Raw genomic sequence first — 57,671 nt, forward strand, 5'->3', positions numbered from 1 at the left:
CTTGCCGTGGTCCACGTGCCCAATCGTTCCGATGTTCACGTGGGGCAGGCTGCGATCGAACTTTTCCTTGGACATGACACTCCTCGAAAAATGGAGCCCTGAACCAGGATTGAACTGGTGACCTCATCCTTACCAAGGATGCGCTCTGCCAACTGAGCTATCAGGGCTTGGCGATTCACTACAACGGTTGGAGCGGGAAATGGGATTCGAACCCACGACATTCAGCTTGGAAGGCTGACGCTCTACCAACTGAGCTATTCCCGCATTGCCGAGTGGAGAGAGGTGGATTCGAACCACCGTAGGCGTAGAGCCGGCAGATTTACAGTCTGCTCCCTTTGGCCGCTCGGGCATCTCTCCAGATATTCGCTTGTCGTGCTGCTCACTACACCATCTCGCTGCGTCCCGGGCCCTTTTCCGCGGCCCGTCCTACCTGGCCGGCGGCGGGATTTGAACCCGCGACCTACTGATTACAAATCAGTTGCTCTACCGACTGAGCTACACCGGCATCCATCCAGCAACTGCCCCGCCCTACCTCATCCCGAGCGGACCGTCAACCCCTCGGCAGCGACTTGAGAGGCGCGACCTTTTAGAAGCCCCCACTCTCCAAGTCAAGGAGATTGATCCGGGGTCGTTAGCGGGAAGGACGGCCCCGCTGACGGGCGACCTCGTATAGCAGAATCGCGGCGGAAACCGACGCATTCAATGAACCGACCTGACCGCCCATGGGAATCCGGAGGCGGAAGTCGCAGTGCTTGAGGACGCCTTCCCTCACGCCCGCCCCCTCGGCCCCCACGACCAACGCCAGGGGCCCGTCCAGGCGGGCGCTCCACAGGGGCTCCGCGCCCTCCACGTCCGCGGCCGCGACCCAGAGGCCCGCTTCCTTCAACTGCTCCAGGGCGCGGGAGATGTTGGTGACGCGCGCGATGGGGCAGTACTCGACGGCGCCGGCGGAGGCCTTGGCCACCGTGCCCGTCACCTGCACGGCGCGGTCCTTGGCCAGGACGACGCCGTGGGCCCCGAGCGCGTGGGCCGAGCGGATGATGGCGCCGAGGTTGTGCGGATCCTGGATGCCGTCGAGCACGACGACGAGCGCGGGCTGCTTCCTGGCCTTCGCCGCTTCCAGCACGTCCTCGAGTTCGACGTACTGGAAGCCGCGCAGTTCGGCGACGACGCCCTGGTGCACGCCACCCTCCGCCATCGAGGACAGCCGCTCCCGGCCAACCTTCTCCACCCGGACGCCCGCGTCACGCGCGCGGCTGAGCAGCTCGCCGGCGGCCTTGGCGCCGACCTGCCCGTCGACGATGAAGAGGCGCTCCACCGCGTCCGGGTGGGCTCGCAGGGCCTCCAGCACGGGGTTGACGCCATGGACGTAGCGCGGGGCTTCGTGGCCGCCGCGGTCACCACTGGAAGGCTTGGAGGAGCGCTCGCGCATGGGGGCTACTGGACCTCCACGGGCAGCGAGAAGGTCTTCTTCTGACGGGCGCAGATCTTCTCCGTGCAGATGAAGAAGGTCAGCGTCGCGTCCAGCGTGCCCTTGCCGGCGGACACCGCGGTGAAGGGGACCTCGAAGCGCGGATCCACGAACTGCTGGCCGTCCGCCTTCTTCGCCACCGACTGTTCACGCGTCAGCGTCTTCTGGGAGGGCGTGAGCTGCTTGCCCGTCAGCTCCAGCTTCAGCGGGGCCTCGTCGGAGACGTGGGCGCCGGGCTTCGACTTGATGGCGAGCACGAACGTGCCCTGCCCTCCGGCCTTCACCTGCGTCGACGTCCCCTCGGTGGTGACCTCGTAGAGGGTTGCGGGGTCCACGTCCTGGGCCAGCACCGGCGCGCCAACGAGCGTCAGCAGCAGGGGGGCCAGGGTCGGGAGGCGGCGGGTGCGGGGCATGGGTGTCTCCAGGAAGGCGGCGTTCGTATACCGGGGCTTCGGACGCGCGGGGAGCGCTTTCTCTTCTAACTCCGCGGCGCGCTCACCTTCACGGCGCCCTTGCGCCCCGGCGGTGGCGGGGGAAGGGCCTGGGGCGTCTCCAGGGCGGCGGTCCAGACGGGGACGGCGCCGGCGACGAGGGCCTCCGCCCGCTGGATGATGGGCGTGGCCAGGTCCAGGCCCGTCGCGGCCTCCATCTCCAGGAGCGCGGGCGAGCTGTTCACTTCGAAGACCTTGGGGTGTCCCTGGACGTCCAGGATGTCCACCGCGGCCACCTCCAGTCCCACGAGCCGGGCGACCTTCTCCGCCGTGGCGCGATGGCCGGGAGACAGCGGCAGGGCCTCCAGGCGGGCGCCCCGGTTGAGCGTGTGCGAGAGGCGCCCGGGGCGCGGCTTGCGCAGCACGCAGGCGATGGCCTCGCCGCCGACCACGAGCACGCGCACGTCCTGGCCGGTGCTCCGCACGTACTCCTGCATGACCAGGTTGTGCCCCAGACCGAGCACCGCCTCGAGCGCCGCCTCCAGGGACTGGAGGCTTTCGCAGACCATCACCCCGTGCTTCTCCTGGCCCTGGAGCAGCTTCACCAGCACGGGCACCCCGCCCACCAGGCCGACCATCTCCTTGAGATGGGCCGCGTCCCGGGCCATCACCGTGGCGGGGATGTCGATGCCGTTGGCGGACAGGAGCTGAAGGGCGCGCATCTTGTTGCGCGACTGCGCGATGGCCTGGGCATGGTTCACCAGGGGCACGCGCGCCAGACCGAACTGGTTCACCACCGCGAGCCCGTAGGTGCTGATGGACAGGGCGATGCGCGGGATGACGACGTCGGTGGGGGTGAGCTTCTTGCGGTCGTAGAAGAGGGTCGCCTGGCTGCCCCCGTCCAGATGCATCTGCACCCGGAGCGGGTTGAGCACGCGGACCCGGTGTCCCCTCGCGCGGCCTGCTTCGACGATCCGCCGCGTGGACGAGATGGAAGCGGAGCGCGAGAGGACAGTGATTTTCATGGCGGAGGCGACCGGCCCGGCGAGGACCCTATAATCCCCGCCTCCGCCCGCGTAAAGCCGCCTCCGCCTGCCTGCCGCTAGAGCTGGCGGATGGCGCGCACTTCGACGCTGACCGGGTCTTCCGGACGCGACGCCTCCAGCTTCGCGCAGGCGCTGCCCGTGAACCGCACGCCAGGATTCTCGGGGTCCGACTGGTCCAGCGACCAGGTGTCGGGGCCCGCGAGCGTGCGCTCGCCGTCGATGTAGACGACGATGAGCTTCTCATCGGAGGGCATCTGGCTCTTCTCGAGCTTGGTGAAGCAGGGCTCGCCCGGCAGGATCTGCTCGCTGATGGACTTCAGCGCGGCCGCGAGTTCCTCGCGATTGCCCGCCTGGTAGAAGGACCGTCCGCAGAGGCCGGTGTTGACGTCGCAGGTGTCCCCCGTGCCGCAGTCGACGCTGGCCTTGCAGGTGCGCGCGTAACCACCGGCGCGGGCCATCTCGTTGAGGACGCTGGGGCCGTCACCCGTCGACGTCTCCGCGCCGAAGCCGATGACGATGGTGGAGATCTTCTTCGTCTTCAGCGACTCCACCGCCAGCACGGAGGCGTCCTTGTCGAGGCAACCCCGCTTGTAATACGGGCTCAGCTCCGCCGAGCACTGCGTCGGCTCCTCGAGCGTGCAGCGGCACGCGGCGCTGCTGCCGTTGTTCGCGTTGTTGTCGTTGCAGTTGGGCAGACCGTCGGTCAGCAGGATGATGATCTGATCGCGTTCCTCGGATGGGGGGCCGAGGAGGGTGCTCGTGAACAGCAGGCTCTGCGCGGTCGGCGTACCACCCTGGGGGCGGTTGGCGCCACCGTTGGGGATGGACTGGATGCTGTCATTCACCGAGTTCGCGTGGAGCTGGAGTTCCGCGTCCGAGTCCTTGTCGAAGGGGATGGCGACGCGGACGCTCTCTCCGGTGGCGGCGGGCGCGCACAACTGGGCGGCGCTCGGCTTCTGCGGAGGCGGCAGCACGGGCGGAGGCGCCGGATAGGTCGTCAGGCCGAAGCGGACCAGCTTGCCGCTCTCCGCGAGGAAGGGGCCCATCGCGCCCTGGAGCTCGCTCCAACGCGTGGGGCACTTCGACGTGTCGCAGGGGTAGTCGTCGCGGCAGGTGAAGGTGAAGCCGTCCTGGGTCAGGTCACACACGCGCGTGCCGTTGACGACCAGGTCCTTGTTGACCGGCAGGGTCATCGAGCCGGAGATGTCCACGAGGAGCATCACGTCCGGCTTGCTCCTGCGGGCGGTGATCACCGTCTCCTTCGTCGTCTGGGCGATCGCGAGCGGTTCCACCGGCTCGAAGTCATACGTCTGACAGCCGGCCATCACGGCGACACCGAGGGTGCCGGCCAGCAGTGCGCTCAGGGGGGTCGACTTGGCGCGCATAGGCTTTGAGGGTTCCTTCCAGGGGGGGACAACGAACTGCGAATGCCCCAGCGTAACGCGTGGGCACCCACCGAGGCTACAGCGACTCGCGGCAGGCAGGTTCCATTCAGGTAGTGCTGCCAAGTTGCAACGTCAGGCGATCCCCGAGGGCAGATCCGCTTCCCCTGTCGGACATCCGCCCCCTTCCGGAGGGTGGGGAGCAGCGCATGTGCCCGCTCAGAGCGTGAGGACGCGCGCGCCTTCCGTCAGCCTCCAGATGGAGGCCAGGCCCATCACTTCGTCCAGCGTGCCGTGCAGTTCCTGAGGCGACAGGCCACAGATGCGGACCGTGGTGTCGCAGGCCACGAGCTTCGCGCCCAGGGCGCGCGCCTCCTCCAGCATGCGGGCCGGGGTGGGGACATTGAGCCCTTCGGCACGGGCCGCCTCGGTGCGCTCGCGCTCGCTGTGCGCCAGGCCGAAGCCGCCTCGGACCAGTTGGCGCAGGGCCTCGAAGGCGAAGACGAAGTAGACGTCGTCGCCCATCGCGGCGGCGGTGATGCCCATGGAGGCCGCCTGATAGGCGGGCTCGTACGTGGCGTGCTGGAGGAAGAAGAAGACGCGTCCGGCCATGGTGGACCGACCTTAGCGTTATCGAGTCCGGACCGGCAGCCGTCGTATAACGGGGCTCCCCTTCCCCTCCGGGAGCCCCGCATGCCGAGCCAGCCGTCCCGCCCCCGCGGTGTTCGTCCCTCGCCAGTGCCGTGCCGTTCCGCGTCCTCGCGCTGGGTGGCGCTGGCCGGTCTCGCCATGCTCGCGGGCCTGGGGCGCGTGTCCGAGGCGGCTCCGGCCGGAGCGAAGACCCCGGCCGCGGCATCCGTTCCCCCGGCCGTCGCCGTTCCCGGACCGCTGCGCACGGAGGCCCTCGGACTGCTCTCACAACCGACCCTGGCCCCCGAGGCGGCGTGGCGCAGGTTCGGGCCGGAGGTCGTGCCCGTCCTGGCCGCGCTGGCGGAGGACACGAGCGTCCCGGACGCGCAGCGGATGCGGGCCGTGACGGCGCTGGCTCGCGTGGAATCGCCGGAGGCGGGACAGACGCTCCAGGCGATGCTGGAGGATCCGCACCGGCCTTCGGAGGTCCGCTCGCAGGCCGCGGCCGCGCTGGGTCAACGGCTGGGGTTCGAGGCCGTGACGACGCTGCAGGCCCGCTTGGAGGACCGCGACCTGCGGCTGCGTGAGGCCGTCGCCCAGGCGCTCGGCCGGCTGGGCGGTCAGCGGGTGCGCGAGGTGTTGGAAGAGCGGCTCCCCCTGGAGGAGGTTCCCCGGGTGCGCGAAGCGCTCCAGCAGGGCCTCACGCTCGCGGAGCCCTGAGCCGGGCATGGCGGGGGCAGCCGCCCTGGTGGACTGCTCGGGGCTCGCGCCGGGCGGGGCGTTCCGTTAGATGGGAGGCCATGCGCCCCACCGTCCTTCTTTTCGATATCGATGGCACCCTCGTCACCACCGGCGGCGCCGGACGCCGCGCCATGGGCCTGGCCTTCGAGCAACTTCACCAGCGGCGCGACGCGTGCGATGGCTTCAGCATGTCCGGCATGACGGACCGGGCCATCGTCCGCAAGGGGCTGGGCATCATCGGCCAGCCCGACACCGAGGACACCATCAGCGCGGTCATCGACGCGTACGTCGCCCACCTGGGGCTGGAGGTTCCCAAGGTCGACGCGCGCGAGTACCGGCTGCACCCGGGCATGCGGGAGGCCGTGATGGAGGCTCGCTCGCGGCCGGGCTTCGCGGTGGGGCTGGGCACCGGCAACGTGCGCGCGGGCGCCAAGGTGAAGCTGGACCGCGTGAACATCCACGACCAGTTCGCCTTCGGCGGCTTTGGCTGCGACTTCGAGGACCGCGTGGCGCTCATCCGGCACGGCGCGCAGGCCGGAGCGGCGCAACTGGGTGAGCGGCTGGAGGCGTGCCGGGTGGTGATCATCGGCGACACGCCGAAGGACGTCGCGGCCGCCAAGGGCATTGGCGCGGAGACGATTGGCGTGGGCACGGGCAACTTCACGCCCCAGGCGCTGCGCGACGCAGGCGCCGAGTGGGCCTTCGCGGACTTCTCCGCCCCTGGAGCCATGGAGGCCCTGCTCGTCGGACGGTGAAGGTGTGGTATCTCCGCCGCCCCTCCGAGGAGTCGTTCACGCATGTCGTCCACGCTCGAATCCTATGAGCTGATCCGCTTCGCCGAGGCCTTCGAGGCCCGACTCGCCACGGCGGAGGAGATGGTCGTCGGCAGGCCGGGGCTGGAGGCCGAGAAGCAGTGGCTGGCCTCCGCGCTGGAGCGCCTGCGCGAGGCCCGTGAGCCCGCGCGCGGCCTGCTGGAGCAGGTGAAGGACCTGCCGGAGCTCGACGAGGCCCGCGAGGAGTTCTCGTTCGATCAGCAGGGCCGCTGGGTGGATGCGCTGGAGAAGCTGCACGCCGGCATCACCTTCACCGCCAGCAGCCGCGCCCCCGTCATCGAGGCGCTCTTCCCCCACCTCAAGTTCCCGCAGTTGCGCCGGGCGCCCGTGGAGCTGGTCAACGAGTACGCCGCGTCGTACGAGCGGCGGCTCAAGAGCGCCTACGTCACCCGCATCTTCTCCCGCGACGACTTCGCCATGGTCCGCCCCGTCGTGGATCAGGTCGCAGCGACGTTCGCCGCGTGGGCCGCGAGCCTCTCCCCCACTCCCCTGCCCCCGGAGCAGGAGGCGGCCCTGCGCGAGGCGCTGGTGTCGCTGGGGCGGCGCCTGGACGTGGCGCTGCGGCAGGGGCGGCTGCTCGCGGAGGCCGCGCTCGTTCCCGTGCCCGGGGTCTTCGAGGCCGCGGGCCTCACCCTCAAGCCCCGGAAGCGCGCGGGCAAGTCGCTCGCGCTCTCCGCGGAGGACGGCGCTTCGGACCTCTTCGGTGAGGAAGGAGACGCCGGCCAGGAGGAGGCGTTCGAGGGGTCCGAGGAGGATTCCGGAGACGACTCCCTGGAGGCGACTCCCGATGAGCCGGAGGCCCAGGCTCCCCTGGAGGAGACCGTGGCGGAGGCCGCCGAGGCCGAGGCCCCGGCTTCGGACGGTGGGGCCGAGGAGGTCACCGCCGCCGCCGAACCCGTCGCTCCGGAGGCTCCCGTCGCGGCGCGTCCCGCACGGCGGGGCCGGCCTCCAAAGAACGCCGCGCCAGCCGCGGAGACCGCTCAGGCCGACGCTCCTTCGGATGCTCCGGCTTCCGGTGCTCCGGAGGCCGTGCGCCCCAAGCGACGCAAGAAGACCGACCCGTCCGAGGCTGGCACGCCTTGAGACCCGACGCGCGGTGAGTCCCCCGCCGTGAAGAGGAACCCGGACATGGCGGACGTCGCCCTTCCCATCGATCCCCTCCTGCCTGACATCGTCTCCACGCTCCGGAGCGCGCGGTCGCTCGTGCTGGAGGCGCCGCCCGGCGCGGGCAAGACGACCCGTGTTCCCCGCGCGCTCTTGGAGGCAGGGCTGGGCGCTGGCAAGGAGATCGTCGTCCTCCAGCCCCGGCGGCTGCCCACCCGGCTCGCCGCGCAGCGCGTGTCCGAGGAGATTGGCGAGCGCGTGGGCGAGACCGTCGGCTACCAGGTCCGCTTCGAGGACGTCCGCGGGCCCAAGACGCGCATGTCCTTCGTCACCGAGGGCGTGCTCGGACGCCGTCTGCTCACCGACCCCACCCTGCGCGACGTGGGCATCGTCGTGCTCGACGAGTTCCACGAGCGGCACCTGTCCGCGGACATCTCGCTCGCGCTCCTGCGGCGGCTGCAGGAGACGGCCCGCCCGGACCTCAAGCTCGTGGTGATGTCCGCGACCCTGGAGGCCGAGCCCGTCCGCGCGTACCTGGGCGGAGCCCCTTCCCTGCGCTCCGAGGGCCGCCGCTTCGACGTCAGCGTCGAATACCTGTCCGCTCCGGACGAGCGGCACCTGGATCAACAGGTGCTCTCCGCGCTCAAGCGCCTGTTCACCCAGGGCGTCGACGGAGACGTGCTCGTGTTCCTCCCCGGTGCCGGGGAGATCCGCCGCGCGCGCGACACCTGCGCGGAGTTCGCCGAGCGCCATGACGCCGACGTGCTCCCGCTGCATGGCGACCTCTCTCCCGCGGAGCAGGACCGCGCCGTGCGCCGCAGCTCGCGCCGGAAGATCATCCTGTCCACCAACGTCGCGGAGACCTCCGTCACCATCGACGGCGTCGCGGTCGTCATCGACAGCGGGCTTGCTCGCGTGGCGTCCCACTCGCCCTGGTCCGGGCTGCCGCAGCTCAAGCTGGGCAAGGTGAGCCGGGCCTCCGCCGTGCAGCGCGCCGGCCGCGCGGGCCGCACCCGGGCCGGGCACTGCGTGCGCCTCTACACCCAGCACGACTTCGACGGCAGGCCGGACCAGGAGGCCCCGGAGATCCGCCGCACCGACCTGGCCGAGACGGTGCTCTCGCTGCGTGCGTCGGGCGTGAGGGACCTGACGGCGTTCCCGTTCTTCGAGCCGCCCCCCGCCCCCGCCCTGGAGGCCGCGGAGACGCTGCTGCGCCGGCTGGGCGCGGTGGACCCGAAGGGCGGCGTGACGGACGTGGGCCAGCGCCTCTTGCGCTTCCCGGTCCACCCCCGCCAGGCGCGCGTCATCGTCGAGGGCGAGCGCCGGGGCGTGGGCGGTGATGCCGCCGTGCTCGCGGCCCTCATGGGCGAGCGCGACATCCGCCGCGAGGCCCGCGCCAACCTGGGCGGCGGGGGCCGTGCGTCCGCGCTCATCAGCGGGCCTTCCGACCTGCTGGAGCTCCTGGAGCGCTTCCGCGAGGCCGGCCGTTCGGGCTTCGCCTCCGGCCGCATGCAGTCGCTGTCCCTGGACGCGGGCGCGGTGCAGTCCGTGGAGCGCGTGCAGAAGCAGTTGCGCCGCGCGGTCCGCGAACAGGGCTCGCGCCCCAGCCGCCCCGAGGACGTGGAGCAGGCGCTGATGCTCAGCGTGCTCGCGGGCTACCCGGACCGTGTGGCCCGCAGGCGTCGGCCCCGCTCCCCGGAGCTGCTCATGTTCGGCGGCGGCACCACCAGCCTGTCCGAGTTCAGCGTCGTCCAGGACGCGGAGCTGATGGTCGCCGTGGACGCGGAGGAGCGCCCCGGCCGCGGCGCCGTCGTGCGGCTCGCCAGCGCCGTGGAGGCCGAGTGGCTGCTGGACCTCTACCCGGACGCGCTGGAGGAGGTGGACACCCTCCAGTGGAACGCGGACTCGCGCCGCGTGGAGCGGCTCACCCGGCTGGCCTACGGCAACCTCATGCTGGAGGAGACGCGCACGCCCGCACCGCCGTCCGAGGAGGCCGCGCGCGTGCTGGCCGAGGCGGCGCTGGCCGCGGGCCCGGAGCGCTTCGCGGAGCCCGAGGCGCTGGAGCAGTGGCGCACCCGCGTGGAGCTGCTGGGCAAGGCGTTCCCCGAGGCGGGCTTCCCCACCGTGGACGCGGGCTTCATGCGCGACGCGCTGGCGTCCCTGTGCGTGGGCGCGCGCAGCTTCTCCGACCTGGAGGGCGTGTCGCTGCTGGACGCGCTCTACGCGCGGCTCACCTCCGAGCAGCAGCGCCTCTTGGCGAACCACGCCCCCGAGCGCGTCACCCTGCCCGGCGGGCGCGGCGTGAAGGTGCACTACGAGCCCAACAAGCCACCCTGGGTGGAGTCACGGCTGCAGGACTTCTTCGGGATGGCGCAGGGGCCCAGCGTGGGCGCGGGCCGCGTGCCGCTGGTGTTGCACCTGCTGGCCCCCAACATGCGCGCCGTGCAGGTGACGACCGACCTGGCGGGCTTCTGGGAGCGTCACTACCCGGCGATCCGCAAGGAGCTGTGCCGCAAGTACCCCCGGCACTCGTGGCCCGAGGATCCGCGCCACGCCGAGCCGCCCGCGCCCCGTCCTCCGAGGCGCTGACGGCGAAGCGGCGCGGGACTACAGCCGCTTGTGCATCTCCAGGTGGTCGATGCCGGCCTCGTCGAAGACGGCGCCGACGGGCTGGTAGCCGTGCTTCTTGTAGAAGTCGAGCGCGTAGAGCTGGGCGTGCAGCCTGATGCCGTTCACGTTGCGGCGGCGCGCCTCCTCCTCCAGCGACGTGAGGAGCAGCGAGCCCACGCGGGCCTTGCGGTGCGCCTGAAGCACCGCCATGCGGCCAATCTGGCCCCACGTCCCGGTCTGCCCCGCGGGCGGCTCCGGCAGCTTCACCAGCCGGCCGGTGCCGATGGCGTGGCCGCCCTGGTAGGCGATGACGTGGTAGGCGTGGGCGTCCTCGGCGTCGCGCTCGATGCCCTCGGGCACGTGCTGTTCCTCGATGAACACCACCTCGCGGATGGCGAGGGCCTGCATGAGCTCCGCCTCGTCCTTGATGTGGGCGATGGTGACGGGTGCCGGGGATGTCTCTGGAGGCGTCGGCATGGCTCCGGGCAAGGTACACAAAAGCCCGCGCCGCCAACAGGCGGAAAAAACCACCGCCGGCCGCCCCGGCACGCCCCGCGCGCGCTCGCCCCGTCCCCTGCCCCCTGGCCCCGAAAGGGACTGTCGCGAAAGCCCCGCCGCATCGGGTCATCCGGTTGCAATTGCCCTCTCACGTCGGGCCCGGAGCGGACCGCACTCCGCGCATGGGTGGGGCCTCCCGGAGGAGGATCACCTCCGGGAGGGCATGGTAGGGTTCAGGCCGATGCGTACCCGTGCCCTCTTCGCCCTGTCCGTGGGCCTGCTGTCGACGCCCGCGCTCGCCCAGAAGGAGTTCTTTTTTGGAACGGGAGAGCCGCCCGTGTTCCGCGAAGCGGACATGGACAAGCGGTTCCTCCGCTCCCGCGTCAATCAGGCCCTGGTCCAGGGGACGAGCGACGCGAACTGCGCGCAGTTGGTGGGCGCGCTGCTCACCATCGTGGGCGAGTCCGCGCCGTACCTGCACAAGCGCGACGAGAACTTCTACCTGGACCCCGTGCTGATCCAGGCGCTGGGCACGCAGCTCTCCACGCCGCGCTTCCCGGCCAACATGTTCCTGGTGTCGATGATGCGGCGGGTGCTCATCGACAAGCGGCTGCCGCCGGAGTGGATGCAGACGGCGGTGGCGCTCGCGCCGTACTACCCGCCGTTGGACCTGAGCAAGCTGCGCTTCATCGCGGATGGCGTGAAGCCGGTGGACAGCTTCTTCTTCACGCTGCCCGCGATGCTGGAGCGCTACGACGTGGAGGTCCTCAAGGCCAACACCACCGCGGCCAGCGTGGCGGACGCGAAGTTCCGCGACGACTACCTGGACAAGGAGGTCGCCTTCGCGGGGCTGGAGTTCGTCGACGCGAAGCTGGAGAAGCCCAAGAAGAAGAGCAAGAAGGGCCCTCCGCCGGAGCCTCCCGCGCTGGTGGCCCGGCTCGTCTTCTACCTGCCGGATCCGGGCAATGACGGCCTGCTGTCCGGGCTCACCTACGGCAAGCCGAAGGTGCGGCCCTCCATCAACATCACGGCGCGGCTGAAGGACGACCAGTACACGCCGCTGACGCAACTGCCGAAGGGCGCGCGCGTGCTCCTGCGCGGCCGCTTCTGGGAGTACCGCAAGCAGCTCAAGGAGCTGGAGGTGCGCGACGCGTACCTCTTCCAGGACCGCGACTGGGCCCAGAACCCCGCGCTCGCGGATCCCAACGCCGTGGCGGCCTGTCCGCTCGCGTTCAACGACCTGACGGGCACCGCGCCCATGCAGCCGGGCGGCTTCGGCAGCAAGCGCTGAAGCGCGCCGTCCCGCGTTCCGCACGCCCATCCCGGGGGCGGCACCCCTGCCGTGCCGCCTCCGCCGCGCCCCCTCCTCCCGGGAGCGCGCCCCGCCCGACTGGCACGGCCGCTGCTCATGCCCGCGCATCCCTTGCGCGCGAGGCACGCCATGAAGGTCGAAGGTCAGGACGCCCCTTCCGGAAACGAGAAGGTCCCCCCGGAGAAGGACGCGTTCCAACAGGTCCTCCAGCGGACCTCCGGACGGCCCGGCGCGCCACCGCGTCCCGGGCCCCGCCGCGAGCCGGTGACTCCAGGCCCCGTTCCGAAGCCCGGCCTGCTCCGCGCCGGTGGACAGGGAGCGGCGACGCGGGCGACTCCGGCGCTTCCCAGCGTCCGTGCGGCGGGGACCGTCCTCTCGACGACGCGCAGCGCGCTGGGGAGCCCGGAGACGCTCCGCCAGGCCCGGCAGGACATGCACGTGGAGGCGCGGCGGCTGGGGACGGTGCGGCAGGAGGCGCTCGCGGAAGGCGGGACACAGGCCACCCACCGTGCGTCGGAGCTGCTGGCCCGCGAGGTGGAGCGCTCCTTCCGCGCGGAGCCCCGTCCCGTGTTGTCTCCCCTCCCCGCGTCCTCGCGGGATGACCGTTCCCTGGAAGGCCTGTCTCGCGGCCCCGCGCCCGAAGGTGCTCGCGTGGCGGGCGGCTCCGCGGAGGGTGCCGCTCCGGCCGGCCCTCCTGTCGCCCAGGTCGAGTCCACCCTGGCCCTCATCGAGAAGATCGAGGTCTTCGTGAAGTCACAGCGGCCGGCGCTGGGCCTCAGCCTGCGGGGGCCGCTGGAGGCCACCGTGGAGGTGGAGCGGACGGGGCCCCGGGAGGTGGCGCTGCGCATCCAGGGGCGCCACGGGCCCGTTCCCGCCGAGGACGTGGCGCGGTTGCGCGACGCGTTGGAGGCGCGGGGACTGCGGCTCAGCGTCCTCCAGGCGGGGTGAACGTCCGGCGATGCCCCTCCCCCGCCAGCCTCCACGAACGATGAAAGCCCTCACGCCAGGGGGCGCAAGGGCCTTCATCACCACGGGCGCACTCGGGCGACTCGGCCCGCGCCTACTTCCCGGGCGCGGTGTTCAGCTCCGCGCGCTTGCCCTTCTTGTCCTTGTACTCCTCGGCCTCGGGCAGGGCGGCCTTCTTCTCCGCGATGTTGGGCCACTTGGACGCGAAGTCGGTGTTGAGCTTCTTGTACTCCGACCACTCCGAGGGCAGCTCGGTCTCGGGGAAGATCGCCTTGGTCGGGCAGACGGGCTCGCAAGCGCCGCAGTCGATGCACTCGTCCGGGTGGATCACGAGGAAGTTCGCGCCCTCGTAGAAGCAGTTGACCGGGCACACCTCGACACAGTCGGTGTACTTGCACTTGATGCAAGGCTCGGCGACGACGTAGGCCATGTTGATCTCTCCTCTGTGCGGATTTCCGCGCGTCCGTGGCCGCGCACAGTAGATGGTTGCGGCCGGGGTTGGCACCCTGAATTTAGGGGCCCACCCGGTCCGCTTCCCCGGTCAGCCCAGCAAGCCCTGCGCCCGAAGCAGCTCCGCCACCAGGATGGCGCCCTTCGCGGCCCCCATCTTGGTGTTGTGGGAGACGAGCACGTACTTGAAGCCGTTCTCCAGCACGCCGTCCTCGCGGATGCGGCCCACCGTGGTGGCCATGCCGCCGTGGGTGTCCCGGTCCATGCGGGGCTGGGGGCGGAACGGGTCGTCCAGCACTTCAATCCACCGGGGCGGAGCGGACGGCAGGTCCTTCGCCACCTGGGCGCCCTGCCACTCGCGCATCGCCTGGGCGACCTCCGCCACGGAGGCCTTCTTCCCGAGCGACACGAAGACGGACTCGGTGTGGCCCTCCAGGACGGCGACGCGGGTGCAGGTGCAGGAGACGCGCACGTCGTGCGGGGTGAGCGCCGCGCCCGCGGGGTCGAGCGCCCCGAGGATCTTCTTCGTCTCCACCTCGACCTTGTGCTCCTCCTTGGGGATGTAGGGCACGACGTTGTCGAGGATGTCCAGGCCGATGACGCCGGGCGACCGTCCGGCGCCGGACATGGCCTGGAGGCTGGTCATCAGCACGGCCTTCACGCCGAAGCGCTCGGCCAGGGGGGCCAGCGTCACGGCGAGGCCGGTGGTGGTGCAGTTGGGGATGGGGACGATGAAGCCCTTCCACCCGCGCTGCCGGCGCTGCTCGTGGATGAGCGGGGCGTGGGCGGCGTTCACGGGGGGGATGAGCAGGGGCACGTCCGCGTCGTAGCGGAAGGCGCTCGCGGCGGAGAACACCGGGATGTCCCGGGCCAGGCGCGGCTCGATTTCACGGGCGACGTCCGCCTCCACGGCGGAGAAGGCGATGTCGTAGTCCTTCGCCTGGACGGCGTCGCCGCTGACCACGGTCATGCGGGCGATGGCCTCCGGGAGCGGCTCCGGGACGAACCAGGCGAGCATGCCGTTGGAGGCGCGCAGGGCGTCCGCGTAGGTTTTTCCGGCGGAGCGGGGCGAAGCGGCGAGCCCGGTCAGCTCGATGAACGGGTGGTCCTTCAGGGCAGCGATGAACTGCTGGCCCGCGAGTCCGGTGGCGCCAATGAGTACGGCGCGAAGCTTGGCCATCGTGGAGGGTCTCCGGTGGAGGCGGCAGGGCGCTCCTTACACCGTTTCACGACGCGCTGCATCCGCCGCTCAACGGTGGGCGTGGGAGGGGGCGCGCGTGTGGCGTTCCGTGGGGTAGCCACCCGTCACCCAGGCGTGGAGGCCGCCGGCGAGGCAGACGGCGTTGCGCCCCCGCAGGCGCAGCACGCGGCAGACGCGGCGGATGTCCGCGCAGTCCTGGGTGGTGCCGCAGAGGACGATGAGCTCGTCGTCCGGCAGCATCGCCAGGTCCCGCGCGATCTCCGAGGCCGTCATGCGCAGCGCGCCGGGGATGTGGATCTCGAACCGCTCCCAGTCCATCGCGTCGCGGCAATCCAGGACGAGCACATCCTCGTCCCCCAGACGCATGAACAGCTCATCGCAAATGATGGTGGGCTCCACCGGGACCTCCCCGAGGCGACTGACTCCATCGAACATGAACCGGAGGGCTTCTTCCGCTCTTCCCGCCTGTCCGCCCGCCTGCTCCGGGGAGGCCCGCCGGGGGCGTCAGAGCCCCAGTTGCTTGGCGATGATTTCGTTCATCACCTCACTGGTGCCGCCGCCAATGGGGCCCAGCCGCGCGTCGCGCCAGTGACGCTGGATGTCGTACTCCATCATGTAGCCCGCGCCGCCGTGGAGCTGGAGGCACTCGTCGGCCACGCGGCAGCAGGTCTCCGTGGCGACCTTCTTGGCCATGGAGGTCTGCGCGACGGCGTACTCGCCGGCCACGTGCAGGCGCAGCGCGTGGTAGGTGAGCTGCCGCGCGCATTCACGGGCGGTGTACAGGTCCGCCAGCTTGTGGCGCACCACCTGGAAGCCCGCCAGCGTCTGCCCGAAGGCGCGGCGCTGCTTCACGTGCTCGAGCACCGTCTCCAGCATGTCGTCCATGGCGCCCAGCGCGCCCAGCGCGAGCGACAGGCGCTCCCACTGGAAGTTGCCCATGATCTGCGAGAAGCCCTGGTTCTCCACGCCCAGCAGGTTCTCCGCGGGCACGCGGCAGTCCTCGAAGAAGAGCTCCGCCGTGTCGGACGCGCGCCAGCCCACCTTCTGGAGCTTGCGCCCCACGCTGAAGCCCGGCGTGCCCCGCTCCACCACCAGCATGGACAGGCCCTTGTGGCCGCGCGACGGGTCGGTCTTCACCGCCAGCACCACGAAGTCCGCCCGCACCCCGTTGGTGATGTACGTCTTGGAGCCGTTGACGACGTAGTGGTCGCCGTCGCGGCGGGCGGTGGTGCGCAGCCCCGCCACGTCCGAGCCGGCGTCCGGCTCGGAGATGCCCAGGGCGCCAATCTTCTCCCCCCGGATGGCGGGGGCCAGCCAGCGCTGCTTCTGGGCGTCCGTGCCGAACAGGTGCACGGGGCCGGTCGCGATGGTGAACTGGCCCGCCAGCCCCGCGGCCACGCCGCCGGAGCCGCAGCGGCCCAGCTCCTCCAGGAGCACCGCCTCGTACAGCTCCCCGGCCGCCGTGCCCCCGTAGGCCTCCGGGTACTTCAGGCCCAGGAAGCCCAGCTCGCCGAAGCGGGTGAAGAGCTCCCGGGGGAACTCCTCCCGGGCCTCCCAGTCCGCCGCGAACGGGCGCAGCTCCTTGTCCACCACCGCCCGGACGGTGCGGCGGAAGGCGTCGTGCTCCTCCTGGAAGACCCCATGGCCCTGCAGCATCGTGTGCTCCCTCGCTCGCTGGGGGCTGACGCCCCGCGCCGCATGGTAGCGGGACGAGAAGCACGACTGGATGGTGTTGCTTCCTTGACCGGCTCCTGCCGGGCTGCGTATAACCCCGGCCCCAATCGCTGCGGCGCCATAGCCAAGTGGTAAGGCAAAGGTCTGCAAAACCTTCATTCCCCGGTTCGAATCCGGGTGGCGCCTCACAGACAGAAGGCCCGATGCGGAAGTCTCCGCATCGGGCCTTCTGCTTTTCCGGGGGGTGTCTTCCCGGGCAGGCCTAGCAGCCCAGCTCCACCGCGCCGATGTCCGGGGCCGCGCCGCAGAAGGGCTGGCCCTGGTCCAGGCCCTTGTCCTGGGCGGCGGGGGACGGGGCGAAGGTGTCCGACACCGTCACGTCACCGCCGTTGGAGGTGGTGTCCCCGGTGGCGGCCTTGAAGGCGTCCAGGGCCTGGAGCTGGCCGTTGTGCTTGAACTGCGTGCCGGCCGGATAGAGGTTGTTGCTCATGTGGAGGCCGGGGGCCTGGCCGCCCACGTCCACGCTGACGGGCGCGTCCACCAGGTTGTTCTCCACGCGCAGCGTCTCCGTGGGGCCGCCCGTGCCGTGGCCCAGGATGATGCCGGACTTGGCGCGGGTGATGGTGTTGTTCACCACCACGGTGCCCTTGGAGTTCTCCAGGCGGATGGCGGTGCCTTCGCCGCCGCCCGCGTCGGTGATGTCGTGCACGCGGTTGCGGCGCACGACGACGGACTGGGGCACGGGGCCCTCGTGGTTGCCGCCCACGGAGATGCCCTTGGCGCCGTCATACAGCTCGTTGTCCTCCACCAGCACGTTGTTGGCGGAGTAGTGGATGACGAGCACGTCGCCCTTCGCCGTCTCCGACGGCCGGAACTGGTGCATCCGGTTGTTGCGGATGATGACGTCGCGGCACGTCTTGATGTCCACGGCGTTCTCCCGGTTGTTGAAGAAGTGGTTGTTCTCCACCAGCAGGCCCGTGGCGGGCGGCAGGTCGCTGAAGCCCTCCGGCCCCAGGCACTGCACGGAGTCACCGGACACGTCGTGGATGTCGTTGTTGCGCACCGTCACGTCGTAGGACGCGGGCTGCATCACGACGCCGTGCGAGTCCTTGTTGCCGGTGGTCCGCACGAAGTCGTGGATGTTGTTGTTCTCGAGGGTGGCGCCCTTGGCGTTGTTGAACATGGTGACGCCCGCGCCGCCGGTGCCGTTGTGCAGCTCCGAGTTGGCGAGCACCGTGCCCTGCACGTCGCCCTCGAAGGTGACGCCGAAGATGGGCTGCCCCTCCACGTCGATGTCGAACCCGTCGATGACCCAGTTCGCGCGGCGCACCTGCACCGCCGCGCCGGAGCCGCTGCCCGGGGTGAGCTTGGGACGGCCCTCGCCCTGGAGGGTGATCTTCGCCTCGGGCGTGCCGGCCTGGGCGTTGTCGCCCAGCACCACGCGCTCGGCGTAGGTGCCCGCGAGCACGCGGATGCGGTCGCCGGGGCCGGCCTTGCTCACCGCCATGGCGATGGTGCGCAGCGGCGCGGCCTCCGTGCCCTCGGCGCCGTCGTCGCCGCTGGGCGACACCACCCAGTCATGGGCGGGCGTGGTAACGGGCGTCTCCGCCATGGCCTGGGCGCTGACGGCGGGCTGGGGACCGGGCTCCGCGATGGGCGCGTGGTCCGCGTGGTCCGGCAGTTGCGCGGCGGGCGTGTTCTCCACCGGCTGCACGCCGATGGGCGGCGCCTTGCCCGGAGCGGCGGGCGCCTTCTCGACTTGTCCTGAGGGGCCCGCGTTCGTCGCGGGGGCCTGGGTACCGGTACCGGCGTTCGAGGAACCGCCGGTGCCTCCGCCAGCGCCACCGCTGGCGCCACAAGCAGTCGTCCCAAGCGCCAGGGTGCAGGCAGCCAGGGAGGCCATCAGGGTGTGTCGCGTCTTCAATCCGTTGCCTCCAAGAATTCGCATGAGCAGGGGCAACGCACGGTGTCGGGCGTTCTATTCACTGCCGGTCATCCAGGGTCAGACGCGCCGCAGCGGGAGGGAGAACCGTGACGCTCGGCCCCATGGCGGCTACGGTGCCGCGGCCGTGTCCAAAGCCGTCCTTCTCCTGACCGCCCTGCTGCTCGCCTCCTGCGCCACGCCGGCGCCCTCACCTGCCCCGAGCACCCGGGGCCTGGGCGAGCCGGAGGTCTCCGTCCCCGCGAAGCCCGCCGACGCGGGCGTGACGCCCCCTGCCCCGAGTGGCCTGGAGGATCCGCTCACGTCGGGTCTGCCCGGGCCGCAGGATCTGAAGCGCCTGGACTTCCGCAACGGCGAGCCGCGCCTCCCCATCAAGCTGATGGAGGGGCGCGAGGTCGTGACGTTCTCACCGCGCGCGCGGATGCGGCTGCGCTTCGGCGGACCGGGGGACAAGGTGCTGGACGCGCCCGCGGGCTCGCGCTGGACGGTGCGGGTGACGCAGGGCGAGCCGGCCCAGTGGAGCGCGCGGCTGCAACTGGGCGAGTTCCGCTTCGCGGACAAGGCGGGGCTCGCGGAGGCGCAGGAGACGTGGCGCGCGCGGGGGCTCGCGGTGCGCACGCACACGCTGGGCTCCGTGTACGGCATCGCGGGGAAGGTCATCGACAACCGGCGCTACCTGCTGCTGGGGGAGGAGGCGCTGACGCCCGAGGCCGCGGCGAAACAGCAGACGGAGCTGCTGCGCCGCTACGGCCTGCGCACCACGCTCTTCGAGGAGGTCCGCAAGCCCTCCCGCGCCATCCTGGAGCTGAAGGACGAGAACGACGCCGTGGTGGGCCTGGCGCAGGACCGGCTGGACGCGGAGACGCCGGACGGCAGCGGCTTCGACGTGCGGCAGGTGGAGTACGGCGTGGGCTACGACTTCCACGCCTTCGAGGACCGCAGCTTCCGGGGCGCGCTCCAGTTCGCGGTGGACCGGAGCGGCAAGCTCGCGGTGGTGAACGTGGTGGGCCTGGAGGACCTGCTCAAGGGGCTGGTGCCGTCCGAAATCTTCGCGCGCGCACACCCGGAGGCGCTCAAGGCCCAGGCCGTCACCGCGCGCGGCGAGGTGCTGGCGAAGGTGGGCATCAAGCACCTGGCGGATCCGTACCTCCTCTGCTCGGAGCAGCACTGCGCGGTGTACCGGGGCCGCACCGGCGAGGCGGCCAGCACCACCGCCGCGGTGGAGGCCACCCGGGGCCAGGCGCTCTTCAGTCAGGACGGCCGGCTGGTGGACTCCGTCTACAGCGCCGTGTGCGGCGGCCACACCGAGGACAACGACGTGGTGTGGGGCGGCCCGCCGGACCCCAGCCTGCGCGGCCGGCCGGACCTGCTGGAGCCCGCGCCGGACGTGCCGGGCCCGTCCAACCTCAAGGCGTGGCTGGCGACGGCGGACGTGCCCGCCGCGTGCAGGCTGTCCAGCTTCGCGCAGCCCACGAAGTTCCGGTGGGAGAAGCGCTTCACGCAGGCCCAGGTGGACGCGCTCACGGAGAAGCTGGGGGTGGGGTCCATCCAGGGGCTCGCCCTGTCCGAGCGCGGGGTGTCCGGGCGCGCCCGGCTGCTCACCCTGTCAGGCACGCGGGGCGCCACCCAGGTGCGCGGGGAGCTGAACATCCGGCGGCTCTTCGGGATGCTCAACAGCAGCATGGCCACCGTGGAGCCCGAGCGGGACGCCGAGGGCCGGCTCACCGGATGGCTGTTCCGGGGCGGCGGCTGGGGCCACGGCGTGGGCATGTGTCAGACAGGCGCCATCGGCCGGGCGGAGGCGGGCCAGACCTATCCGGAGATCCTGCGCTTCTACTTCAATGGGGCGCAGGTGGCCCCCATCTACTGAGGTCCAGGGAACAAATCGCGCGACCGGCGAGCCGTCTCGTGAATCTCTTTGATGTCCCGGGTGTTACGGGGCGCGCGTTCGGGACTGAAGAAGCGGTCCGGAGGTTTATCATCAGGCCGTGGGCACGGGTTCCTCGACAGACTGGCGTCAGCGGCGCGCGCGCAGGCAGCGGGCGCCCTTGCGCTACCTGGTGGCGGGCATCCTGGCGCTCCTGGCCCAGGCCGCCTTCGTGGGCTTCGTCCTCCTGGTGTCGGCCGTGCAGGCGAACCTCCCGCATGAGAAGCGCCCCGCGCGGCCCACGTCCGTGGCGGTGAGGCCGCTCACGTCGGACCAGTGGGCGAAGAACCGGGGGAACGTCACCCCGCAGCAGACGAAGCCCCGCCCCACGGAGAAGCGCGAGCCGAAGGAAGAGAAGAAGCCGGACGAGACGAAGCCCCAGGGCCAGGTGGTGGACGTGGCGCCGGGGAATGATCAGCAGTCCCCGGACGCGAAGTACCTGGCCGAGCACAACAACACGGTGGAGAAGGAGACGCGGGCGCGGGAGCAGACGGCCCACTACCGCAACGCCATGCCCCAGCGGACCGCGCCCCAGAAGCAGGAGGGCGCGGCGCAGGACCAGGTGCAGCCCCCGCGCGTGTCGGGCAACAACGGCCAGGGCGCGGACGACCGGACCCCGTCCCAGGGCGGCAAGAAGCCCGTCTTCGAGATGCCGGAGACGCGCCGCAAGCAGGAGATCGCCATGAAGACGGATCCGCGCGAGCGCGGCCCGGGCATGGCGGTGAAGAACCAGTCGGAGAGCGACGCCACGCAGGGCAACGCGAAGCGCCTGCGCATCCAGCCCGGCCAGGGCGAGGACAGCGAGCAGGAGGGCTCCGCGGGCCGCGTGGGCTCCCCGGGCCTGGCCACGCTGATGCCGTCGCAGGCGGCCATGGACAAGGTGGTGGGCGCGGCGCCCAACGACATGCTCCGGGACCAGGAGGAGGGCGACGGCACCTTCCTCAACACGCGCGAGTGGAAGTACGCCAGCTTCTTCAACCGCGTGAAGCAGAGCGTGGGCATGCACTGGAACCCCAACGAGCAACTGCGCATGCGCGACCCGACGGGGAACATCTACTCCGGGCGAGACCGCCAGACGCTGCTCACCATCACCCTGGACGAGCGCGGCGCGGTGAAGGACATCCAGGTGGAGAAGAGCAGCGGCCTGGACTTCCTGGACATGGAGGCCGTGGCGTCCTTCAAGCGCGCGCAGCCCTTCCCCAACCCGCCGTCCGGCCTGCTGGGCCAGGACGCGACGGTGCGCTTCCAGTTCGGCTTCTTCCTGGAGATGGGCGGCGGCCCCCGGATGCGGCTGTTCCGACAGTAGGCCTCACGGAATCCTCGCGGTGGACGGCGCGGAGGCACTACCCTGCCCCGCCGTGGAAGCCTCCATCGTCGACCGCAGTGCCGCGCTCCAGGAGCGCAACCGGAAGGTCCGCTTCGTCCTCTTGGCCATCCTCGGGGCCAACTGGGTGGTGGCCGCCGCCAAGCTCGTCTTCGGCCTCATGGCCCAGTCCGCGTCGGTGACGGCGGACGGGCTGCACTCGTTCATCGACGGCGGCTCCAACGTGCTGGGCCTGGTCGCCATGGGCGTGGCGTCGCGGCCGGCGGACGCGGACCACCCCTACGGCCACGGCAAGTTCGAGGCGCTCGCGTCGCTGGGCATCGGCGCGATGATTGGCGTGGGCATGCTGGAGCTGGGGCGCATGGCGCTCGACTCGCTCCTGCACGACAAGCACCCCACGGTGACGGTGACGATGGCGGCGGTGATGGTCTTCACGCTCGTCATCAACCTCGCCGTCACCCGCGTGGAGCGGCACTACGGGGAGAAGTACAAGAGCTCGCTGCTGCTCGCGGACGCGCAGCACACGCTGTCCGACGTGTTCGTGACCATCGCCGTGCTCGGATCCATCGCCCTGGTGGCGCTGGGCTTCCCGCGCGCGGACGGGCTGGTGGCGCTGGCGGTGATGGTCTTCGTCGCCCGGGTGGCCTACGGCATCGTCCGGCAGGCGGTGGGCATCCTCTCCGACACCGCGCGCCTGGACCCGGCGCAGGTGTCCCAGCACACGCTGTCCGTGGCCGGGGTGCGCTCCTGCCGCGACGTGCGCAGCCGGGGCATGGAGGAGAGCGTCTACGTGGACCTGAAGATTGAGGTCGACCCGCAGCTCACCACCGCGCAGGCCCACGAGGTGGCCGACAAGGTGGAGGAGACGCTGCACGGCGCCTACCCCCAGGTGGTGGACGTGGTGGTCCACGTGGAGCCCGCGAAGGCCCGCTAGAAACACGAGGGCCGCCTTCCGGTGCGCTGGAAGACGGCCCTGGTGACAGCGGCTGTCGAGGCTGGCCTTACGCGACCTTCTGCGCGGGCGTGTCGTAGTCCTCGATGGGAGGGCACGAGCACACCAGCTTGCGGTCACCGAGCACGTTGTTCAGGCGTCCCACGGACGGCCAGAACTTGTTGTCCCGCACCCACGGCGTGGGGAACACGGCCTGCTCGCGGGAGTACGGGCGGTTCCACTCCGGCGCGGTGAGCGTGCGCGCGGTGTGCGGCGCGTTCTTCAGGACGTTGTTGTCCTTGGGCGCGCGGCCCTCCTCCACGTCGCGGATCTCCTGGCGGATGGCGATCATCGCCTCGCAGAAGCGGTCCAGCTCCGCCTTGGACTCGGACTCCGTGGGCTCGATCATCAGCGTGCCCGCCACCGGGAACGACACGGTGGGCGCGTGGAAGCCGTAGTCCATCAGGCGCTTGGCCACGTCCTCCACCTCCACGCCCGCGGTCTTCTTGAGCGGGCGCAGGTCCACGATGCACTCGTGGGCCACCCGGCCGCGCTTGCCCCGGTAGAGCACCGGGTAGTGCGGCTGGAGCCGCTCCGCGACGTAGTTGGCGTTGAGGATGGCCATCTTCGTGGCCTGCGTCAGGCCCTCGCCGCCCATCATCTGGATGTACATCCAGGAGATGAGCAGGATGCTGGCGCTGCCCCACGGCGCCGCGGAGATGGCGCCGATGGCGTCCGCCCCGCCCGTCTGGATGACCGGGTGCCCGGGGAGGAACTTCACCAGGTGGGACGCCACGCAGATGGGGCCCATGCCCGGGCCGCCACCGCCGTGCGGGATGCAGAACGTCTTGTGCAGGTTGATGTGGCAGACGTCCGCGCCCACCAGGCCCGGCGCGGTGAGGCCCACCTGCGCGTTGAGGTTGGCGCCGTCCATGTACACTTGGCCGCCGCGCTCGTGGATGGTGGAGCAGATCTCCCGGATCTCCTCCTCGAACACGCCGTGCGTGGACGGGTACGTCACCATCAGGGCGGCGAGCTTGTCCTTGTGCTCGTCCGCCTTGGCGCGCAGGTCGCTCAGGTCGATGTTGCCGTTCTCGTCGCACTTCGTGACGACGACGCGGTAGCCCGCCATCACCGCGGAGGCGGGGTTGGTGCCGTGCGCGGAGGACGGGATGAGGCACACGTCGCGGTGCCCCTGCCCGCGCGCCTGGTGGTAGGCGCGGATGACGAGCAGGCCCGCGTACTCGCCCTGGCTGCCCGCGTTGGGCTGGAGCGAGCACCCGGCGAAGCCCGTCACCTGGGACAGCGCGTGCTCGAGCTGCTCGAAGACGACCTTGTAGCCGGCCGCCTGCGAGGTGGGCGCGAACGGGTGCAGCTTGCTGAACTGGGGCCACGTCACGGGGATCATCTCCGCGGTGGCGTTGAGCTTCATGGTGCAGCTCCCCAGCGGAATCATGGAGTGCGTGAGGGACAGGTCCTTCGCCTCCAGCCGGCGCACGTACCGCAGCATCTCCGTCTCGGAGTGGTAGCGGTTGAAGACGGGGTGCGTGAGGTACGCGCTCGAGCGGCGCAGCTCGGGGACGAGCGGGCTCTCCAGGCCCTCGGCGGCCTCGTCCAGGTTCACCGGGGACGCGGACTTGTTCGCGCCCTGGATGAAGGCCGCGAGGATGTCCTCCACGTCCCTGGCGCGCGTCGTCTCGTCGAGCGACAGGCCGAGCGTCTTCTCGTCGATGCGGCGGAAGTTCATCTTCGCGGCTTCCGCGGCGGACAGCACGCCCCGGACCTGCGCGGGCGTCAGCTCCACGCGCAGCGTGTCGAAGAACTGCTCGTGCTTCGGCTTGAAGCCCAGCTTCGCCAGGCCCCGCGACAGCACCACCGTGAGCCCGTGCACGCGCTCCGCGATGGCCTTGAGCCCCTCCGGCCCGTGGTAGACGGCGTACATGCCGGCCATCACGGCCAGCAGCACCTGCGCGGTGCAGATGTTGCTCGTGGCCTTCTCACGGCGGATGTGCTGCTCGCGCGTCTGCAGCGCCATGCGCAGCGCGGGCCGGCCCTGCGCGTCCTCGGACACGCCGATGAGGCGGCCCGGCATCACGCGGGTGTAGGCGTTCTTCGTGGCGAAGTACGCGGCGTGCGGGCCGCCGTAGCCCAGCGGCACGCCGAAGCGCTGCGCGCTGCCCACCACCGCGTCCGCGCCGAACTCGCCCGGGGGCGTGAGCAGCGTCAGGGCCAGCAGGTCCGCCGCGACGACGAGCAGGCCGCCCGCCGCGTGCACCTTCTCACCGAACGCGCGGTAGTCATGCACCACGCCGTCCGTGGCCGGGTACTGCACCAGCGCGCCGAAGAACTTCTTCTGGGACAGGTCCACCGTGCGGTGGTCGCCCACGACGACCTCCACGCCCAGCGGGATGGCGCGCGTGCGCACCACGTCCAGGGTCTGCGGGTGGCAGCCGTCGGAGACGAAGAACGCGCCGCCGGTGCTGTCGCCCTTGGCGTGCATCGCCAGCGCCATGGCCTCCGCCGCGGCGGTGCCTTCGTCCAGCAGGGAGGCGTTGGCCACCTCCATGCCGGTGAGGTCCGTCACCATCGTCTGGAAGTTGAGCAGCGCCTCCAGCCGGCCCTGGGCGATCTCCGCCTGGTAGGGCGTGTACTGGGTGTACCAGCCCGGGTTCTGGAAGATGTTGCGCAGGATGACGTTGGGGACGTGGGTGTCGGAGTAGCCCATGCCGATGAAGGACCGGAACACCTGGTTCTTCGCGGCGATGGCCTCCAACTGCGCCAGCACCTCGTTCTCCCCCTTGCCGGCGGGCAGCCGCAGGGGCTCCTGCGCGCGGATGACCGGCGGCACGGCGGACTCGATGAAGGCGTCCAGCGAGTCCACGCCCAGCGTGGACAGCATCTGCTTCACTTCAGGGGTCTCCGGACCGATGTGCCGGCCGGCGAAGGACTCCTGGTACTTCCAGTTGAGGGACATGGTCGAAGGGGCTCGCGTGAGGTGCGGTAGGAAGTTCGGCGTCCGAGCGGGCTCGGCGCTCCATGGAGCGTCTCTAACAACGGGGACGCCCGACTTCTTGCGCGCGCGGTGGCTACTTGGTGAGCGGCTCGTAGGCGGCGGCGTCCAGGAGCTTGCCCACCTGCCCGGCGTCCGAGGGCTCGACCTCCACGATCCACCCCTGCCCGTACGGGTCGGAGTTGATGAGGGACGGGTTGCCCGTGAGCGCGTCGTTCACCTTCACCACGGTGCCGGAGATGGGCGCGAACAGGTCCGACACGGCCTTGGTGGACTCGATGACGCCGAAGTTCTTGCCCTCGGTGAGGGTGGCGCCCAGCTTCGGCAGCTCCACGTAGACGACGTCGCCCAGCGACTCCTGGGCGTGGTGCGTGACGCCCACCACCACCGTCTTGCCCGTGATGCGGGCCCACTCGTGTTCCTTCGTGTACTTCAGGTCCTGCGGGATGTTGTCAGACATGGAGGCGGCTCCTCGCGACGGGTGCGGATGGGAGGGAATCAGGACTTCTTGAGGAAGGGGGTCTTCACGACGACCGCGGGCACGGCGCGGCCGCGGATCTCCACGTCGAAGGTGGAGCCTTCGGTGGCCAGGCTCGCGGGCACGTAGCCCATGCCGATGGGCTTCTTCACCGTGGGGCCCTGCGTGCCGCTGGTGACCTCGCCCACGCGGACGCCGTCCTTGAGGATGGGGTAGCCGTGGCGCGGGATGCCGGCGCCGGTCAGCTCGAAGCCCACCAGCTTGCGCGGCACGCCCGCGGCCTTCTGCGCGACGAGCGCGTCCTTGCCGATGAAGCCGCCCGCCTTGTCCAGCTTGACGATCCACCCCAGGCCCGCCTCCAGGGCGGTGTGCGCGTCGTCGATGTCGTTGCCGTACAGCGCGTACTTCATCTCCGTGCGCAGCGAGTCGCGCGCGCCCAGGCCGCAGGGCTTCACGCCGTCCGGCTGCCCGGCCTCCAGCAGCGCGTCCCAGAGCTTCACGCCGTCGCTGGCGGCGCAGTACAGCTCGAAGCCGTCCTCGCCGGTGTAGCCCGTGCGGGAGATGATGGCCTTCACGCCGGCCACCTCCCCTTCCGTGAAGCGGTAGGTGCCCACCTGGGACAGGTCCGACTTCGTCAGGCGCTGCACCAGCCCCACGGCCCTGGGGCCCTGGACGGCGATCTGCGCGTACTCGTCGCTCCGGTCCACGGGCTTGACGCCCTCCGCGCGCGCGCTCATCCAGGCGAAGTCCTTCTCGCGGTTGCTGGAGTTGACGCAGATGAGGATGCGCTCGGGGCTGAAGCGGTAGGCGACGACGTCATCCACGAAGCCGCCCAGGTCGTTGAGCAGGCCCGCGTAGACGGCCTGGCCGTCCTGGCAGCGGGAGAGGTCGTTGGAGATGAGCCGGTTCACGGTCTCCAGGGCGCCCGGGCCGGTGAACTCGATCTCTCCCATGTGGGAGACGTCGAAGAGGCCGACGGCGGTGCGCACGGCCTCGTGCTCGGCGATGACGGACGAGTACTGCACCGGCATGTCCCAGCCGGCGAAGTCGACCATGCGGGCCCCCAGCTTGCGGTGGGCCTCGTTGAGGGGCGTACGCCGGGTCATTGACTTCTCCAGGGTGGGCAGGGGGTGGTGAAACGGCGCGGACTATAGCGGCGCACCTTCTCCGATCAAGGCCGACGCGGAAGGGACTAAACTCATCCCGACATGAAGATTCGCAACTGCCTCAACCCCTCCAAGCCGAGCTTCTCCTTCGAGTTTTTTCCTCCCAAGACGGACGCGGGCGTGGCCTCGCTCCTGCGCACGGTGGAGGAGCTTGCGCCGCTGGAGCCGGGGTTCGTGTCGGTGACGTACGGGGCGGGCGGGAGCACGCGCGACCGGACGGTGGACCTGGTCACGCACATCAAGCAGCGCACCGGCATCGAGGCGATGGCGCACCTGACGTGCGTGGGACACACCCGCGACGAGCTTCGTGACGTGCTGCGCCGGCTCGACGCGGCAGGCATCGAGAACGTGCTCCTCCTGCGCGGGGACCCGCCCCAGGGGCAGACGACCTTCGAGCCGGTGCCGGGGGGCTTCCGCTACGCCGAGGAGTTGGTCCGATTCGTCCGAGAAGAGGATTTCAACTTCTGCCTGGGGGGTGCGTGCTATCCGGAGGGGCACGTGGAGACGGCGTCGCGCGAGGACGACCTGCGGCACCTGAAGGCCAAGGTGGATGCGGGGATGGACTTCGTGGTGACGCAGCTCTTCTTCGACAACGCCTTCTACTTCGACTTCGTGGAGCGGGCGCGGCGGGTGGGCATCAACGTCCCCATCGTCCCCGGCATCATGCCCATCACCAACTACGAGCAGGTCCAGCGCTTCACGCGCATGTGCGGCGCGACGGTGCCCATGCGGCTGGCGTTGCAGATGGAGCGCGTGAAGGATCAGCCGGACGCCGTGGTGCAGTTGGGCGTGGCGCACGCCACGGTGCAGTGCATGGAGCTGCTCGCGCGCGGCGTGCCGGGCATCCACTTCTACACGCTGAACAAGTCTCCCGCGACGCGGATGATCGTGGGCGCGCTGAAGGGGCGGTCATGAGCGGTCCAGGTCCTCAGCTCGCGCCGGGCGATCCGCGCATCAAGATCTTCCAGATCGTGCGCTTCCCGGCGTTCTTCCTGCTCATCGTCGGCGTGCTGCACGTCACCTTCAGCCTGCTGGGCGGGGTGCTGGCGGCGCTGAAGGTGGCGTCGCCCTTCTCCACGCCGGGGCAGGCCCCGGTGGTGCTGGAGTTCACGACGGGCTTCACGCTGGCCATCGTGGGCGGCATCCTCTGCGGGGTGCTGGCCGTCTGGGGCGCGTGGAACGCGATGAACCTCAAGGGCTACGGCCTGGCGACGGTGGGCGCCATCTGCGCCATGTACACGCTGACGCCGGGCTGCTTCGTGGGCGTGCCGGTGGCCGTGTGGATGCTCTTCACGCTGCGCCGGGATGGCGTGCGCGAGGCCTTCGCACCATGAACCCGCGCGCCGTCCGCACGGTGCGCTTCCTGCTCACGGGCCTGGGGAACGTGGGCGTGCCGCTCCTGGAGATCCTCCAGTCGCGCGCGTCGCTCCTGATGGAGCGCTACCGGCTGGAGTTGCTGCCGGTGGGGCTGGCGGACTCGGGCGGCGCGGCGGTTTCGCCGTACGGGTTGGACCTCGGGGCGGTGCTGGCGGTGAAGCGGGCGCGGCACTCCGTGGCGTCGCTGCCGGTGGTGGGGCGTCCGGGGATGAGCGGGCGCGACTTGGTGCGCGAGGTGAAGGCGGACCTGCTGCTGGAGGCCACGCCCACGAGCTTCCAGGACGGGCAGCCCGGGTTGGACATCACGCGCAGCGCGCTGATGCGGGGCATGGCGGCGGTGCTCGCGAGCAAGGGGCCGCTGGTGCTGGGGTTCCAGGAGCTGGCGGGCCTGAGCGACCTGGAGTCGCCGGGCCGCCCTCCCCTGCGCTTCAGCGCGGCGGTGGGCGCGTCCATGCCGCTGGTGAACGTGGGCCGCCGGGACCTGGCGCTGGGGAGGCTGGGCCGGTTCGAAGGAGTGCTCAACAGCACCAGCCACCTGCTCCTGTGCCGCATGGCGGAGGGAAAGACGTACGAGGCCGCGCTGGCGGAGGCGCAGGCGCTGGGCATCGCGGAGACGGACCCCACGCTGGACGTGGACGGCTGGGACACGGCGGGCAAGCTGGTCATCCTGGCCAACGCGGTGATGCGCGTGCCCACGACGCTGAAGGACGTGTCCGTGACGGGCATGCGCGGCGTGACGCGCGCGGAGCTGGACGCGGCCAGGGCGAAGGGCGGCCAGGTGCTGCTGCTGGCGCGCGGCGAGCCCGTGGGCGCGGAGCGGTGGGAGTGGAGCGTGCGGCCCACCGCCGTGGACGCGGCCCATCCCCTGGCCCGGCTGGGCGCGATGGAGATGGGCGCGGTGTTCCGCAGCGACCTGCACGGCGTGAACACCGTCATCAACGGTGAGCAGGGCGCCCGGGGCACGGGCGCGGCGATGCTGAAGGACGTGCTCGAGATCTTCCCGGACTGAAGCTCAGCCCAGGGACTTCATGAGGCGCGCCAGGAGCGGCTCCACCAGCTCCTGGCCCCGCAGTTGCGAGCGCCACCGCTGGGGAATCCCGTTCAGGCCGTGGATGAGCCCCGCGATGCCGCCCGCCACGCAGGCCGTGGTGTCCGTGTCGTGGCCCAGCCGGATGGCGGCTTTGACGACCTCTTCGTAGGTCTTCCCGTTCGCCACGCAGGCGCGGGCGGAGCGCAGGCAGTCCACGACGTAGCCGCCGCCCATCCCCGGCGCCGGGTCGTCCGGGCGGATGTGGGCCTCCAACTCCTCCCGCTGCGGGAAGCCTTCCACGTACAGGTCCCGGAAGGTGGCCACGGCCTCGGCCCACGGATCCGCCGCGCCCTCCAGGATGCGGCGGGCCCAGAGGCAGTACAGCGCGCAGCACACCTGGGCGCGCACGTGGCCATGTGTCACGCGCGACTGGGCCATGGCATCCGAGACGAGCGCCGCGTCCTTGCCCTGGTGCCACAGGGCCAATGGCAATACACGCATCAGTGAGCCATTGCCGTTGTCCAGGGTGCCGTTGGGGCCGGCGAGCATCGCGGGCGTGCCGTCCCGCAACCGGCGCAGGGCGGTGCTGGTCTGGATGCCCACGTCGAACACGTCACCGTCCACGGCGAGGTAGCCCCAGTCCTGCCAATTCACCAGCCGCCGGCCCAGGTCCTCGCAGTCGAGCCGCTTCTGATACGTCAGGGAGTCCAGCAGGCACAGCGCGTGGGCACCGTCGTCCGACCACGTGCCCGGTGGGACGCGGTCATGCGCGCGAGTGAAGCCCGGAGGTGGGTCGTACTCGATGGCCTCCGGGGCCGGTATCGCTTCGGGCCGGTGGAACTCATAGGGCACCCCGAGCGCGTCTCCCACGAGCAGCCCATACAGTCCCCCCGCGATGCGCTCCTCGCGCCTCACAATGTGACAACCTCCCAGGTCCGTGACCCCGACCCATCGTGTACATATAACACCATCCTTGTAAAGGCTGATGGGTCGCGTTGTGTTGATGATTCATGCGAAGCTCTCGCGCCCTTTCTTCCTGGGACGGGCTTCCCAATTCTCACGAGAGGCGCTCCGATGCGTCGACTCACCCTGCTGGCTGCTCTCTGCCTGTCTGTCCTTGCCTCCTGTTCCCCCGTGGAGCCCGAGGCGCCGGCGTCGCCCGAGACGCCTGGCGAGGCCTCGCGGTCCCAATCCCTGACAGTGGTCAAGGATTACTTCCTTGAGCTGACCTGGGACGGAGCCACGAAGTGCCCCACCTGTGATCGCACGACCTATGCGTGCTCGGACAACACCGGGAATTGGAACGGGGGTGTCCGGAGCTTCACGGATCCCGTCGCCAAGGGTTGGCGGGTGACTGGCGCGGAGGTGGAGATCATTGGCCGTGGCTACGACGGCGGGCTCACGACCGTCCTGCTGAACAGCCAGGTCCTGGGGACCTACGGCATGGCCCCGAATCCCTTCCGCGTGTGCGGTGGCTGCGAGACGCCGGAGCTCGGCTACAAGGCGCCCGACTCCATGGGGATCCCTGGCTACCGATACGGCGACATCAATACCTTCACGCTGCGTCCGGAGCGGACCAACTGCATCGCCGCCGCCCGGATCCGCCTGAGGACGGGGCGGCCCCTGCTCAGGGTCAACCCGACGAGCCTGTCCTTCGGCTCGATCGCGGTGGGCGCGTCCGCCTCGCAGAAGGTGCGGCTGACCAACGAGGGCGTCGTCCCGCTGGTCATCGACGCCATGTCGCTCCCCCTCCCCTTCAAGCTGGCGCCGGTGTCCCTGCCCTTCACGCTCAAGGAGGGCGCGACCCTGGACGTGACCGTCACGTACGCGCCCACGGCCGACCGCGTTGACTCCGGAATCCTGAGCCTGCTGAGCAACGACCCCGACAACGGCTCCCTGCCCATCAAGCTCGAGGGCACGGGCGGTGCCCCGAAGCTCGAGCTCGCGCCGACCGCGCTCGACTTCGGCACCGTGCGCGTGGGCGCGAGCAGCAACCTGCTGCTCCAGGTGAAGAACGTGGGGAGCCTGCCGCTCACGATTCCCGCCGTGCTGACGCAGGCTCCCTTCAGCGTGAGCGGCCTGGCTCCGGGAGGCAGCGTGGTGCAGCCAGGCACGGTCCTTCCGCTCACGGTGACCTTCACGGCGACGGCGGGCGCGTTCTCCCTGCCGATGTACATCCAGGCCCAGGGGTCCGCCACGCCGCTCGCGGAGGTCTCCCTGCGGGGCACGGGCATCGAACCCGCCATCGTCGTGGCGGCGACCGCGATGGACTTCGGTGTGCACACCGCGGGGGTCGACCCTGTTCGCAAGACGCTGGCGGTCAGCAACACGGGACTGGACGACCTCGTCCTCACCGCCTTCGACGTCGAGGCGCCCTTCACGGTGGAGTCCGGCCTTCCGCTGACCATCAAGGCCAGGGAACAGGCGAACCTGACGGTGGCCTATGCCCCGGTGGCGGGCCGCGCCGCGAAGGACCTCACCCTGCGGAGCAATGATCCGCGCACCCCGGTCGTGAAGGTGGCGCTCACCGGCACGGGCGTGGCGGTCCCCGCGCTCAAGGTCACCGCGCCCGATGGTGGCACGGCGCTGGACTTCGGCTCGCGCGAGGTCGGCTCCGTGAGCGCGCCCCAGGCCTTGACGCTCAAGAACGAGGGGGCCGGAACGCTGGTGGTGGAGTCCATCCAGGCGCCCACGGGCTTCGCGGTCACCCCCGCGGGACGGTTCAGCCTGGCCCCCGGTGCCACGACCCAGGTCCAGGTGACCTTCGAGCCTCCGCATATCGCCCAGTTCGCACCGGAGCTGCTGCTGAGCGCGGACGGCCCGGGTGGCGCAACCCAGACCGTGCTGCTCAGCGGACAAGGCGTCGAAGGAAAGGTGACCGCCACCCCCTCGGCACTGTCCTTCGCGCGGACGGAGGTGGGGAACACCAGCAAGGCGGTGCAGGTGACGATCGTCAATTCGGGGACGGACACGCTCACCATCAGCACCATCGCGGTGGCGGGGCCGTTCTCGCTGGTGCTCCCGAAGCTGCCGAAGGAGCTCCCGCCGCGCGACGCCTTCACGATGGAGGCGACCTTCGTCCCGGTCGAGGACGGCGCCGCGTCCGGCGCGCTCCGCGTGTTCTCGAACGCGCCGTCGTCTCCCACGGTGGTGAAGCTGGATGGTGAGGGGCTCCAGGCCGTCTCCCGGATGGCGAGCGACGTGATGGAGTTCGGCGGCCAGCGGGTGGGAGGCCTGAGCGCGCCCCGGGAGCTCACGCTGTTCAACATGGGCAGCGAGTCGCTGAACGTGACGGCGGTGAACGTGAGCGGTCCGTTCCAGGTGTCAGGGCTCAACGTGGGCACCAGCGTGCCGCCGCTCGGAAACCGCACGTTCCAGGTCAGCTACAAGCCCACCGAGGCCACCTCGGAGAACGGCGTGCTGGAGGTCCAGAGCAACGCGCCGCGCGCCGCCCAGGTGACGCTGCGGGGCACGGGGACCACGGCCTCGATGGAGACGTCCGTGACGGCGCTGACCTTCGGCTCCCAGTTCCTCGGGGGGACCTCGCAGCGCGTCGTGGAGCTGCGCAACACCGGCACGAGCCCCGTCACCATCACCGGAGTGGATCCGGTGGACGGGTTCTCCCTGTCGGGGCTCCCGCTGCCCCATGTCGTGGAGCCCCGCACCAGCCACCCCTTCTACGTCGTCTTCGAGCCGCCGCGGCCGGGCGACTACGCGGGGTCGCTCGCGGTGCGGCACGACGCGTCCTCCACGCCGCTGATGGTCGCGGTGCAGGGCACGGGCGTGGCGCAGGAGCTGACGGTGACGCCCGGCGCCATCGTGTTTGGCAACCAGCGGGTGGACGCCACCAGCCAGCCCCTTTCGTTGGAGCTCGTGAACACGGGCAACGTGCCTGTCACCGTGCAGGTGACCTCCTCCGATGCCGCCTTCCGTGTGGACATGAGCGCGGCGAGCGGTGCCATCCCGGCCGGGGGCCGCGCCTCCGTCCCGGTGACGTTCCACCCGACGCGCACGGGCACGGTGCGCGGCGAGGTCCGCGTGGTGCCGAGCGGAGGCGGACTGGGCCCCACGGTCGTTCCCGTGGAGGGCATTGGTGAAGCCGTCACGGTGGAGGGCAGCGGCTGCGCGGTGGGTGGGTCCGGAGGGGTCTGGGTGCTCGCGGCGTGGGTGCTGGCCAGGCGGAGGGCCCGGCGCGGTCAGCGGGCGCGCTAACCCCCCGGATGTCCGCGGGGTGCGCCCCCGGGCCCGGTGCGGCCAGAACCTGTCCGACTGTCGGACAGGTTTCCGCAGGGTGCCTCCGCCGGGGAGGCCCTCCCCTGGACTCAGGGGGGAGGAGGCGCGGGGACGGTGCGGGCCGAAGTGGGCTCGCCCAGGGTCAACAGAAGCTCCGCTCGGCGGTTCTCCCCCCGGCCCGCTGGCGTACCGTTGGAGCCCGCGGGCCGGCGCGCACCGAGGCCCCGGGCTTCCAAGCGGTGAGCTGGAACGCCTTTTCGCACCAGGTAGTCGCGGACTGCTTCCGCGCGAGCGAGGGACAGACGCTGGTTGGAGGCGGTGGAGCCTTCCGCGTCCGTGTGCCCTTCGATGACGACGCGCTCCACCTCCGGATGCTCCAGCAGCACCCGCGCCACCTGGTCCAGGACGCGAGAGCGCCCCGGCACCGTCGTCACGCCGACCTCGAAGAAGACCTGGCCATGGAGGACGAGGCGCTCGCGGGTCAGGGAGACGAGCGAGTCACCAGTCTCCGGGCAGCCGCCGTGTTCGCGGGTCCCCCGCTCGTGGATGCAGGCGTCCAACACGTCCACGACACCATCGCCGTCCGTGTCGGTCTCGGAGACAGGCTCATCCCTGGCGGGCTCGGGAGGCGGAGGTTCGGAAGGCGTGGGTTCGGGTTCGAGCTGGGGGGCGGCGGGAGCACGCGGGAGCCCCTGGACGAGTTCGTAGACGATGTCCTCCGGGGGCGGAAGCGGTGGCTTGTCGAAGAGCAGCGCGAATCCCGCGAGCACCCGGAAGCGAGGGGCTCCCGGCTCCGCGCCCAGGCCCGCCCCCCCCAATGCGAAGAACTCCCAGGGCCGGGAGGGCGCGTAGCGCAGGCCGCCCAGCAGCTCGCCGCTGGTGCGCTGCTTCCGCCACGAGTACGCGCCGAGCGCCGACACCTCCGCGCGCAGGGCGTACCCCACCGTCAGGCCCACCCCGGCGCGAAGCTCGTTGCCCACGCCGTTGAGGCTGTCCACGCCGGAGTCCGTCGAGACGGCGCGACGCAGGAGCACGCCCACTTCCAGCGCCGGAGCCACGGGCCCCCAGCGCTTGCCCATCATGAGGCGTCCCTGTCCCCGGACGCCCTGGTCGCGAGCGAGCGCCCCCGAGCCGCCCACAGGCAGCCGCACATCCAGGTCGAGGGCCAGATGGAAGGCCTCGGGAGCGGTGGTCCCCAGCAAGCCCAGCCGGGCCGCGAGTCGTGGCGCGCCCAGGCCGCTCCGCGACGGGGAGGAGATGGACAGCACGGTGCTCACGTCCGCGCCGCTCTGATGGATGACGCCAGGGAGCTGGGCCTGAAGCTCCAGCCAGGGAAGCACGCCCACGGCCAGCGACACCACGCCGGTGGTCCGGGACAGGACGAGCGGGTATTCGTCCGGCCCATTGCGGACCGTGAGTGACTTCCGCTGGTAGTGCGCCAGCAGGGAGATGCGCAGGGCTCCAGGTGCGAGCAGCTCCCCGCTCCCCATCGTCAGGGGCCCCAGGCCCGGGTTCGGGTCCAGGCGCTCCAGGGAGAACGTGGGCAGGGGCGTGGCGTCCTGGGCACGCGCGGGGGATGCGAACAGCAGCAGTCCCAGCACGGCCCCGCCCACTGCGCATCGGTGCAAGGCCGGACCCATGAGCCCATCTTCCGTCAGGTCCCGCCCGGGGCGAAGGGGAATGGTATGCGGACTCCGTCGCATTGTAACAGGTGCAGCTCGACCACTACAGCCTCAAAACACGTTCAAGGCCACTTTAAAACCAAACACACTCACACATCCCCAAAGCACCCTCTCCAGCCACCAACCACCTACAAACTCCCCCACCGCGCGCTCAACCCTAGTCCACCCATACTTCCAGTTCGAAACATATCAAGCAGCGCAAAATAAACACCCACCTCTTCTCGACCCAATATCCCCGGAAGCGCAGCCTCCAAGAATTCTGTTCTCCATCCAGAGCGCATGACCCCCTCAGACAACATTGCCTTAACTTTGCCAAGAAAACGACTGTCGTCCCGCCCTTCACTACGTTCCACGATAGCTGCAAGGAAGTTCAAAACCAGGATTGCGCCAAAGTTCATTGCTCCATTATCCAGCGCACGCAGAATAACGATTTTCGCATCATGAAATCGTTTCTGAACCACAAGAGACTCAGCATAATTGGCAGCAAGTCCTTGATTTTTCGGCGCAAGCCCGATTGCTCGATTAAAAAGCGCATCAGATCTCTCAAAATCACCTCTGAACTCAGCGTAAAACAACGCAAGAGCTCCGAGCGCGGCCGGGGAACCAGGAGCCAAATCCACCGCCTCCTTGAAATGCAGCTCGCCAGCATCGATGTTTTTCCTCACAAGCACCATAAATCCGGCATAGCCGATATAGCCGGCAGGGTTGTTTCCATATAAAGTAATTGCCTTCAAGAAAAGAGCAGCAGCCTCCTCAACTCTACCTAAATACTCACCCAACAGCTCAGCATAAGCAATTAAGACATGTGGCTCTTCCGGGGCAAGTTCGAGGGCCTTCTGAAAATACACCTCAGAGCTGGAGGGATTTCTGAGAAACCTCAATTGAATATAAGCAATCCCCAGATAAATGGCCGCATCGTCCGGATTGATCTCTAGGGCTTTGCGCCAGACCGCCTCTGCATCAGTTGCCTTTCCAAGGGCAACCATCAGAAACTGCGCAAACCTCGAGTGAAGCTCAGCCGATTTGGGAAACTTATGCAGTCCCTGCCGATAAAGAGCTTCTCGTTTTCCAGGCTCAACCTCTCTCTGTGCGCGAGCATCCCAGGCCCACCATCCTCCTGCTCGCTCCAAGGTCGAACTAAGTGCCGCAGTTACCTCTGGGTGACCACTCGTATCGAGCGAGAGAACACGCTCTCGATAATTCTCCGCACGCTTCTTAGCTCTCTCTTCAATAACAGAATCAAGAGGCTCGATTCCAAGGGCGGAACCGAGCAAAATCATAAGCAAATCAAAATCAGGCACCGGAACCAATGCGCCTTTATGATGAGCAACAAGCTCAACAATTCTTCTACTCGGAGTGCTTTTTTCGTAATAGCACCAAATCAACTGACCCTTTATGTCCCCCTGATCCAACGACTCCAGCAAATCCATCAAGCTGTCGTCATTTCCGCCATACCCAATAAAGACAGGAGTGTAATGAGCAAAAAGAGCTCTAAGCGCCCCAGCCCATGTTTCATGAAGTCTTTTCAAGCTTCTCGGATCGCTCTTCGGTCCCAGTAGTAGATCGCGATGGATCTTACAAACAAGAGGCCTCCGCATAGCCGCACGGACAAATCCGGTAAGCGCCTCATGACCCACAACAAAAGGAAATGCATCCGTGTAAACGGAAAGCGCATCCGCAACAAGGTTATCGAAGTTTGTCGTAACAACTAGCCGATGTCGCGTGTTCTCCATCGCTTTTGCCAAGATTGAGTAACCTGGGCTCGGATCCTTCCCCGCCATTAACTCCTCTAGATACGCGTAGCCCTCATCCGGATGGTTCCTAAACCGTCGCTCATATATCTGCGAATAGAACGTCGCCGCGTCGGCGATCGTAAATCCGTCGATTTCAAGACTTTTCTCGGTAGCCCACTTTTCAAAAATTTGCGCAGAGGTGTCCATGCGCTGATGCAGTTCACGCAACCACGTGTCGACTAACTCCCCTCCGGTTGGGATACCTGACGCGCGAGACGCGCCAGCGCCAAGAACCCAGGCAAACGCGTGATCGTGCATTTTTGCGTGCACAAATCGAAAGTGGTTACAGAAACCCTTCAACGTCCAAGTTTCCGGACTACTCATATAAATCCCCGGAGAGCAAAGTTCGATCGAACTACAGGCTTCATATTCAAATAACTTAGAGCATAGCAACTCTACCATCAGTTCCGAGAGAGTTGACCAGATGGGGCGAACCAGACCCAGCGAGGATTATTCATAGCGGATCCAGCCCCAGAACGCGGTCTCGTTCCCCTCACGAGGGCTCAGCCCTGAAGTGGCTGTCATTGTCGAACTCAGTTGGAGTGGCGGTTGGCGCTGTGGTGCCTCTCGTCGCCTGCGGGCCTAATGCACGGTCGGAGACGCAGTCCTCGCAGTTAGCCCGCCCGGTGCGTGCCATGGCGTCTCCGAACACCTGCAGTTCGAGCCAGAACCCGCATTGGTGTCCTGTTCCCAGTAACCAACACATCTGCCTTTCCGGCGACCAATTAAGGTGATGTGGCCACCAGACTGCTGGATCCTCAACTCGGATGCGTGCAGGGATCACGGTAATCCGGAGGAATGGTAACCCCATGAAACGACAGGTACTCGCACTGGCGTTCTGCGTGGGGATGATGCTCGCCAACTGTGGACCGGAGGCCACCCCAATACGGAAACCGAGACGACCGATGACTAGGGGCACGCCATGGCACCACCGGACGGCTGTGACCGGACATTGACGTCGGGCGGTGCCGGCTCAATACCGACCGCGTTCGCTGCGCCAAGGGCCGTTGGGTGTATGCCTATTCAACGCCAATCGGCTATTGCATCCGCTACGACGCCTGCAAGAATCAGGTCGGTCCCTACGACTGCGGACTGTAGGCCCTGAGATGCACCCGGCGAGGGCAGGCCTCCCTGTCCTTGCCGAGATACTGGAGGATGCCCGCTCGCAGAACCTGCGGGGTCAGCAGCGCGATGATGGTATCTGTGGTACTCGGCCCCATTTCCTCCGGCCGCTCGGCCATGCAAGCGCATGCCTCTGAGAGCTCAAGGTCTGGAAAGTTCCTCGTGGCGCGCCACGCGTTCGTCAGCAGCGCGAACTCACGCCCAGGGTGGCATCAAACTCAGAAGGATAGGTCCCTTCGTCTACGGCCTGCCTATCCACCTTCGATGCGCGCGTTCCACGTCTCCCGCCCTGCGTCGTACGTGACACCGTGATTCTTCCATCCCTGACTCACCCATGCCTCCTCACGCTGAACGCCAGTATGAGTCAGGGAGGCCCTTGTTCCAACCTACTTCCCCGCGCGCTGAGCCGCCTCCAGCGTGTTCTTCATCAGCATCGCAATCGTCATCGGGCCCACGCCACCCGGCACCGGCGTGATGAACGACGCGCGCTCCGCCGCCGCGGCGAACTCCACGTCGCCCACCAGCTTCCCATCCGCCTTGCGGTTCATGCCCACGTCAATCACCACCGCGCCGGGCTTGATCCACGCGCCCTTCACCAGCTCCGGCACGCCCACCGCCACCACCAGGATGTCCGCCTGCGCCACCTCCGACGGCAGGTCGCTCTTGCGGTGGCACACCGTCACCGTCGCGTCCTTCTGGAGCAGCATCAGCGCCTGCGGCTTGCCCACGATGTTGCTGCGGCCCACCACCACCGCGCGCTTGCCCGCCGGATTGCACCCCACCTCCTCCAACAGCCGCATCACCCCGTAGGGCGTGCACGCCCGCGTCGCCGGCCTTCCCAGGAGCAGATTTCCCGCGTTCATCGGGTGGAAGCCGTCCGCGTCCTTCTCCGGCTTCACCGCCGCGATGACGGCGTCCGCGTCGATGTGCTTGGGCAACGGCAACTGCACCAGGATGCCGTGCACCGCCGGGTCCTCGTTCAGCCGGTGCACCAGCGCCAGGAGCTCCTCCTGGGTGATGGTCTCGTCCGGGTGGTGCTCCCAGGAGTTGAAACCCACCTCCTCGGCGGCCTTCTTCTTGCCCGTCACGTAGATTTTCGACGCCGGGTCCTCGCCCACGCGCACCACGGCGAGCCCCGGGGTGATGCCGCGCTCCGCCTTCAGGCGCGCCACCTCCTCCTTGATCTCCGCCCGCACGCGCGCCGCCACTGCCTTGCCGTCAATCAACTGAGCCGTCATACGCCCCACCTTATGCAAGACTGGCCCGGCACAAGGGAGCGAAGCGAAGGCATGGGCGCGGGAAAAGTTCTCGGGGCGATGTTGGGTCTCATGGCCGGCCTCCTCATTGGCGGCCCCTGGGCCATCGTGCTCGCCCTCATCGTGGGCACGGGCCTGGGCCACTACTTCGACGAACAGCACGCCGCGCCCCCGGACTTCCCTGAAATCTTCAGCGACTTCCCCGTCACCTTCGAGCCGCCTCCCAAGCAGGCCCCCCTCTCCCAGGGCCCCGGCGAGTTCCCCATCGTCCAGGCCCCGGACGAGGACCCGCTCGACCGCGACATCACCGCCCTCTTCGTGGACGTGGCCCGCGCCGACGGCGACATGCGCCGCGAGGAGGTCCGCGAGGTCCGCCGCTACTTCGAGGAGGTCCTCCACGCCGACGCCCACACCGTCCAGGCCGTGCGCCGCCACCTCAAGGACTTCCTCTCCCACCCCGCCTCCCTGGACGCCCCCGCCGCCCTCGCCTCCTGCCTGGACTCCCTGCCTTCGGGCGAACGGCTCCGCCTGCTGGACGCCCTCTACGAGATGGCGCTCGCCGACGGCCCCCTCCAGCGCTCCGAACGCGAGGCCCTGAAGCGCATGGCCGAGGGCCTGGACGTCCCCGACGCCAAGGTCCAGGCCCTGGCCGAGCAGCACCTGGGCGACGCCACCGCCCACTACCAGACGCTGGGCCTCCCCCCGGACGCCACCGACGCGGAGGTGAAGAGCGCCTACCGCAAGCTCGCCGCCCGCTTCCACCCGGACAAGGCCAGCCACCTGGCGCCCAGGGCCGCCGAGCAGGCCGCCCGCCGGTTCCAGGCCGTCCGCGACGCCTACGAGGAAATCCGCAGGCTGCGCGGCCTGTAGCCCGGGTTAGAAGACAGGAATCCCATGAGCCAGCGTCCCCCCAAGAAGAAGGAAGCGGAGTTCCAGAACAACCCGTTCAAGTCCGCCATCAAGACGCTTCAGGATCAGCAGAAGCAGGAGAAGGAAGCCGCCGCCGCCCAGGCCGCCGCGAAAAAGAAGGCCGCCGCGCCGAAGCCCACCAAGGCCCCCAAGGCCCGTCCGGAGGACGACGACGTGGGCCTCTTCTTCTCCGCCATGGACGGCGTGCAGCAGATCACCAACCGCGGTGAGGCCCCCAAGACGAACCCGCGCCTGCCGGAGCTCATCGACGACAACGCGGAGGCGCTCGCGCAGCTCTCCGACCTGGTCGCCGTGGACGGGCCGCTGTCCTTCACCGGCTCGGACGAGTCCTTCGAGGGCGCCTCCCCCGGCACCGACCCCAACCTGCTGCGCTCGCTGCGCCGGGGCGACTTCTCCGTGCAGGACCGGCTGGACCTCCACGGCAAGACGCAGCGCGAGGCCCAGGCCGCCGTGGAGCGCTTCCTGTCCGACAGCCGCCGCGCCAAGCGCCGCTGCGTGCTCATCGTCCACGGGCGCGGTTTGAATTCCAAGGATCAGATCCCGGTGCTCAAGGACGCGGTGCGGGATCTGCTGTCGCAGAAGCGGCTGGAGCGGATGGTGCTGGCGTTCTCCACTGCCCGTCCGCAGGACGGCGGGGCTGGCGCCGTCTACGTGCTGCTGCGCCGATAGCTTTACGCGTGGCCGTGGCTGTGCATACATGCCGCCATGGTTCGCGACCTCATTGACCTCCACATCCACGTGGGTGGCGCGGTGGCTCCGCACATCCTGTGGTCCATCGCCCACCAGCAGGGCTTCAAGCTCCCCGTCAAGAACTACTTCGACTTCGTCGAGCTGATCACCTCCCGTCCGGGCAAGGTGGGCAGCCTCGACGACTACCTGAAGATCCTCCACACCTGGACGGAGAAGATCCAATCGTCTCCCAGCGCCATCGAGCGCTCCGTCTACGAGGTGATTGGCAAGGAGTACCGGGGCAGCCGCGTCACCCAGATCGAGCTGCGCTTCAACCCGATGAAGCGCAACCTCTCCAGCGAGCTGGACCTGGACCACATCATCCACGCGGCGCTGCGGGGCATGGACCGCGCGACGCTGGAGTACGGCGTGAAGGTGGGCCTCATCTTCTGCCTGGCCCGCGAGTTCGACCACAAGCTCAACAGCATCATCGTGGAGAAGGCCATCAAGTACCGCTCGCGCGGCGTGTACGGCATCGACCTGGCCGGCACGGAGCGCGACGCGATGGAGCACAAGCCCTCGCTCTCCGAGTACGAGGACCTCTACGCCCGCGCGCGCAAGGGCGGCCTCAAGTGCACCGTGCACACCGGCGAGACGGCCGGCACGGGCGCGGGCGGCCTGATGGCGGCGGTGGAGAAGCTCAAGCCCCACCGCATCGGCCATGGCATCCGCGCCGCGTACGACGAGTCCGCGATGAAGATTTTGCGTGAGAACAACATCACGCTGGAGCTGTGCCCCACGTCCAACATCCACACCAAGGCCGTGGAGGGTCTGCAGGAGCTCAAGCACATCATGCAGACGTTCTGGGACCGCAAGGTGAAGTTCACCATCAACACGGACGGCCCCTACCTGCTGGAGACGGACATGCGGCGGGAGATTGAGATCGTCGAGTCCAACGGCCTGCTCACCCCCGAGCAGGTGGACCAGGCACTCGCGTGGGCGCGCGAGGCGTCCTTCATCCCGGGCTGACGCATGTACGGCCTGACTCGCGCATTGCTCTTCAGCCTGCCCCCGGAGCCCGCGCACCGGCTGGGCATGTCGGGGCTCGCGGCCCTGGGGAAGTGGAACGCCCGCTGCCGCGCCATGCGCGAGCACACGCTGCGCCTGGCGCCCATGGACCTGTCCGTGGAGCTGGCGGGGCTGAAGTTCGCCCACCCGGTGGCGCTCGCCGCCGGGCTGGACAAGGACGCGGAGGCCGTGGACGGGCTGTTCGCCTGCGGCTTCTCCGCGGTGGAGATCGGCACCGTCACGCCGAAGCCCCAGCCCGGCAACCCGAAGCCGCGCCTGTTCCGCCTGCCGGAGCACCGCGCGGTCATCAACCGCATGGGCTTCAACAACCACGGCGCGGCCACCGCGGCGGAGCGCCTCAAGGCCCGCGAGTGGAAGCCCGGCCCGCTGGGCGTGAACATCGGCAAGAACAAGGACACGCCGCTGGAGCGCGCGGTGGACGACTACGTGGCCTGCGTGGACGCGCTCGCGCCCCTGGGGGACTACGTCGTCGTCAACGCGTCGTCACCCAACACGCCGGGCCTGCGCAAGCTCCAGGAGCCGGAGGCGCTGTCCGCGCTGCTGCTCGCGGTGCGCGAGCGGATGGACGCCGTGGCCCCGGGCACGCCGCTGTTCCTGAAGATCGCCCCGGACCTCACGCCCGAGGCCGTGGATGAGGTCGTGGACGTGGCGATGGCGCGCGGGCTGTCCGGGCTCATCGCCACCAACACCACCCTCACCCGCCCCTTCGAACACAAGCACTCGAAGGAGGCCGGCGGCCTGTCCGGCGCCCCCGTGCGCGAGCTGTCCAACGCCGTCATCCGCCGCGCGTACCAGCGGAGCCAGGGCGCCCTGCCCCTCATCGGCGTGGGCGGGGTGTTCACCGCGCAGGACGTCTACGAGAAGCTGCGCGCGGGCGCCACGGTGGTGCAGGTCTACACGGGCTTCATCTACGAGGGCCCGGGCATGGTGGACCGCATCCTCCCGGAGCTGGGCGCCCTGCTGGCCCGCGACGGCTTCGCCTCCGTGCGCGACGTGATTGGCGTGGACGCTCGCGAGGGCACGCCCACGTAGCCTCCGGTGGCTTCGAGCACGGCCCCCGCGGCGCGGGACCGGAGGCGATGGACTCCGGCCCGACGCGAGAGCGGCTCAGCAACTGATGCAGCTACTGGCGTAGTTCCGGTATTGGTATTCCGTGTGCGTGTAGTTGCCGGCGTCGTCGTAGCAGGCCCGGTATTGGAATTGATAACGCATCATCCCCAGGTTGGTGTACGGGACCGCCACCTGGCCCGAGGGGCACACCGGCGGCCGCTGCTGGGGTCCCTCATCGAGGGACGGAGCCGCGTCGGCCGTCAGCCTCGGCTCACAGACCCAGGTGGTCCCACAGATTGAACTGGCCATGCACCGCTCCAGGCCGGTGTCACTCCATCCAACCCATTCACCACACGAGCTCAGCGCGGCCTCGGACGTGGCCAGCGCCGCCGACTCCTCGGGCGTCATCGCTCCACCGCACGCCTTCAATGCCAGACCCGTGCACAGCAGCAACGCCATTCCAGACTTCATGGAGGACTCCTTGTCCCAGGAGGACGCCGGCATGGCGCCCGGCCTTCCGACATGGCCGCATGTTAGGCAATCCGGATTTCGCAGACAAACCAGTTCTGCCTGACGGGAGTCGTGAGGGTGAAAATGGCCAATGGCAGACATTGCACATCGGGCGCGTGCGCGGGCAAGGGCGGTTGGGTATAGCGGCGCCCATGCCCACCCTCCTCCTCAGCGCCAGGGATTTGCGCGGCCTCTACACCGTCGAGCTCGGTCTGGAAGCCGTCGAGCGTGCGTTCCTGGCCCATGGCCGCGGCGACGCGCTCATGCCCCCCAAGGTGTACCTGTCCCTGCCGAAGTACGACGGCGACTTCCGCGCCATGCCCGCGTTCCTGGACGGCGCGGCCGGCGTGAAGTGGGTCAACGCCCATCCCCAGAACCCGCGCAAGCACGGCCTGCCCACGGTGCGCGCCGTGTACGTGCTCAGCGACCCGGACACCGCGTCCCCGCTGGCCATCCTGGACGGCACGCTGCTCACCGCGTGGCGCACCGGCGCCGCCGGCGGCATCGCGTCCAAGTACCTGGCCCGGAAGCAGCCCCGCACGCTGGGGCTCGTGGGCTGCGGCGTGCAGGCGCGCGTCCTCATCGACGCGCACCGCGCCCTCTTCGGGGACCTGGAGCTGCTGATGGCGGACGTGTCCTCGCAGGCCGCGGAGGCGCTCCAGAAGGAGAAGGGCGGCCGCGTGGTGAGCCTCCAGGAGGCCTCCGGCGCGGACATCGTCTGCTCCGCCACGCCCGCGCGCGCCCCGGTGGTCCGCCGTGAGTGGGTCCAGGCCGGCGCGCACCTCAACGCCATGGGCGCGGACGCCCCCGGCAAGCAGGAGCTGGATCCCCGGCTGCTCGTCGAAGGGCGCGTCTTCATCGACGACGCGGATCAGGCGCTCCACTCCGGCGAGGTCAACGTCCCGCTCCACGACGGGCTCATCCAGGCCCATCAGCTCGCCGGCACCCTGGGAGAGGTCGTCGCCGGCCGCAAGCCGGGCCGCACCGGCTCCGAGATCACCGTCTTCGACTCCACGGGCCTCGCCGTGCAGGACGTGGCCCTGGCGCGCGCGCTCTACGACGTCGCCCTGGCGAAGGGCGTGGGCCAGAAGTTCGACCTGGTCGACGAAGGCTGAAGCGTCCCGACGCCACCCGGAGCGGCAGCGTGAATCCCTCCGCGCAGGAGGTGCCCGGCGGGGATTCCACGCGCGGGCGTCCGGCGAGAACGGCTCCGCGTCCTCCTGGAACGCAGTCGGGGGGGCGGCGCGGAGGAGCCTCAGCGGAACGGGAGTGGGGCGCATGACTTGCATTGGGGCCACGCATTCCTCCTGCCCCCGAGGCAAGGCCCATGGCTCCCTCCCCTTCGTCCGCGCGCAGCCTCCAGCCCCCACCCCCTCGCGAGATCTTCGCTCCTGGCGCCGCGGCGCCGGGCCGCCTCTATCAAGGCGCCCGCACCTACCGGCTGCGGACGAAGGACGCGGAGCATCCGCTCCGCATCACCCTCGTCTTCGATGGGGAGGACAAGCGAGCCCCCTCCCAGCTCCTGGTGGGCCACGTGCAGGTCCCCACCGGGAGCTGGGGCTTCGCGCACCGGAGCGGCACGTTGTATTGGCGCTTCCAGGGGGAGGAGGCCCTGCACGCGGGACGGCTCCTGTTCGAGGAGGGCGGCGCCACCGCCACCGGCTTCGTGAGCGAAGGGGGCGAACGGCTCCAGGTCACCGCGTCGCTCCCGCCCATCACCTATGAGTGCGCGGTCGCGCAGCAGGTGGGGGGCTACGTCACCGGCCAGCCTCCCGCGCTGCAGCTCCACTGCGACACCACCAGCCCGTCGTGGAGCCACGCGACGTGGGTGCCGTCCGCCTTCCAGTTCACCTACCAGATGCAGCAGCAGATCATCGTCGGGCAGGAGTTCTGGAACTTCTACGTTTCCTTCCATGACCTCCAGACCGGCGTGAGCTGGACACCGAAGCAGGGCACCTTCGGGGCCCTGGTCGACGCCAACATGGTCTTCACGCTGTCGGCCGCCTCGGGCATCGCGCCGCCGGCCGACAACCGCCAGGGCCTGGCGGATCCGGCCGCGCGAGCCATCACCACCGTCTTCCCCTTCCAGCTCAGCTTCCAGCTCAGCCCCACCGCGCTCTCGCTCGCCGGGAGCATGCTCACCGTGGTGGACGCGCAGAACGGCGTGGTGCTCGGCGTCCAGGGGCAGGTGCCGAACCCGTCGGTGGCCGGGTACTACGCGCTCGCTGGCGAAGGGGCCACGGCCTCGTTCGCGGTGCACGAGGGGACGCTCCATGTCGATGGGGCACCGGTGCAGGCCGCGCGGCTGCGGGGCAACTCGCTCGGCTTCAGCGGGCTCTCCGCCGCGCAGCAGGCGGCGGGCGGGCTGCCCGCGGCGGGCACGCTCGAGTTCAGCGATGACGGTTCGCGGGTGCGGCTGGCCGACGGCCGGTCCGGCGCGCGCCTGGGCGCGGACTCGCACGTCGCGCGCCCCGCGCCCACGGCCAGCACCTCGCCGCTCAACCTCCAGACCCTCGCGCTGATGACCCCCTTCGAGCAGCAAGCCGGTCCGCAGGGCCCGACGTGGGTGGACGCCGTCCAGCAGGCCTCGATGGCGGACTTCAACCAGCTCCTGCTCTACTTCATGGATCCGCAGTTGCGGCAGACCTACTGGAGCCAGGGCCAGCCCGTCCTCTCTCCGGAGCTCCAGCGGATCGCGACCCTGGCTCCGCCGGGGAGCTCTCCGGCGGAGTGGTACGGCTCGCTGTCGGTCTCCTTCCTGACCGACGTGCTCTCCACCTGGGAGCAGCCCGGGGCCGACACGCTCAACGCCCTGCGGGCGCAGACCTGGCTCAAGGAGCAGGTCGCGGCGAGCGACGTGTACCGCGTGCAGATGCCGGCGCTCTACCAGCTCGAATGGACCCGCCGCTTCCCGGCCATCACCGCCTTCCTCGCGGACCAGCGTGAGAACGCGACGAGCTACGCCTCGCTCATCGCGAGCGACGCGGCGGCCTGGAAGCAGGAGCTGGCCCAGGAGATCGCGGATCCGGACTCGCTCCAGGCGATGCAGTCCCTGGTGGACAACCTGGCGGCGACCGCGGCGCAGTCCGGGCTCTACTGGGCCTACGCGTACTTCCGCTACGCCACCCAGCCGGCGGCCTTCACCGAGCTGGGGCTCTTCAGCCTGGATCCGGACGGCTCGGCCTTCATGCGCCGCGTCCAGTCGGACATGGCGGTGCTCACCAGCCTGGACCCGAGCACCCTCTTCGCCCAGCAGTACGCGTCCGCCGTCAACACGATGCTCTACGGGAACGTGGTGCCGTCGCTGGCGGACTACGGCGGCGGCCCCGTCGGGATGGACGGCGCGGTCGCGCTGGTGATGCAGGGCATCGTCTCCGACGTCGCGGGGAGCACCGACCCGGCGCTCGTGAGCATTGGCGCCGAGGCGCGGGCCCTGGCCTCGCGGAGCGACCTGCCGGCCCTGGTCGCCCGCGTGCAGGCCGCCGCTTCTGGCTGCGCGACGGGCGCCAGTTGGTCGACGGCGGCCCCAGTGATGCAAGCGGCGGTGGAGGACGCGGTCGGGACGCTGGGCGCCCAACTGATCTGCCTGTCGCTCGCGGGCCTCACCACCAGCGCCGTCGTCCACGGGGTGGCAGACTTCACGCCCCCCGAGACCACCGCGCGGGTCGCCGTGTCGCCAGGGCTCATCGTCGTGGCCGTCAACTACACGGTGCAGGTCGCGGCCGGGGTCGTGAAGTGGGGGGTGATCTTCGCCAACGCGCTCGACAGCTACGCCACCCCCTGGGTCGCGATGCGCGCGCTCTTCACCACCGACATGCTCGACGCGGCCAACGCCGCCGTCGACACCGGGCTCACCAAGTGGCTCATCGGCAACCGGATCATCCCCGAGTCGGAGATGTTCGGCTCGATGTTCGACGAGGCGGCGGCCCAGGGCGAGACGGTCGTCACCCGCGTCTTCGGGCGGAACCTCGATGACTTCGTCGCGCTCCGGCTGGGCGCGGTGTTCGCGCTCGCCAGCCTCATCGCCGGCGCCTTCGCCCTGGCCCACAGCGCCACGGTGGACCAGGAGGTGGTGGCCGCGCTCAGCGTGACCTCTGGCGCGCTCAACCTCATCGCCACCGCTGGCGGCTGGGCCGCCGACGCGTTCGGCGTCACCGAAATCGGAGGGCTGGCGGTCTCCTCCCTCTTCAGCGTGTTCAGCGTCCTGTCCATCCTCGCCGCCGTCGCGGGCGTGGTGCTGATGATCGTCCAGTGGTGGAAGGCACGCCCGTCACCGGTGCAGAAGTTCGCCACCACTTACGCGCAGCCCGCGGGCTTCTACATGCCCCATGGCAGCGCCATCGACGCGTTCACCGGCTACACGCCCCCGGGAGGGCTCGCGCGGCTCGGCGTCTCGCTCGCGGTCCCGGACACGAAGGGCGCGGTGCTTCGCGTCGGCGACGACGGCACCCTGGGCAGCGGGCCGCTCGACTACGGCCATGCCACGGTGTTCTTCCCCTCGACGGACGGGCAAGGCCGCTCCCAGCTCGTGGCGCTCGTTGGCGGCGGGGACTCGGCGCGCGCCTTCGCGCTCACGGGCTCCAGCGGTGGGGTGTCCTTCCAGCCGCTCCTCCCGTCCACCGACCCGGCGGCCGCGACGCAGCTCTGGACCATCACCCTGGTGGGGAGCCCCACGTGGGACGGCGACGCGCCCGAGTCAGGCCCCTTCACGCTCACCCTGTGGGGGACGGACCAGGCGCTGGTCTGGACCGGCCACGGCGTCACGCTCGGCACGTCCGCTTCGCGGTTCACGCTCCAGCAGCAGCCGATGGCACCCCAGGGGCTGTCGATGAGCAACGCGACGCTCTACACGTTCTCCCAGGGCGTGAGCTTCATCCCTCGCCTGGCGCAGGCGGGGAGCACGCCCCAGACGTGGGCCATCTCCCCGCCGCTGCCGGCGTTCCTGTCGCTCGATGCCGCGACCGGCGTCATCACCGAGCCGCTGAGCGCGCCGCAGCCGCTGCCGGTGACCCCGGCGGCGACCTACGTCCTGTCCGTCACGAACCCGCTGCTCACCCGCCCCCTCCAGACGACGTTCGCCCTCCAGGTGCTGCCGGCGCCCTCCAGCACCGGGACCGGGCTCGTCGCGCTCGCCGTCTGACCCGGAGACCGCCATGCACACCACCCCCAAAGCCTCGCCGCGCAACGCCACCCGGCTGATGGCCACGACGTCCACCGCCACCAACTCCACCCTCGCGGATCAGGTCACCGCGCTCTTCGCGGCCCAGCCCGTCTCCGGCGACAACCCGGTGGGCAAGGCGGCGCGCTCGGCGCTGGTGGGGCGCCTGCAGGGGGCCACGCCGGGCCGGCACTCCGAGCCCTATTGGATGCCCTCCGGCCAGACCTTCCTGCAGCTCTTCTTCCCCAACTACCGCGCCGACCCCAACCAGGGCGCGGTGACGACGGCCACCGGCCTGAACGACTCCTGGTGGTCCAGCTTCGCGGTCGTGACGCTCTGCCAGGCGATGTACAACATCACCTCGAACCTGCGTCCCCAGCTCAAGCAGCCGGACATCAACAACCAGGTCTCGGCCAGCAACGCGACGCTCCAGCCGAAGCTGAACGCGCTGTACAGCCAACTGCTGCGCACGACGCCCAACGCCGTCGCGACCGCGCTCGCCGCCATCCCCCAGGGCCAGTGGTCGCAGGCGGCCTCCCTCTACTCCAGCTACCTCAGCAACCCGGCGTGGATCTCGGCGAAGGTGGCGCAGGCGGCGAGCCACCAGTGGACCGACCAGACGTGGGAGCTGTTCCACCACTGGCTCAAGCTCCAGTTGCTCGGCATGTCGAACGCCAGCATCGACGCGCTGATCAACCAGCTCATCGCGGCCCAGCTCCCGGTGCCCGCCTCCGTGTCCGCGGGCCGGTGGGAGGCGTACCTGCCGTGGATGAGCCCGCTGTCGCTCGACTGGAACGACCTCAAGGGGCCGGCCACGCCCGGCATCCTCGCCCAGGTGTGCATGACCACGCCGGGGGCCATGTGGCCGTCGTGCATGAACGAGGAGAACTCGTTCGAGTTCACCGCCGACGGCCAGCCCGGCAACCGGTGGCGGGCGCCGCCGGGAGGGAGCTGCTTCCTCCCGGGCGCCAGGGTGCTGATGGCGGACGGCAGCATGAAGAACATCGAGCAGGTCCACCCGGGCGACCAGGTGCGCACGCGCTCCGGTTCCGCCCAGGTGCTCGCCACGCCCACGCTCGTGCTCCAGAACGAGGAGGTCTACGGCTTCAACAACCTGGGGTTCCGCTTCACCGGCACGCACCCGTTCCTCACGCTGAACGCCGCCAGCGGCCAGGGCGCGCAGCTCGCGTGCGTCCAGCCGGTGGACCTGATGAACACCGTGCCCACGCTGTCGGCGCTCGGCATCGCCACGCTGGAGCCGGGCTGCCCGCCGCTGATGGGCTGGTCCGGGGATGCCCCCACGCCCCTGCCGGTGACCTCGCTCCAGGCCCAGCCCTGCACCGGCGCCACGACCATCCACGACCTGGTGGTGGACTTCGACCCCCAGGGCCTGTCCGAGTACATCGTGGGCGACGGCACCACGATGTGCGTCGTATCGAGCGAGGTGCCCCTCTTCGGCGTCGCCCCGCTCGCCGCCTCGGCGCTGTCATCCGTGATGTCCGGCTCGTGGAGCACCGTGCAGCGGACGCTCCAGGCCGTGCCCGCGGACCAATGGGAGGAGGTCCTGTACCAGGGGCTCTTCACCGTCTCGACCTACCTGCTGCCGGACGCCATCCGCGCCATCCAGGGCAACGCGCCGCCCCCGCCCATGGCCGCGGCCCCGCCCGCGGCGATGCGGGAGATGGCGCGCGGGATGGCGAGCGCCATGACGGCGAAGACGGCCGCCGGGACGCCCACGTACGACAACGCGCAGGGGGCCTACTTCGCGGCCCTCACCTCCATCTTCGGCGATGAAATCAACGACGCCATCAACCTGGGCTGGCGCAGCTTCACGCCCGTCGGTGACCTGGACGCGACGATGCTGGCGGTGTCGGTCCTCTCGCTCGAGCTGCTCGCGGACGACGCCATCCCCGCCAGCGAGTCGCTCACGCTGGAGGTCCAACTGGGCCGCGGCGCGGCCGCGGTGACGCGCACGCTCCCGCCCTTCGGCCCGCTGTCGAGCGCCAGCTACGCCCAGCAGTTCGACCAGGTCCTCTATTTCGACAACTGGCGCCCGTCCGAGCCCGGGACGGGCGTGGACACCTGGACCCTCACCTTCAAGCTGCGGCGGCAGGACGGCAGCGCCCTGCCCCTGCGGGGCGTGACGCCGCTCTCCGCGCTCTTCGAGGCCGGCTACCGCCTCTGCTCCGCCGCGGTGTTCACGCCCGCGGGCGCCATCGTCGGGCAGGTGCAGTTCGACGTGCGCCCGCTGGTGCCGCAGCTCATGGTGACGGAGGGCCAGGCCCGCTCCGCCTGGGGCGCGAGCCAGGCCTCCTCATTCGCCCAGCAGCTCGGGACGACGATGGGCGCGCTGCTGGCCCAGCGCTTCCCGGCGGCGGTGCAGCCCTACGTGCCGCCGAACGCCCCGCCCCCCTGAAACCCCACCGCCACAGCCAGGCGCTTCACCCCAACCCCATGACTGGAGTCAGCCCCATGCGTGCTTCGCATCCGACGTTCGCCGTGCCCCAGGCCGTCTCTCCCAAGGTGGCCTCGACGCTGCACCGGTTCCGCCACCACGCCCTCATCGACGCGGTGCACGGAAGCGCCCGCACCTACCACGTCACCGTCAAGAACGGGCGCTCGCTCCAGCCCGCCCCGAAGGGGACGCCCACCACCCTCTCCGTCGTGCTGGGGGGACGCCGCCGCGACCGCCCGACCGCGCTCTACCTGGACCGCCTCCCGGTCGCCGCGCAGCACTTCCAGTGGGACCCGCACCGCGGCCTGCTCACCTGGAACTTCCGCCGCGAGGACGGCACGCACAGCGGCCGGCTCGTGTTCCAGCACGGCGGGCACGGCTTCGTCGGGAGCATCGAGACCGCGGGCAACCGGGTCGGCGTGGAGGCCACGCTCGCCCCGGTGAGCTACGACTGCGCGGTGGCCCTCGACACCGGCGCCACGGTGACGGGCACGCCGCCCGCGCTCCAGCTCCGCTGGAACCCCCAGGACCCGCGCTGGCAGGCGGCCACCTGGGTGCAGGACGCGCTCCAGTTCACCTGGCAGGTGACGGGCACCGTCATCGTGGGCCAGGAGACCTACAACATCGCCACGTCGTTCAATGACTTGCAGACGCAGACGCAGTGGACGCCAGCCACCAGCTCCATGGGCGCCGTGCTCAGCAGCAACCTGGTCTTCAACATGGCGCTCAACTCGGGCGTCTCGCCCGGCGCGGACAACCGGTCCACCCTGAGCGACCCGAGCGCGCGCGCCATCCCCTCCGTCTTCCCGTACCAGATGGCCTTCGCGGTGACGGACGAGGGCTCCACCCTCACCGGCGCCATGCTGACGGTCAATGACAGCCAGGCGGGCACGACGCTCGGCCTGCAGGGGCTGGTGGTGAACCCGTCCGTCGTCGGCCTCTATACGCTCAACGGCGCGGGTTCGCCCATCGCGGTGCACGGCGGGCGCCTCTACGTGCAGGACGAGGAGGTCCCCACCTCGCGGCTGCGGGGCTCGACCCTGCACTTCGAGGGGCTGACCCAGCAGCAGCAGCGGCTCACCGGCCTGCCCGAATCCGGCACCATCCACTTCTCCCAGGACGGCCACTCCGCCTGGATGCCCGGCCAGCCCCGCGGCGGCCGGCGCGTGCAGGCCACGGAGCTCACCGCGCCCGCCCACCGGACCGCGTTCGCCGCCCACCCCGTCACCGCGGTGGCCTCCAGCGCCGTGGTCAACACGCAGCTCAACCTGACGACGCTCGCGAACATGACCCAGTTCGCGTTCTCCAACAACGTCTGGGCGGACGTGGTGCAGCAGGCCACGATGAGTGATTTCAACCAGGTGATGATGTATTACCTGCCGTCGAACCTCCGGCAGACGTACTTCGGGACCGGGCAGCCGGTGCTTCCGTCCTGGCTGCAGACCGTCGCGAGCATGGGGACCAATCCCAGCCAGTGGTACCAGTCGCTCGCCACCGCCTACCTCACCAACGTCCTCTCCACGTTCAACGAGGACGGCGCGGACCAGCTCAACGCCCTGCGCGCGCAGAACTGGCTGAAGACCCAGACCGCCGCCAGCCCCGTGTTCCAGGTGCAGTCCACGGCGATGTACTCGCACGAGTGGTCCAACCAGCCGCAGAACGCGGCGCTGCCGCAATACCTGGCCGACCAGCAGCAGAACCGGTCCACCTACAATCAATACATCCTCGCGGACCAGCAGCAGTGGCTGGCGGAGCTGCGGGCCACCATCATCGACCCGTCCGCGCTGACGACGATGACGAACATCGTCAACACCCTGGTCACCACCGCGGTGAACAACGGCCTCTACTGGGCATACGCGTTCTTCCGTTACATCAGCAGCCCCCAGGAGCTGACCATCATTGAGATGATGAGCCTGGGACAGGCGGCGGACCTGGACGGCTCGGCCTTCATGCGGCAATGCCAGACCAACGTCGCCCTGCTGTCCCTGCTGGACCCCAGCAACGTCTTCTCCCAGCAGTACATCAGCGTCATCCAGACGTTCCAGATCGGGAACATGCTCCCCGAGCTGTTCGACTACTCGGCCAACCCGGACGACTACGTGTATGACGTCCAGCAGGTCATGGCGCAGATCGCCGTGCAGTACGGAAACAGCTCGGACCCGCAGGTGCAGCAGGCGGCGCAGGAGGCCGCGAAGCTCGCCGCGGACACGCAGTTGGCCGAGTACATCGCCACCATGCAGGCGGCGGCGGTCGGCAAGGTGGGCATCTACGGCTGGGAGCAGATCGCGCCGCTGATGGCGGAATCCGTGACCGGGAAGGTTGGCACGCTGGGAGCGAACCTGCTCTGCATGGGGCTGGGCGCCGTGGGGGTGATGGGCATCGTCTACGGGGCGCTCGGCTGGAGCGAGCTGTCCGCCACGCAGAGGACGGCGCTGGTCAGCAACGCGGCGTCGTTCGCCATCCAGGCCACCAGCAGCATCCTCAAGCGCGGGGTGGCGCTCGAGGCGGTGTGGGACACCGACGCGACGCTCTGGGACAACATCCGGCCGCTCTTCTCCAGCGACCTGATGTCGCAGGCCGACGCGCGGCTCCAGAGCGGCTTCCAGAAGTGGCTGGTGAACGACGGCAGCATCGAGGAGTACCCCTCCGAGATGTTCGGCACCCTGTTCTCGGAGACGGCCGAGGAGGACAGCTCGCTCGTCACGAAGGTCTTCGGCAAGAACCTGGACGAGTTCGTCGCCACCCGGCTGGGGGCGGCGTTCGCGATCATCAACATCGTCACCGGCATCCTCATCGCGCTCCATGCGCAGTCATCGCTGGAGGCCGCGGGAGACTGGCTGCTCGTGGCCGCCAGCGGGCTGGACCTGCTCGCCACCGCGGGCAGTTGGGCGCTCGGCGCGGCCGGCATCGAGGCCATCGGCGGGCTCGCGGTGACGACCCTCTGCTCGGTGCTGAGCATCCTGGGCATCATGGCCGCGGTGGCCGGGGTGGTCATCCTGCTCTACCTGGCCCTCAGGCCGCACCTGAACCCGGTCCAGCAGTTCGGACAGGACTACGCCAAGCCGGCCGGGTTCTTCATGCAATACAAGACGGAGATCGACTACTTCAACGGGTACGTGCAGCAAGGCGAGCCGCAGCGGCTGGGGTTGACGCTCTCCATCCCCAACGGCAATGGGGCGGTGTTGAAGGTGGGCGCGAACGGGGCGCTCGGCTCCCTGGCGTCGAATGACTACAGCTACGACACCGTGTTCTTCGCCAGCACCAACGGGACGGGACAGACGGTGATCAACGCGCTGGTCGGCGGCGCGTCGGGCTCGCCCACGCTGATGGCGCTCACCGCCAACAGCGACAACAGCGTGTCCTTCAAGGCTCCGCTCGCGTCGACCGACTCGAACTACGGCACCCAGCTCTGGAGCGTCGTGCTCAAGGCGAGCCCCGCCCGGGACGGCCAGTTCTTCTCGTCCGGGTCGTTCTCCATCCAGCGCTACGGCACCTCCGGGCAATGGCTCTCATGGAATGGCCAGACGGCGGTGATCTCGGCGTCCGGAGGCACCTGGACGGTGACGCAGGTCCCCATGGTGCCGGCGGGCCTCACCATGGGCGACATCATGCTGTACACGTTCTCGCAGGGGCAGGTGTTCAACCCGGTGCTGACGCAGCCGGGGAGCCAGCCCAAGACGTGGTCCATCACGCCGGTGCTGCCCTCCTGGCTGGTGCTCGACACCTCGACGGGGGCCATCAGCGAGCCGCCGAACGCGCCGTCCACGCTGCCGCTCACGCCCGCGACGCGGTACACGCTGTCCGTCAGCAACGGCGTGGGCAACGCCCAGGCGGTGACCACCTCATTCACGGTGCAGGTGGTGGAGTTCGGCACCGACTCGCTCGCCGCGCCGCTCCTGGCCAGCGCGTAGGCGGAGAGGGGCTCCGGCCCGATTCGATGGCGTAGAAAAAAGAGAGCGCTCGCCGGCACCTTGGAGTTTTACCGGCGAGCGCCCCGGGCCGCGTGCCGACTGGCAGGGCCTCGTAAAGTCGCGGCGGATGTAGAGCGGCCCTGGGGCCCGTCCACGCCACCTTCATGTTTCCTGCCGTCCGCCCCGCGTCCCGTGTCCCGGGCCCCGCGCTCGGCGTCCGCTTCCTTCAAAACCCCTGCGTACCCGCGGTGATTCCTGCACCCGCCTGATCCGCCACACCCAGGGTGAGCACGCTTGCCGCTTCCGGCAACGCCCGAGGCGCCATTACCACGCCTCGCCCACCAATCTCCACGAAAATCGAGCTATTCCCATCTATAACCTGCGCACACGCAGGGCGTCATGGGAAAGCCGCCTCCCCATCCCTACGAACGCGCCCGCCCCCAATTGCTGAGGGCGGGCGTGGATTATCCGCACCGGTCTGACATTTCCCGGCCCTGGAGGGCGGTTTCAGCCCGGAGGCAGTCCTGCCACCTGGCGGTACAGCGCGTCATGCCGGGCCACCATCTTCTCCAGGGACAGCTCGCGGGCGACGAAGCCCCGGGCGGCCTTGCCCAGCTTCCGGGCCTCCTGGGGGTTGGCCAGCAGCCGGCGGAAGGCCTGGGCCAACTGGGCGGGCCGCTCCGGCTCCACCACCAGGCCCCGCTCGCCGTCCCGGATGAGATCCGGATTGCCGCCCACGCGGGTCACCACCATGGGCAGCCCCGCCGCCATGCCCTCCATCACCGCGTTGGACATGCCCTCCGCCGTGGAGCACAGGACGCCGAAGGTGGCCTGGCCGTAGAGGGCCGGCACGTCCGTGCGGTGCTTGAGGAAGTGCACCCCGTCCGCCACCCCCAGCTCGTGCGCCATCTTCTCCAGCCCCGGCCGGCGAGGCCCGTCCCCCACGAACCACGCGTTCAGCTTCGTCCCCTCATGACGCAGCATGGCAAGCGCGAGCAGCACGTCCTCCTGCCGCTTCACGGGGTGGTTCATGTTGGCCACGTGGATGACCGTGGGCACGCCGCCGGTGTCGGGCAGCGCGTCCTTGAGCCCCTCCGCCGCCCTCGCGTCGAAGCGCTGGAGGTCCAGGCCGTTGTGGATGACGGAGATGCGTGACTCGGGCAGCCCCTCCTCGTGGATGAGAAGCTGGCGGATGGCCTCCGCGTTGGCGATGACGTGATCCGCCATGCGCGTCATCCGCGCGTGCAGCAGGCGGCGGGCCTTGCCCTGCCAGTGGGACAGGTCCAACCGGCCGACGATGACCTTCGCGCCCGCGAGCTTCGCGGCCGGCACCGCGAGGATGCTGGAGTAGAAGTCATGCACGTGCACCAGTTGGACCCGGTGCTGCTTGAGCCAGCGGGCCATCCGGTGGATCTGCACGAGCGTGTTGGGCTGCACGAGCGAGCCCTTGAGGGAGAACACCTCCGGCGCGTGCCCCAGCTTCCAGACCGACCCCATCAAGGGCCCGGCGTCCTCCAACACCGACACCTGCAACCGGTAGCTGGAGGGCAGGCCTCGCAGCAGCTCCAGCACCTGCACTTCGGTGCCGCCAATGTGGAACGACCGGGTGAACTGCACCAGGCGAAGGGGCTCCTGCCCCATCCGCGCATCCTCACGCCGCATGCCCAGACCCCTCCCACGTGGCCACCGGCGCTGTCGTCATCGCCGGTTGCCTCCCCACCGCCAGGGCTCGCTCCCGTGCCTGCGCGATGCGGTGCGCGCTCGCGGCCAGGCCGAAGAGCACGTAGCAGTGCGCGGACAGGATGTAGCCCGAGAACAAGTCACACACGAGGTAGCCCGCCACCGACGCCAGTAAGGCGCGTGCCAGCCACCCCATCTCCGGGTCCGCCGACGCGGCCGCGGCCCCGCCCACGGCGCCCCCCGAGAACACCAGGAAGCACAGGAGGCCAATCCACCCGAGCTCGCCGATGACGTCGAGGAAGATGTTGTGCGCCACGTAGGCGCGGTGCGCCTCCGGCGGCGCGTACTGGAACCAGGCGTAGCGGAAGCCGCCCGCGCCCACGCCGAGCAGCGGCTTGTCCAGGCTCATGCGGCTGGCCACCTGCCACGCGTAGACGCGGCCCATGGCGGACGCGTCCTCGTGGAACGCCGCCACCGTCTCGTTGCGCTGCCAGAAGCTCTTGGGCGCGAACACCGCCAGGCCCGCGACGAACACCGTGCCCAGCACGATGGCCTGCATGCGGCGCTTCTCACGGATGGCCCACATGGCCATCGCCACG

General features: G+C 69.7%; 42 protein-coding genes and 5 tRNA genes (1 of these 47 running past the window's edge). 22 read left to right on the forward strand and 25 right to left on the reverse strand.

The window, feature by feature from the left end; genetic code table 11:
- Window positions 1–91: 91 nt before the first annotated feature.
- From K8556_RS22695 to K8556_RS22735, 9 genes are all read right to left on the reverse strand, one after another.
- Window positions 92–167: transfer RNA gene (locus K8556_RS22695), tRNA-Thr, on the reverse strand.
- Between the two features lie 21 nt (window positions 168–188).
- Window positions 189–264 (reverse strand) — tRNA-Gly (locus K8556_RS22700).
- 9 nt (window positions 265–273) lie between these two features.
- A tRNA-Tyr gene (locus K8556_RS22705) sits at window positions 274–357 on the reverse strand.
- Between the two features lie 75 nt (window positions 358–432).
- Window positions 433–505, reverse strand: a tRNA-Thr gene (locus tag K8556_RS22710).
- A 126-nt stretch (window positions 506–631) separates the two neighbouring features.
- The gene (rlmB, locus tag K8556_RS22715; RefSeq protein WP_223742171.1) at window positions 632–1,432 is read right to left on the reverse strand and encodes a 23S rRNA (guanosine(2251)-2'-O)-methyltransferase RlmB; all 801 of its coding nucleotides are present in this window, start codon (window positions 1,430–1,432) and stop codon (window positions 632–634) included.
- Between the two features lie 5 nt (window positions 1,433–1,437).
- A complete protein-coding gene (locus tag K8556_RS22720; RefSeq protein ID WP_223742172.1) occupies window positions 1,438–1,884 on the reverse strand; it encodes a hypothetical protein in 447 nt (148 codons plus the stop codon).
- A 65-nt stretch (window positions 1,885–1,949) separates the two neighbouring features.
- The gene (locus K8556_RS22725; RefSeq protein ID WP_223742173.1) at window positions 1,950–2,927 is read right to left on the reverse strand and encodes a RimK family alpha-L-glutamate ligase; all 978 of its coding nucleotides are present in this window, start codon (window positions 2,925–2,927) and stop codon (window positions 1,950–1,952) included.
- A gap of 77 nt (window positions 2,928–3,004) precedes the next feature.
- Window positions 3,005–4,333: an adventurous gliding motility lipoprotein CglB gene (gene cglB / locus K8556_RS22730; protein ID WP_223742174.1), complete on the reverse strand. Its 1,329-nt coding sequence runs from the start codon at window positions 4,331–4,333 to the stop codon at window positions 3,005–3,007.
- A 216-nt stretch (window positions 4,334–4,549) separates the two neighbouring features.
- Window positions 4,550–4,942 (reverse strand): DsrE family protein, encoded by a 393-nt coding sequence (locus tag K8556_RS22735; RefSeq protein WP_223742175.1) that lies wholly within the window; start codon window positions 4,940–4,942, stop codon window positions 4,550–4,552.
- Window positions 4,943–5,068: 126 nt separating this feature from the next.
- On the opposite strand from K8556_RS22735, the gene K8556_RS22740 reads away from it, so the two are divergent.
- From K8556_RS22740 to hrpB, 4 genes are all read left to right on the forward strand, one after another.
- The gene (locus tag K8556_RS22740) at window positions 5,069–5,680 is read left to right on the forward strand and encodes a HEAT repeat domain-containing protein (RefSeq protein ID WP_223742176.1); all 612 of its coding nucleotides are present in this window, start codon (window positions 5,069–5,071) and stop codon (window positions 5,678–5,680) included.
- 80 nt (window positions 5,681–5,760) lie between these two features.
- Complete coding sequence (locus K8556_RS22745) at window positions 5,761–6,456, forward strand: HAD family hydrolase (protein ID WP_223742177.1); 696 nt, start codon at window positions 5,761–5,763, stop codon at window positions 6,454–6,456.
- Window positions 6,457–6,498: 42 nt separating this feature from the next.
- Window positions 6,499–7,617, forward strand: a complete 1,119-nt coding sequence (locus K8556_RS22750) for a hypothetical protein (protein ID WP_223742178.1) — start codon at window positions 6,499–6,501, stop codon at window positions 7,615–7,617.
- Between the two features lie 45 nt (window positions 7,618–7,662).
- On the forward strand, window positions 7,663–10,227 hold the full coding sequence (gene hrpB, locus K8556_RS22755; protein ID WP_223742179.1) for an ATP-dependent helicase HrpB: 2,565 nt from the start codon (window positions 7,663–7,665) through the stop codon (window positions 10,225–10,227).
- Between the two features lie 18 nt (window positions 10,228–10,245).
- On the opposite strand, the gene K8556_RS22760 is transcribed toward hrpB, so the two are convergent.
- Window positions 10,246–10,725 carry a GNAT family N-acetyltransferase gene (locus tag K8556_RS22760; RefSeq protein ID WP_223742180.1) on the reverse strand — a complete coding sequence of 160 codons (480 nt, stop codon included), beginning with the start codon at window positions 10,723–10,725 and terminating at the stop codon, window positions 10,246–10,248.
- 262 nt (window positions 10,726–10,987) lie between these two features.
- Between K8556_RS22760 and K8556_RS22765 the strand changes: the two genes are divergently transcribed.
- Both K8556_RS22765 and K8556_RS22770 read left to right on the forward strand, forming a co-directional pair.
- Window positions 10,988–12,037, forward strand: a complete 1,050-nt coding sequence (locus K8556_RS22765; RefSeq protein ID WP_223742181.1) for a hypothetical protein — start codon at window positions 10,988–10,990, stop codon at window positions 12,035–12,037.
- 150 nt (window positions 12,038–12,187) lie between these two features.
- Window positions 12,188–13,006, forward strand: coding sequence for a hypothetical protein (locus K8556_RS22770; RefSeq protein WP_223742182.1), 819 nt, complete (start codon window positions 12,188–12,190; stop codon window positions 13,004–13,006).
- A gap of 112 nt (window positions 13,007–13,118) precedes the next feature.
- Here K8556_RS22770 and fdxA read toward each other — a convergent pair whose 3' ends face one another.
- From fdxA to K8556_RS22790, 4 genes are all read right to left on the reverse strand, one after another.
- Complete coding sequence (gene fdxA / locus K8556_RS22775; protein WP_223742183.1) at window positions 13,119–13,454, reverse strand: ferredoxin FdxA; 336 nt, start codon at window positions 13,452–13,454, stop codon at window positions 13,119–13,121.
- A gap of 111 nt (window positions 13,455–13,565) precedes the next feature.
- Entirely contained in the window at window positions 13,566–14,654 is a 1,089-nt protein-coding gene (asd, locus tag K8556_RS22780; RefSeq protein ID WP_223742184.1) for an aspartate-semialdehyde dehydrogenase, read from the reverse strand.
- Window positions 14,655–14,723: 69 nt separating this feature from the next.
- Entirely contained in the window at window positions 14,724–15,074 is a 351-nt protein-coding gene (locus tag K8556_RS22785; RefSeq protein WP_223742297.1) for a rhodanese-like domain-containing protein, read from the reverse strand.
- Window positions 15,075–15,179: 105 nt separating this feature from the next.
- On the reverse strand, window positions 15,180–16,331 hold the full coding sequence (locus K8556_RS22790; protein WP_223742185.1) for an acyl-CoA dehydrogenase family protein: 1,152 nt from the start codon (window positions 16,329–16,331) through the stop codon (window positions 15,180–15,182).
- Window positions 16,332–16,463: 132 nt separating this feature from the next.
- On the opposite strand from K8556_RS22790, the gene K8556_RS22795 reads away from it, so the two are divergent.
- Window positions 16,464–16,535: transfer RNA gene (locus K8556_RS22795), tRNA-Cys, on the forward strand.
- A gap of 76 nt (window positions 16,536–16,611) precedes the next feature.
- Here K8556_RS22795 and K8556_RS22800 read toward each other — a convergent pair.
- Entirely contained in the window at window positions 16,612–18,297 is a 1,686-nt protein-coding gene (locus tag K8556_RS22800; RefSeq protein ID WP_223742186.1) for a nitrous oxide reductase family maturation protein NosD, read from the reverse strand.
- On the opposite strand from K8556_RS22800, the gene K8556_RS22805 reads away from it, so the two are divergent.
- The 3 genes from K8556_RS22805 (at window position 18,296) to K8556_RS22815 (ending at window position 22,476) form a co-directional block, all read left to right on the forward strand.
- Window positions 18,296–20,161, forward strand: coding sequence for a SpoIID/LytB domain-containing protein (locus K8556_RS22805; RefSeq protein WP_223742187.1), 1,866 nt, complete (start codon window positions 18,296–18,298; stop codon window positions 20,159–20,161). The two genes, K8556_RS22800 and K8556_RS22805, sit on opposite strands and share 2 nt — an antisense overlap.
- Before the next feature lie 118 nt (window positions 20,162–20,279).
- Window positions 20,280–21,524, forward strand: a complete 1,245-nt coding sequence (locus K8556_RS22810; RefSeq protein WP_223742188.1) for an energy transducer TonB — start codon at window positions 20,280–20,282, stop codon at window positions 21,522–21,524.
- Window positions 21,525–21,576: 52 nt separating this feature from the next.
- Window positions 21,577–22,476 carry a cation diffusion facilitator family transporter gene (locus K8556_RS22815; RefSeq protein WP_223742189.1) on the forward strand — a complete coding sequence of 300 codons (900 nt, stop codon included), beginning with the start codon at window positions 21,577–21,579 and terminating at the stop codon, window positions 22,474–22,476.
- Window positions 22,477–22,543: 67 nt separating this feature from the next.
- Here K8556_RS22815 and gcvP read toward each other — a convergent pair whose 3' ends face one another.
- The 3 genes from gcvP to gcvT all read right to left on the reverse strand — a co-directional run bounded on the left by gcvP (window position 22,544) and on the right by gcvT (window position 27,067).
- The gene (gcvP, locus tag K8556_RS22820; protein ID WP_223742190.1) at window positions 22,544–25,447 is read right to left on the reverse strand and encodes an aminomethyl-transferring glycine dehydrogenase; all 2,904 of its coding nucleotides are present in this window, start codon (window positions 25,445–25,447) and stop codon (window positions 22,544–22,546) included.
- Window positions 25,448–25,559: 112 nt separating this feature from the next.
- Window positions 25,560–25,943: a glycine cleavage system protein GcvH gene (gene gcvH / locus K8556_RS22825; protein ID WP_223742191.1), complete on the reverse strand. Its 384-nt coding sequence runs from the start codon at window positions 25,941–25,943 to the stop codon at window positions 25,560–25,562.
- A 38-nt stretch (window positions 25,944–25,981) separates the two neighbouring features.
- Complete coding sequence (gcvT, locus tag K8556_RS22830; protein ID WP_223742192.1) at window positions 25,982–27,067, reverse strand: glycine cleavage system aminomethyltransferase GcvT; 1,086 nt, start codon at window positions 27,065–27,067, stop codon at window positions 25,982–25,984.
- A 102-nt stretch (window positions 27,068–27,169) separates the two neighbouring features.
- Here gcvT and metF point away from each other — a divergent pair, with 102 nt between their 5' ends.
- From metF to K8556_RS22845, 3 genes are read left to right on the forward strand one after another with little or no spacing between them, the layout of a single operon-like run.
- Window positions 27,170–28,042: a methylenetetrahydrofolate reductase [NAD(P)H] gene (gene metF, locus K8556_RS22835; protein ID WP_223742193.1), complete on the forward strand. Its 873-nt coding sequence runs from the start codon at window positions 27,170–27,172 to the stop codon at window positions 28,040–28,042.
- A complete protein-coding gene (locus K8556_RS22840; RefSeq protein WP_223742194.1) occupies window positions 28,039–28,461 on the forward strand; it encodes a hypothetical protein in 423 nt (140 codons plus the stop codon). Before metF ends, K8556_RS22840 begins: the two co-directional genes overlap by 4 nt.
- Window positions 28,458–29,513, forward strand: a complete 1,056-nt coding sequence (locus K8556_RS22845; protein ID WP_223742195.1) for a hypothetical protein — start codon at window positions 28,458–28,460, stop codon at window positions 29,511–29,513. The genes K8556_RS22840 and K8556_RS22845 overlap by 4 nt, the downstream gene beginning before the upstream one ends.
- Before the next feature lie 3 nt (window positions 29,514–29,516).
- On the opposite strand, the gene K8556_RS22850 is transcribed toward K8556_RS22845, so the two are convergent.
- A complete protein-coding gene (locus K8556_RS22850) occupies window positions 29,517–30,452 on the reverse strand; it encodes an ADP-ribosylglycohydrolase family protein (protein WP_223742298.1) in 936 nt (311 codons plus the stop codon).
- A gap of 432 nt (window positions 30,453–30,884) precedes the next feature.
- Between K8556_RS22850 and K8556_RS22855 the strand changes: the two genes are divergently transcribed.
- Window positions 30,885–33,746, forward strand: a complete 2,862-nt coding sequence (locus tag K8556_RS22855) for a choice-of-anchor D domain-containing protein (protein WP_223742196.1) — start codon at window positions 30,885–30,887, stop codon at window positions 33,744–33,746.
- 110 nt (window positions 33,747–33,856) lie between these two features.
- On the opposite strand, the gene K8556_RS22860 is transcribed toward K8556_RS22855, so the two are convergent.
- From K8556_RS22860 to folD, 3 genes are all read right to left on the reverse strand, one after another.
- Window positions 33,857–35,395: an OmpA family protein gene (locus K8556_RS22860; RefSeq protein ID WP_223742197.1), complete on the reverse strand. Its 1,539-nt coding sequence runs from the start codon at window positions 35,393–35,395 to the stop codon at window positions 33,857–33,859.
- Between the two features lie 182 nt (window positions 35,396–35,577).
- A complete protein-coding gene (locus K8556_RS22865; RefSeq protein WP_223742198.1) occupies window positions 35,578–37,410 on the reverse strand; it encodes an SIR2 family protein in 1,833 nt (610 codons plus the stop codon).
- A gap of 1,340 nt (window positions 37,411–38,750) precedes the next feature.
- Window positions 38,751–39,602: a bifunctional methylenetetrahydrofolate dehydrogenase/methenyltetrahydrofolate cyclohydrolase FolD gene (gene folD / locus K8556_RS22870; protein WP_223742199.1), complete on the reverse strand. Its 852-nt coding sequence runs from the start codon at window positions 39,600–39,602 to the stop codon at window positions 38,751–38,753.
- 90 nt (window positions 39,603–39,692) lie between these two features.
- Here folD and K8556_RS22875 point away from each other — a divergent pair, with 90 nt between their 5' ends.
- From K8556_RS22875 to K8556_RS22890, 4 genes are read left to right on the forward strand one after another with little or no spacing between them, the layout of a single operon-like run.
- Window positions 39,693–40,490: a TerB family tellurite resistance protein gene (locus K8556_RS22875; protein ID WP_306799600.1), complete on the forward strand. Its 798-nt coding sequence runs from the start codon at window positions 39,693–39,695 to the stop codon at window positions 40,488–40,490.
- A 24-nt stretch (window positions 40,491–40,514) separates the two neighbouring features.
- Window positions 40,515–41,219, forward strand: coding sequence for a Smr/MutS family protein (locus K8556_RS22880; protein ID WP_223742201.1), 705 nt, complete (start codon window positions 40,515–40,517; stop codon window positions 41,217–41,219).
- Window positions 41,220–41,255: 36 nt separating this feature from the next.
- Complete coding sequence (add, locus tag K8556_RS22885; protein ID WP_223742202.1) at window positions 41,256–42,248, forward strand: adenosine deaminase; 993 nt, start codon at window positions 41,256–41,258, stop codon at window positions 42,246–42,248.
- 3 nt (window positions 42,249–42,251) lie between these two features.
- Window positions 42,252–43,340, forward strand: a complete 1,089-nt coding sequence (locus tag K8556_RS22890; protein ID WP_223742203.1) for a quinone-dependent dihydroorotate dehydrogenase — start codon at window positions 42,252–42,254, stop codon at window positions 43,338–43,340.
- 75 nt (window positions 43,341–43,415) lie between these two features.
- Here the strand turns inward: K8556_RS22890 and K8556_RS22895 are convergent, their stop codons facing one another.
- Window positions 43,416–43,829, reverse strand: coding sequence for a hypothetical protein (locus K8556_RS22895; protein ID WP_223742204.1), 414 nt, complete (start codon window positions 43,827–43,829; stop codon window positions 43,416–43,418).
- Window positions 43,830–44,020: 191 nt separating this feature from the next.
- On the opposite strand from K8556_RS22895, the gene K8556_RS22900 reads away from it, so the two are divergent.
- From K8556_RS22900 to K8556_RS22915, 4 genes are all read left to right on the forward strand, one after another.
- Window positions 44,021–44,983: an ornithine cyclodeaminase family protein gene (locus tag K8556_RS22900; RefSeq protein ID WP_223742205.1), complete on the forward strand. Its 963-nt coding sequence runs from the start codon at window positions 44,021–44,023 to the stop codon at window positions 44,981–44,983.
- A gap of 212 nt (window positions 44,984–45,195) precedes the next feature.
- Window positions 45,196–49,008, forward strand: a complete 3,813-nt coding sequence (locus K8556_RS22905; protein WP_223742206.1) for a hypothetical protein — start codon at window positions 45,196–45,198, stop codon at window positions 49,006–49,008.
- Window positions 49,009–49,021: 13 nt separating this feature from the next.
- Entirely contained in the window at window positions 49,022–51,442 is a 2,421-nt protein-coding gene (locus tag K8556_RS22910; protein ID WP_223742207.1) for a hypothetical protein, read from the forward strand.
- A gap of 56 nt (window positions 51,443–51,498) precedes the next feature.
- On the forward strand, window positions 51,499–55,392 hold the full coding sequence (locus K8556_RS22915; protein WP_223742208.1) for a hypothetical protein: 3,894 nt from the start codon (window positions 51,499–51,501) through the stop codon (window positions 55,390–55,392).
- Between the two features lie 507 nt (window positions 55,393–55,899).
- Here K8556_RS22915 and K8556_RS22920 read toward each other — a convergent pair.
- Complete coding sequence (locus K8556_RS22920; protein WP_223742209.1) at window positions 55,900–57,054, reverse strand: glycosyltransferase; 1,155 nt, start codon at window positions 57,052–57,054, stop codon at window positions 55,900–55,902.
- Window positions 57,044–57,671, reverse strand: the final stretch of a protein-coding gene (locus K8556_RS22925) for an O-antigen ligase (RefSeq protein WP_223742299.1). The gene runs 656 nt beyond the window's last position; the window shows 628 of its 1,284 coding nt (coding positions 657–1,284); its start codon lies off the right edge, out of view; the stop codon is at window positions 57,044–57,046. Before K8556_RS22925 ends, K8556_RS22920 begins: the two co-directional genes overlap by 11 nt.

This window comes from Corallococcus sp. AS-1-12 (assembly GCF_020036995.1).
GTDB lineage: Bacteria > Myxococcota > Myxococcia > Myxococcales > Myxococcaceae > Corallococcus.

Bases quoted from the DNA above. Each gene is read 5' to 3' on its own strand.
- rlmB (WP_223742171.1), bottom strand. From the start codon at position 1,432: ATGCGCGAGCGCTCCTCCAAGCCTTCCAGTGGTGACCGCGGCGGCCAC.
- K8556_RS22720 (WP_223742172.1), bottom strand. From the start codon at position 1,884: ATGCCCCGCACCCGCCGCCTCCCGACCCTGGCCCCCCTGCTGCTGACG.
- K8556_RS22725 (WP_223742173.1), bottom strand. From the start codon at position 2,927: ATGAAAATCACTGTCCTCTCGCGCTCCGCTTCCATCTCGTCCACGCGG.
- cglB (WP_223742174.1), bottom strand. From the start codon at position 4,333: ATGCGCGCCAAGTCGACCCCCCTGAGCGCACTGCTGGCCGGCACCCTC.
- K8556_RS22735 (WP_223742175.1), bottom strand. From the start codon at position 4,942: ATGGCCGGACGCGTCTTCTTCTTCCTCCAGCACGCCACGTACGAGCCC.
- K8556_RS22745 (WP_223742177.1), top strand. From the start codon at position 5,761: ATGCGCCCCACCGTCCTTCTTTTCGATATCGATGGCACCCTCGTCACC.
- K8556_RS22750 (WP_223742178.1), top strand. From the start codon at position 6,499: ATGTCGTCCACGCTCGAATCCTATGAGCTGATCCGCTTCGCCGAGGCC.
- hrpB (WP_223742179.1), top strand. From the start codon at position 7,663: ATGGCGGACGTCGCCCTTCCCATCGATCCCCTCCTGCCTGACATCGTC.
- K8556_RS22760 (WP_223742180.1), bottom strand. From the start codon at position 10,725: ATGCCGACGCCTCCAGAGACATCCCCGGCACCCGTCACCATCGCCCAC.
- K8556_RS22765 (WP_223742181.1), top strand. From the start codon at position 10,988: ATGCGTACCCGTGCCCTCTTCGCCCTGTCCGTGGGCCTGCTGTCGACG.
- K8556_RS22770 (WP_223742182.1), top strand. From the start codon at position 12,188: ATGAAGGTCGAAGGTCAGGACGCCCCTTCCGGAAACGAGAAGGTCCCC.
- fdxA (WP_223742183.1), bottom strand. From the start codon at position 13,454: ATGGCCTACGTCGTCGCCGAGCCTTGCATCAAGTGCAAGTACACCGAC.
- asd (WP_223742184.1), bottom strand. From the start codon at position 14,654: ATGGCCAAGCTTCGCGCCGTACTCATTGGCGCCACCGGACTCGCGGGC.
- K8556_RS22790 (WP_223742185.1), bottom strand. From the start codon at position 16,331: ATGCTGCAGGGCCATGGGGTCTTCCAGGAGGAGCACGACGCCTTCCGC.
- K8556_RS22805 (WP_223742187.1), top strand. From the start codon at position 18,296: ATGAGCAGGGGCAACGCACGGTGTCGGGCGTTCTATTCACTGCCGGTC.
- K8556_RS22800 (WP_223742186.1), bottom strand. From the start codon at position 18,297: ATGCGAATTCTTGGAGGCAACGGATTGAAGACGCGACACACCCTGATG.
- gcvP (WP_223742190.1), bottom strand. From the start codon at position 25,447: ATGTCCCTCAACTGGAAGTACCAGGAGTCCTTCGCCGGCCGGCACATC.
- gcvH (WP_223742191.1), bottom strand. From the start codon at position 25,943: ATGTCTGACAACATCCCGCAGGACCTGAAGTACACGAAGGAACACGAG.
- gcvT (WP_223742192.1), bottom strand. From the start codon at position 27,067: ATGACCCGGCGTACGCCCCTCAACGAGGCCCACCGCAAGCTGGGGGCC.
- metF (WP_223742193.1), top strand. From the start codon at position 27,170: ATGAAGATTCGCAACTGCCTCAACCCCTCCAAGCCGAGCTTCTCCTTC.
- K8556_RS22840 (WP_223742194.1), top strand. From the start codon at position 28,039: ATGAGCGGTCCAGGTCCTCAGCTCGCGCCGGGCGATCCGCGCATCAAG.
- K8556_RS22845 (WP_223742195.1), top strand. From the start codon at position 28,458: ATGAACCCGCGCGCCGTCCGCACGGTGCGCTTCCTGCTCACGGGCCTG.
- folD (WP_223742199.1), bottom strand. From the start codon at position 39,602: ATGACGGCTCAGTTGATTGACGGCAAGGCAGTGGCGGCGCGCGTGCGG.
- K8556_RS22875 (WP_306799600.1), top strand. From the start codon at position 39,693: ATGGCCGGCCTCCTCATTGGCGGCCCCTGGGCCATCGTGCTCGCCCTC.
- K8556_RS22880 (WP_223742201.1), top strand. From the start codon at position 40,515: ATGAGCCAGCGTCCCCCCAAGAAGAAGGAAGCGGAGTTCCAGAACAAC.
- add (WP_223742202.1), top strand. From the start codon at position 41,256: ATGGTTCGCGACCTCATTGACCTCCACATCCACGTGGGTGGCGCGGTG.
- K8556_RS22890 (WP_223742203.1), top strand. From the start codon at position 42,252: ATGTACGGCCTGACTCGCGCATTGCTCTTCAGCCTGCCCCCGGAGCCC.
- K8556_RS22895 (WP_223742204.1), bottom strand. From the start codon at position 43,829: ATGAAGTCTGGAATGGCGTTGCTGCTGTGCACGGGTCTGGCATTGAAG.
- K8556_RS22900 (WP_223742205.1), top strand. From the start codon at position 44,021: ATGCCCACCCTCCTCCTCAGCGCCAGGGATTTGCGCGGCCTCTACACC.
- K8556_RS22905 (WP_223742206.1), top strand. From the start codon at position 45,196: ATGGCTCCCTCCCCTTCGTCCGCGCGCAGCCTCCAGCCCCCACCCCCT.
- K8556_RS22910 (WP_223742207.1), top strand. From the start codon at position 49,022: ATGCACACCACCCCCAAAGCCTCGCCGCGCAACGCCACCCGGCTGATG.
- K8556_RS22915 (WP_223742208.1), top strand. From the start codon at position 51,499: ATGCGTGCTTCGCATCCGACGTTCGCCGTGCCCCAGGCCGTCTCTCCC.
- K8556_RS22920 (WP_223742209.1), bottom strand. From the start codon at position 57,054: ATGCGGCGTGAGGATGCGCGGATGGGGCAGGAGCCCCTTCGCCTGGTG.